This is a genomic window from Clostridium sp. (assembly GCF_029258205.1).
Lineage (GTDB): Bacteria > Bacillota > Clostridia > Clostridiales > Clostridiaceae > Sarcina.
Genome location: NZ_JARHZJ010000004.1, coordinates 57,672 through 113,948, shown reverse-complemented (window position 1 = coordinate 113,948; position 56,277 = coordinate 57,672). Strand labels below are relative to the sequence as shown.

At 27.1% G+C, this 56,277-nt stretch carries 51 protein-coding genes, 1 other RNA gene, 1 riboswitch and 1 other annotated feature (1 of these 54 cut by a window edge); of the genes, 36 read left to right on the top strand and 16 right to left on the bottom strand.

Annotation, left to right across the window (positions count from 1 at the left end; all coding sequences use genetic code 11):
• On the bottom strand, window positions 1-872 hold an 872-nt coding region (locus Q1J60_RS00755), incomplete at its 3' end, for a CotS family spore coat protein (protein ID WP_300257177.1).
• A 203-nt stretch (window positions 873-1,075) separates the two neighbouring features.
• Between Q1J60_RS00755 and Q1J60_RS00750 the strand changes: the two genes are divergently transcribed.
• From Q1J60_RS00750 to Q1J60_RS00690, 13 genes are all read left to right on the top strand, one after another.
• A complete protein-coding gene (locus tag Q1J60_RS00750) occupies window positions 1,076-2,104 on the top strand; it encodes a deoxyguanosinetriphosphate triphosphohydrolase (RefSeq protein WP_300257182.1) in 1,029 nt (342 codons plus the stop codon).
• Between the two features lie 168 nt (window positions 2,105-2,272).
• Entirely contained in the window at window positions 2,273-4,060 is a 1,788-nt protein-coding gene (gene dnaG / locus Q1J60_RS00745; RefSeq protein WP_300257174.1) for a DNA primase, read from the top strand.
• A gap of 26 nt (window positions 4,061-4,086) precedes the next feature.
• The gene (gene rpoD, locus Q1J60_RS00740; RefSeq protein ID WP_003451215.1) at window positions 4,087-5,187 is read left to right on the top strand and encodes an RNA polymerase sigma factor RpoD; all 1,101 of its coding nucleotides are present in this window, start codon (window positions 4,087-4,089) and stop codon (window positions 5,185-5,187) included.
• A 231-nt stretch (window positions 5,188-5,418) separates the two neighbouring features.
• Window positions 5,419-6,306: a PH domain-containing protein gene (locus Q1J60_RS00735; RefSeq protein ID WP_300257171.1), complete on the top strand. Its 888-nt coding sequence runs from the start codon at window positions 5,419-5,421 to the stop codon at window positions 6,304-6,306.
• Window positions 6,307-6,319: 13 nt separating this feature from the next.
• On the top strand, window positions 6,320-7,009 hold the full coding sequence (locus tag Q1J60_RS00730) for a tRNA (adenine(22)-N(1))-methyltransferase (RefSeq protein WP_300257168.1): 690 nt from the start codon (window positions 6,320-6,322) through the stop codon (window positions 7,007-7,009).
• Window positions 7,009-7,797, top strand: coding sequence for a Nif3-like dinuclear metal center hexameric protein (locus Q1J60_RS00725; protein WP_300257166.1), 789 nt, complete (start codon window positions 7,009-7,011; stop codon window positions 7,795-7,797). Before Q1J60_RS00730 ends, Q1J60_RS00725 begins: the two co-directional genes overlap by 1 nt.
• A gap of 139 nt (window positions 7,798-7,936) precedes the next feature.
• A riboswitch (PreQ1 riboswitch) is annotated at window positions 7,937-7,981 on the top strand.
• Between the two features lie 262 nt (window positions 7,982-8,243).
• Window positions 8,244-9,227: a nucleoside hydrolase gene (locus Q1J60_RS00720; protein ID WP_300257164.1), complete on the top strand. Its 984-nt coding sequence runs from the start codon at window positions 8,244-8,246 to the stop codon at window positions 9,225-9,227.
• A gap of 15 nt (window positions 9,228-9,242) precedes the next feature.
• A complete protein-coding gene (locus Q1J60_RS00715) occupies window positions 9,243-9,800 on the top strand; it encodes an ECF transporter S component (RefSeq protein WP_300257161.1) in 558 nt (185 codons plus the stop codon).
• Window positions 9,801-9,817: 17 nt separating this feature from the next.
• Window positions 9,818-10,507: a radical SAM protein gene (locus Q1J60_RS00710; RefSeq protein WP_300257159.1), complete on the top strand. Its 690-nt coding sequence runs from the start codon at window positions 9,818-9,820 to the stop codon at window positions 10,505-10,507.
• Between the two features lie 172 nt (window positions 10,508-10,679).
• Window positions 10,680-10,937 (top strand): hypothetical protein, encoded by a 258-nt coding sequence (locus Q1J60_RS00705; protein WP_300257156.1) that lies wholly within the window; start codon window positions 10,680-10,682, stop codon window positions 10,935-10,937.
• A 47-nt stretch (window positions 10,938-10,984) separates the two neighbouring features.
• An RNA gene (rnpB, locus tag Q1J60_RS00700) (RNase P RNA component class A) lies at window positions 10,985-11,331 on the top strand.
• 518 nt (window positions 11,332-11,849) lie between these two features.
• Window positions 11,850-12,860 carry a phosphodiester glycosidase family protein gene (locus Q1J60_RS00695; RefSeq protein WP_300257153.1) on the top strand — a complete coding sequence of 337 codons (1,011 nt, stop codon included), beginning with the start codon at window positions 11,850-11,852 and terminating at the stop codon, window positions 12,858-12,860.
• 16 nt (window positions 12,861-12,876) lie between these two features.
• A complete protein-coding gene (locus Q1J60_RS00690; protein ID WP_300257150.1) occupies window positions 12,877-13,926 on the top strand; it encodes a hypothetical protein in 1,050 nt (349 codons plus the stop codon).
• A gap of 186 nt (window positions 13,927-14,112) precedes the next feature.
• Here Q1J60_RS00690 and Q1J60_RS00685 read toward each other — a convergent pair whose 3' ends face one another.
• The gene (locus Q1J60_RS00685; protein ID WP_300257147.1) at window positions 14,113-15,348 is read right to left on the bottom strand and encodes an aminopeptidase; all 1,236 of its coding nucleotides are present in this window, start codon (window positions 15,346-15,348) and stop codon (window positions 14,113-14,115) included.
• 81 nt (window positions 15,349-15,429) lie between these two features.
• Window positions 15,430-15,945 (bottom strand): hypothetical protein, encoded by a 516-nt coding sequence (locus tag Q1J60_RS00680; protein WP_300257145.1) that lies wholly within the window; start codon window positions 15,943-15,945, stop codon window positions 15,430-15,432.
• A gap of 240 nt (window positions 15,946-16,185) precedes the next feature.
• Between Q1J60_RS00680 and glsA the strand changes: the two genes are divergently transcribed.
• The 12 genes from glsA (at window position 16,186) to Q1J60_RS00620 (ending at window position 32,133) form a co-directional block, all read left to right on the top strand.
• Window positions 16,186-17,103 (top strand): glutaminase A, encoded by a 918-nt coding sequence (gene glsA, locus Q1J60_RS00675; RefSeq protein WP_300257142.1) that lies wholly within the window; start codon window positions 16,186-16,188, stop codon window positions 17,101-17,103.
• A 138-nt stretch (window positions 17,104-17,241) separates the two neighbouring features.
• Entirely contained in the window at window positions 17,242-19,839 is a 2,598-nt protein-coding gene (gene polA, locus Q1J60_RS00670; RefSeq protein WP_300257139.1) for a DNA polymerase I, read from the top strand.
• A 16-nt stretch (window positions 19,840-19,855) separates the two neighbouring features.
• Complete coding sequence (coaE, locus tag Q1J60_RS00665) at window positions 19,856-20,452, top strand: dephospho-CoA kinase (RefSeq protein ID WP_300257137.1); 597 nt, start codon at window positions 19,856-19,858, stop codon at window positions 20,450-20,452.
• A gap of 12 nt (window positions 20,453-20,464) precedes the next feature.
• Entirely contained in the window at window positions 20,465-21,010 is a 546-nt protein-coding gene (locus tag Q1J60_RS00660; protein WP_300257134.1) for a lytic transglycosylase domain-containing protein, read from the top strand.
• 51 nt (window positions 21,011-21,061) lie between these two features.
• Complete coding sequence (locus Q1J60_RS00655; RefSeq protein WP_300257131.1) at window positions 21,062-22,174, top strand: glycosyl hydrolase family 8; 1,113 nt, start codon at window positions 21,062-21,064, stop codon at window positions 22,172-22,174.
• Window positions 22,175-22,455: 281 nt separating this feature from the next.
• A complete protein-coding gene (locus Q1J60_RS00650; RefSeq protein WP_300257128.1) occupies window positions 22,456-23,052 on the top strand; it encodes a hypothetical protein in 597 nt (198 codons plus the stop codon).
• 122 nt (window positions 23,053-23,174) lie between these two features.
• The gene (locus Q1J60_RS00645) at window positions 23,175-24,095 is read left to right on the top strand and encodes an alpha/beta fold hydrolase (RefSeq protein WP_300257125.1); all 921 of its coding nucleotides are present in this window, start codon (window positions 23,175-23,177) and stop codon (window positions 24,093-24,095) included.
• Window positions 24,096-24,215: 120 nt separating this feature from the next.
• Complete coding sequence (locus Q1J60_RS00640) at window positions 24,216-25,151, top strand: tetratricopeptide repeat protein (protein WP_300257122.1); 936 nt, start codon at window positions 24,216-24,218, stop codon at window positions 25,149-25,151.
• Window positions 25,152-25,271: 120 nt separating this feature from the next.
• A complete protein-coding gene (locus Q1J60_RS00635; RefSeq protein ID WP_300257121.1) occupies window positions 25,272-27,179 on the top strand; it encodes a sensor histidine kinase in 1,908 nt (635 codons plus the stop codon).
• The gene (locus tag Q1J60_RS00630) at window positions 27,148-29,181 is read left to right on the top strand and encodes a sensor histidine kinase (RefSeq protein ID WP_300257119.1); all 2,034 of its coding nucleotides are present in this window, start codon (window positions 27,148-27,150) and stop codon (window positions 29,179-29,181) included. The genes Q1J60_RS00635 and Q1J60_RS00630 overlap by 32 nt, the downstream gene beginning before the upstream one ends.
• 45 nt (window positions 29,182-29,226) lie before the next feature.
• The gene (locus Q1J60_RS00625) at window positions 29,227-29,724 is read left to right on the top strand and encodes a TspO/MBR family protein (RefSeq protein WP_300257115.1); all 498 of its coding nucleotides are present in this window, start codon (window positions 29,227-29,229) and stop codon (window positions 29,722-29,724) included.
• Window positions 29,725-29,970: 246 nt separating this feature from the next.
• Complete coding sequence (locus Q1J60_RS00620; protein ID WP_300257112.1) at window positions 29,971-32,133, top strand: type IA DNA topoisomerase; 2,163 nt, start codon at window positions 29,971-29,973, stop codon at window positions 32,131-32,133.
• Window positions 32,134-32,534: 401 nt separating this feature from the next.
• Here the strand turns inward: Q1J60_RS00620 and Q1J60_RS00615 are convergent, their stop codons facing one another.
• The 4 genes from Q1J60_RS00615 to asnA all read right to left on the bottom strand — a co-directional run bounded on the left by Q1J60_RS00615 (window position 32,535) and on the right by asnA (window position 35,641).
• On the bottom strand, window positions 32,535-33,245 hold the full coding sequence (locus tag Q1J60_RS00615; protein WP_300257109.1) for an LrgB family protein: 711 nt from the start codon (window positions 33,243-33,245) through the stop codon (window positions 32,535-32,537).
• Window positions 33,229-33,615, bottom strand: coding sequence for a CidA/LrgA family protein (locus Q1J60_RS00610; RefSeq protein ID WP_300257107.1), 387 nt, complete (start codon window positions 33,613-33,615; stop codon window positions 33,229-33,231). The genes Q1J60_RS00615 and Q1J60_RS00610 overlap by 17 nt, the downstream gene beginning before the upstream one ends.
• Before the next feature lie 110 nt (window positions 33,616-33,725).
• A complete protein-coding gene (locus Q1J60_RS00605) occupies window positions 33,726-34,544 on the bottom strand; it encodes a tetratricopeptide repeat protein (protein ID WP_300257105.1) in 819 nt (272 codons plus the stop codon).
• Between the two features lie 86 nt (window positions 34,545-34,630).
• Window positions 34,631-35,641 (bottom strand): aspartate--ammonia ligase, encoded by a 1,011-nt coding sequence (gene asnA, locus Q1J60_RS00600; protein WP_300257102.1) that lies wholly within the window; start codon window positions 35,639-35,641, stop codon window positions 34,631-34,633.
• A 180-nt stretch (window positions 35,642-35,821) separates the two neighbouring features.
• Window positions 35,822-36,081: a binding site (T-box leader), on the bottom strand.
• Window positions 36,082-36,223: 142 nt separating this feature from the next.
• Here asnA and ppaX point away from each other — a divergent pair.
• The gene (ppaX, locus tag Q1J60_RS00595; protein ID WP_300257099.1) at window positions 36,224-36,868 is read left to right on the top strand and encodes a pyrophosphatase PpaX; all 645 of its coding nucleotides are present in this window, start codon (window positions 36,224-36,226) and stop codon (window positions 36,866-36,868) included.
• Window positions 36,869-36,905: 37 nt separating this feature from the next.
• Here the strand turns inward: ppaX and Q1J60_RS00590 are convergent, their stop codons facing one another.
• Window positions 36,906-38,177, bottom strand: a complete 1,272-nt coding sequence (locus tag Q1J60_RS00590) for a D-alanyl-D-alanine carboxypeptidase family protein (RefSeq protein WP_300257097.1) — start codon at window positions 38,175-38,177, stop codon at window positions 36,906-36,908.
• 178 nt (window positions 38,178-38,355) lie between these two features.
• Between Q1J60_RS00590 and Q1J60_RS00585 the strand changes: the two genes are divergently transcribed.
• Both Q1J60_RS00585 and Q1J60_RS00580 read left to right on the top strand, forming a co-directional pair.
• Window positions 38,356-38,922, top strand: coding sequence for a hypothetical protein (locus Q1J60_RS00585; RefSeq protein ID WP_300257094.1), 567 nt, complete (start codon window positions 38,356-38,358; stop codon window positions 38,920-38,922).
• A gap of 109 nt (window positions 38,923-39,031) precedes the next feature.
• Window positions 39,032-39,187, top strand: coding sequence for a hypothetical protein (locus tag Q1J60_RS00580; RefSeq protein ID WP_300257092.1), 156 nt, complete (start codon window positions 39,032-39,034; stop codon window positions 39,185-39,187).
• 89 nt (window positions 39,188-39,276) lie between these two features.
• Here the strand turns inward: Q1J60_RS00580 and Q1J60_RS00575 are convergent, their stop codons facing one another.
• The 5 genes from Q1J60_RS00575 to Q1J60_RS00555 are packed head-to-tail and all read right to left on the bottom strand — an operon-like array spanning window position 39,277 to window position 43,623.
• Window positions 39,277-40,359 (bottom strand): ABC transporter substrate-binding protein, encoded by a 1,083-nt coding sequence (locus tag Q1J60_RS00575; RefSeq protein WP_300257089.1) that lies wholly within the window; start codon window positions 40,357-40,359, stop codon window positions 39,277-39,279.
• Window position 40,360: 1 nt separating this feature from the next.
• Complete coding sequence (locus tag Q1J60_RS00570) at window positions 40,361-41,161, bottom strand: ABC transporter permease (protein WP_300257086.1); 801 nt, start codon at window positions 41,159-41,161, stop codon at window positions 40,361-40,363.
• Entirely contained in the window at window positions 41,155-42,000 is an 846-nt protein-coding gene (locus Q1J60_RS00565; RefSeq protein ID WP_300257083.1) for an ABC transporter permease, read from the bottom strand. The genes Q1J60_RS00570 and Q1J60_RS00565 overlap by 7 nt, the downstream gene beginning before the upstream one ends.
• Before the next feature lie 2 nt (window positions 42,001-42,002).
• The gene (potA, locus tag Q1J60_RS00560) at window positions 42,003-43,052 is read right to left on the bottom strand and encodes a spermidine/putrescine ABC transporter ATP-binding protein (RefSeq protein ID WP_300257080.1); all 1,050 of its coding nucleotides are present in this window, start codon (window positions 43,050-43,052) and stop codon (window positions 42,003-42,005) included.
• Between the two features lie 31 nt (window positions 43,053-43,083).
• A complete protein-coding gene (locus Q1J60_RS00555) occupies window positions 43,084-43,623 on the bottom strand; it encodes a helix-turn-helix domain-containing protein (protein ID WP_300257077.1) in 540 nt (179 codons plus the stop codon).
• Between the two features lie 325 nt (window positions 43,624-43,948).
• Here Q1J60_RS00555 and Q1J60_RS00550 point away from each other — a divergent pair, with 325 nt between their 5' ends.
• Together Q1J60_RS00550 and Q1J60_RS00545 are read left to right on the top strand one after the other, a co-directional pair.
• A complete protein-coding gene (locus Q1J60_RS00550) occupies window positions 43,949-45,025 on the top strand; it encodes a GNAT family N-acetyltransferase (protein ID WP_300257075.1) in 1,077 nt (358 codons plus the stop codon).
• A gap of 53 nt (window positions 45,026-45,078) precedes the next feature.
• A complete protein-coding gene (locus Q1J60_RS00545) occupies window positions 45,079-45,471 on the top strand; it encodes a hypothetical protein (RefSeq protein ID WP_300257072.1) in 393 nt (130 codons plus the stop codon).
• Between the two features lie 33 nt (window positions 45,472-45,504).
• On the opposite strand, the gene Q1J60_RS00540 is transcribed toward Q1J60_RS00545, so the two are convergent.
• Window positions 45,505-46,905, bottom strand: a complete 1,401-nt coding sequence (locus tag Q1J60_RS00540; RefSeq protein ID WP_300257069.1) for an alanine/glycine:cation symporter family protein — start codon at window positions 46,903-46,905, stop codon at window positions 45,505-45,507.
• Window positions 46,906-47,196: 291 nt separating this feature from the next.
• Entirely contained in the window at window positions 47,197-49,659 is a 2,463-nt protein-coding gene (locus Q1J60_RS00535) for a transglycosylase domain-containing protein (protein ID WP_300257066.1), read from the bottom strand.
• A 135-nt stretch (window positions 49,660-49,794) separates the two neighbouring features.
• On the opposite strand from Q1J60_RS00535, the gene yunB reads away from it, so the two are divergent.
• Complete coding sequence (gene yunB / locus Q1J60_RS00530) at window positions 49,795-50,484, top strand: sporulation protein YunB (RefSeq protein WP_300257064.1); 690 nt, start codon at window positions 49,795-49,797, stop codon at window positions 50,482-50,484.
• 33 nt (window positions 50,485-50,517) lie between these two features.
• Here the strand turns inward: yunB and hpt are convergent, their stop codons facing one another.
• Window positions 50,518-51,042 (bottom strand): hypoxanthine phosphoribosyltransferase, encoded by a 525-nt coding sequence (hpt, locus tag Q1J60_RS00525; protein WP_300257062.1) that lies wholly within the window; start codon window positions 51,040-51,042, stop codon window positions 50,518-50,520.
• A gap of 106 nt (window positions 51,043-51,148) precedes the next feature.
• On the opposite strand from hpt, the gene hflX reads away from it, so the two are divergent.
• The 5 genes from hflX to Q1J60_RS00500 all read left to right on the top strand — a co-directional run.
• Window positions 51,149-52,942: a GTPase HflX gene (gene hflX, locus Q1J60_RS00520; protein WP_300257059.1), complete on the top strand. Its 1,794-nt coding sequence runs from the start codon at window positions 51,149-51,151 to the stop codon at window positions 52,940-52,942.
• A 118-nt stretch (window positions 52,943-53,060) separates the two neighbouring features.
• Window positions 53,061-53,963: a nucleotidyltransferase domain-containing protein gene (locus tag Q1J60_RS00515; RefSeq protein WP_300257055.1), complete on the top strand. Its 903-nt coding sequence runs from the start codon at window positions 53,061-53,063 to the stop codon at window positions 53,961-53,963.
• Between the two features lie 14 nt (window positions 53,964-53,977).
• Window positions 53,978-55,384, top strand: a complete 1,407-nt coding sequence (gene pdxR, locus Q1J60_RS00510) for a MocR-like pyridoxine biosynthesis transcription factor PdxR (protein ID WP_300257052.1) — start codon at window positions 53,978-53,980, stop codon at window positions 55,382-55,384.
• Between the two features lie 5 nt (window positions 55,385-55,389).
• Window positions 55,390-56,043 (top strand): YigZ family protein, encoded by a 654-nt coding sequence (locus Q1J60_RS00505; protein WP_300257049.1) that lies wholly within the window; start codon window positions 55,390-55,392, stop codon window positions 56,041-56,043.
• Window positions 56,044-56,168: 125 nt separating this feature from the next.
• Window positions 56,169-56,277, top strand: the 5' portion of a protein-coding gene (locus tag Q1J60_RS00500) for a YebC/PmpR family DNA-binding transcriptional regulator (RefSeq protein WP_300257046.1). It continues 629 nt past the right edge of the window; only the first 109 of its 738 coding nucleotides appear in the window; it begins with the start codon at window positions 56,169-56,171; its stop codon lies off the right edge, out of view.

The following is a 56,277-nucleotide window of genomic DNA, read 5'->3' as shown; positions in this document are numbered from 1 at the left end:
TCTGTAAGAGGAGCAATTGAATTATATGTTTTAAGTATCTTTCTTGTTAAGTCTATATCCCAATTAGTATTTGATCTTTTTAATAAACGTCTCATGAAATAACATAAATCATACATAGAATAATTTAAGGATGCTTTATCAAAATCAATTACCCAAACATCAGTATTATCAATTAAAATATTTTTATTTACATAATCTCCATGACAAAGAGATCTACTTAAATTTTTATTATTAATAGCTCCTGAAACTAGCAGGGATTCTTTAGCTAGATAAATATTTTCATCAAAAACATCTAAAAATATTGATGAAAATTTGTCCTTATGTTTCATTTTAGTTGCAGTATTAAATGATGAAAGAATCTTATTAAAGTGTTTTAATGTGGATATGTAGAGACTATCAAATCCAGTTTTAATTAAACTACCTTCAATTGCTTTAAAGTTTCTTGAACAATTATGCATTTTAGCTAGATTTTCTATGGATAATAAGATATGTTGTAAGTTATCGAAGTTACATTTTTCACCTTTAACCCATGGACAAAGCATAAAGAGCATATTATTTGCTTTAACAAATCTACCATTAAACTTTGAAGGAAGCATCTTTGGAAGTTTAATTTCATTTCTAGCAAACCATTCCATAACTGAATATATGAATAAGAGAGTCCCTTCATCATAATAAACCTTTTTTAAGCAAAAGGTATTTTTAGGATTATTAATATCATCAATTAATTTGTAAACAGCTCTATTTTTATCTGTATTTTTAAATTTTATATTCTCTATAGAATAGTTTTCTAAATTATACATAGGTAAAACTATGGATTCTACAGCATTAAAAATTGCATCAGATTCATTAAACTTTTTAGAATGCTTTCCCATGATTAACCTCCTAATAAAAAATTACTTATTATAAGCATATTATGATTAACTTTAGATTATACTTTAAAATATGAAATAGTTTAGTTTAAAGTTAAAAAGATTCATTGATAGTTTGCTTTATAAAACAGATATAAAGTTGTAAATCTCTAGAATTATAAAAGGATTTTAAATAGATGCATAGAATATATATAGTAGGTGATGCTATGAAAATAAGAGAGAATATTGAAATTTTTGAAAGAATAAAGTTAAATAGAGTAGCAAAGTTTTCAGAGGAATCCATAGGAAGAGAACGTTTAGAAGAACCAGATGAGATAAGAACCTGTTTTATGGTGGATAGAGATAGAATAATTCATAGTAAATCTTTTAGAAGATTAAAAAGGAAAACTCAGGTTTTTATAAGAACTTATGGAGATCATTATAGAACAAGGCTTGTTCATACTTTAGAAGTTTCTCAAGTAGCAAGGACTATAGGAGTAGCTCTGTCATTAAATGAATATTTAATAGAGGCTATTGCTTTAGGCCATGATTTAGGTCATGCAGCTTTTGCTCATATTGGAGAGGATGTTTTAAATGATTTTCTTCCAGGTGGGTTTAAGCATAATGAACAAAGTGTTAGAGTAGCAAAAAGAATAGAGAAAAATGGCTTAGGTCTTAATTTGACTAAAGAAGTTTTAGATGGAATATTAAATCATAGTGGATTTTCAAATGTTAGCAATGTAGCAGGAACTTTTGAGGGACAAGTAGTTAGATTTGCAGATAAAATTGCATATGTAAATCATGATATAGACGATTCAATTAGAGCGGGAATTTTGAAAGAAAAAGATTTGCCTAAGGAACTTATTGAAATCTTAGGTGCTAGTGGCAGTGAAAGAATAGACACTTTGGTTAAAGATTGTGTTTTTAATACAATTGATAACATAGATAAAGGAGAACCTAGGGTATCTTTAAGTAATGAAATAGGAGATGCCTTTGTTAAGCTTAGAAAATTTTTGTTTGATAATATATATTTAGGGAAATACTTAGAAGATGAGAGGAAAAAAGCAGAATTCGTACTAAGTAAGGTTATAGAATATTATTACAAGAATTGGGCTAAAATGCCTGAATTATATAGAAATATATGTGAAAAAGAAGGAATACATAGAGGGGTTGCGGATTACGTTTCAGGAATGACAGATGATTACTGTACAAATGAGTTCAATAAAATATATATTCCAAAGTTTGTGATGTATTAAATATTTTTGGAATAATTAGGGCTAAATATTGCTAAAATATAATTATTATGCGTTTACACTTGAAAAATATTAAAAAAAAAGTTATATTTAAAATTTGAGAAGGATTTTATCAATTGATGTCGAATAATAATTAATTGTCAAAAAATATTAAGAAGGTGAGTAGATTTCTTGCGAATTTCAGAAGAAATTATAGAAAAAGTTAAAGAGCAAAACGATATTGTTGATGTTGTTTCTGATGTGGTAAGACTAAAAAGAGCGGGAAGAAATTTTTCAGGTTTATGTCCATTCCACAATGAAAAAAGTCCATCTTTTAGTGTTTCTCCTGATAAACAAATATTTAAATGCTTTGGATGTGGAGAAGCTGGAAATGTAATAAGTTTTGTTATGAAAACTAAAAATTTAAACTTTGTTGATGCTGTTAAAGATTTAGCTGATAGAGCTAATATAATAATACCAATAGAAGATGGTAAGCAAAGCGAATCGCAAAAGAAAAAGCAGGTTTTATATAACATAAATAAGCAGGCTGCTAGATATTACTTTTCTAATCTTCAAAATAATAAGGAAGCTAAGGAGTATTTTTTAAGAAGGGGAATAAAAGAAAATATATTAAAAAGCTTTGGTCTTGGATATTCTAAGGAGGGATGGCAAAATACCATAAACCATCTTAGAAAACAAGGATTTAGTAATGAAGCTATTGAGGCAGCTGGATTAGGGATTAAGAGTGAAAAGGGAACTTTTTATGATAGATTCAGAAATAGAGTTATTTTCCCTGTATTTGACTATAAAGGAAGTGTAATAGGCTTTGGGGGTAGAGTTTTAGATGATTCTAAACCTAAATATTTAAACTCTCCAGAAACATTAGTCTTTCACAAAGGAACTAATCTATATGCTTTAAATTTTGCTATAAAGCATGGATTACAAGAAAGAACATTAATAATAGTTGAAGGATATATGGATTGTATATCGCTTCATCAATATGGAATAACTAATGTAGTTGCTTCTTTAGGTACTGCATTGACAGACAATCAAGCTAGATTATTAAAAAGGTATGTAGACAGAGTAATAATATCATATGATGCAGATATTGCTGGGCAAATGGCTACTATACGTGGACTTGAGATATTGCAAAATGCAGGATTAGATGTTAGAGTACTAACTGTACCAAAAGGTAAAGATCCAGATGAATTTATAAGAGCTAATGGTAAAGAGGCTTTTATAAAGTTAATTCAGTCTGCAAAAAAACTTATAGATTATAAGCTTCATAGGGCTAGAATTGGTATAGATTTTTCAGATAATAATGGATTAATAAAGTATGCTGAAAGGGTTGTTAATATACTATCAGATTTAAATCCTATAGAAAAAGATGTCTACATAAAGAAGATTTCAGAAGAAACATCCATAAAAGAACAAGCATTTTATGATTTATTAAATAAAAAATTAATAAATAGTAATAAAAACCATGAAAATGTTAATAATAAGGAAGAATATGGAACGAAATTGTATGTGGAACCTCCTTATGTTAGATGTGAAAGAAGTGTTTTAAAACTTCTTTGTATGGAGGAAAACCATTCATTAGTAAAGAAATACTTAGAAGAGGATGATTTAATATCTCCTAATATTAAATCTTTAGAAAAGATAATCAATGATTCAATTGAAGAAATAGGATTTAATAATTTAGAAAAGCATGTAGAAGCTAAGTGTGAAAATCCAAATGTTTTAAAGGAATGGTTAGAAGTAAAAGAATTACTTATTCTAGATCATTCTTCTAATATAGAAGTTCTTGTTAAAGATTATATTAATCTTATTAGAAAATATAAGTTAGAGCAAGAACAGACTACTTTACTTAAAGAATTAAAAAGATGTGAACAAAACAATATGTTTAAAGAGTCACTGGATTTAGTGAAAAGAGCTAAAGAAATAAGTGATAAATTAAAAGAACTAGAAAGGAGTAAGTAGTTTTAATGGCGGAAGGAGGTAATAAAATGAAAGCTAAAACAACAAAAGCAAAAAAAGGTGAAGGTAAAGAAAAAGTTGACAAAATGGTCTTAGTAAAAAGACTTATAGATAAAGGTAAAAAAAGCGGTTCATTGACTTACAAGGAGATAATGGATGAACTTGATGAAATAGAATTAAACCCAGAACAAATAGAGAAAATCTATGAGGTTCTAGAATCAATGGGTATAGAGGTAATTAGTGAAATTGAGCAAGAAGAGGAAGAGGAGGAAGAATTAGATCTTTCTGTTCCAGAAGGTATTGCTATTGATGACCCTGTAAGAATGTATTTAAAAGAAATAGGTAAAGTTCCACTATTATCATCAGAAGATGAAATAGAGCTTGCTAAAAAAATAGAAGAAGGAAGTAACTATGCTAAGAAAAAATTAGCAGAAGCTAACTTAAGACTTGTTGTAAGTATAGCTAAAAGATATGTTGGTAGAGGAATGTTATTCCTAGATCTTATACAAGAAGGTAACTTAGGTCTTATAAAGGCTGTTGAAAAATTTGATTACAGAAAAGGGTATAAGTTCTCAACATATGCTACATGGTGGATAAGACAGGCAATAACTAGAGCTATTGCTGACCAAGCAAGAACTATAAGAATACCAGTTCATATGGTAGAAACTATAAATAAACTTATAAGAATACAAAGACAATTAGTTCAAGAGTTAGGAAGAGATCCATTACCAGAGGAATTATCAAAACAAATGGATATGCCAGTAGACAAGGTAAGAGAGATCTTAAAAATAGCTCAAGAACCAGTTTCATTAGAAACTCCAATTGGTGAAGAGGAAGATTCACATTTAGGTGATTTTATACCAGATGATGATGCGCCAGCACCAGCAGAGGCGGCTGCATTTACAATGTTAAAAGAACAATTAATCAATGTTTTAGATACTTTAACTCCTAGGGAGGAAAAAGTGCTAAGATTAAGATTTGGATTAGATGATGGAAGAGCTAGAACTCTTGAAGAAGTTGGTAAAGAATTCAACGTAACTAGAGAGAGAATTAGACAAATTGAAGCAAAAGCTTTAAGAAAATTAAGACATCCAAGTAGAAGTAAAAAATTAAAAGATTATTTAGATTAGTATCTTAAGATTAGTGCCTTAAAGGTACTAATCTTTTTTGTATTTTAAAAAGTTTTAATGTTTGTATAAAGTAGGGGAGTTCAAATTATATGAAAAAGATTTAGGTTTTAAGAAAAGGAAGAGATAAAAATTATGATTCATATAAAGTATAGAGGTAATAATAAAAGATAAAAGCTAGTTTCTGAATAAAGCTTTATTTTATGATATAATTACAATGAGGTGAAGTAGTAAATGATAAAATTTAAGGCTAGAAGAGGCCATGGTGTATTTGAACTCTTGGCATATCTTTTATTAGGAAATGCACTATTGATCATATTAAATAACATAGTTAATGGTTATTTAGAGAGGAATTTAGTAATAGTATCAAGCTTTGTTTATAGCATTGTATGCATTTATTACATTTTATTGGATTTATCCTTAGTTTACGAAGTTAATGATGATTACATTGAAATAAATTGTTTTAAAGGATTAAAAAAACTTAGGATAAATTTTAAAGATGTAAATGGTTTTTTAGAGCAAGATAAAGTTATAAATGGATTTAAATTATCTGGTTTTGGAAAACATAAGTATTGTTTTGGTAGATGTGTTGTTCATAATGTAGGGCTTGCTCGTATGTTTGTAACTTCTAGTAAAAGAGTTATATATATACATACAGAGGATATAAGTTATGGATTATCTCCATATGAATTTGAAAAGTTTAAAAAGTTAATAGTATCAAAAGGAATAAAGGAAGAAAGTTTCAAGGTAAAAGTTAATAATGCAAGAGCAATAATAAGGGATAAGGGATTTTATATTCCTTTTATAATAACATCCTTAATAATACTTGGTATTATATTAATACCTTCTATATTATATTTATCAGGAGCTATGCCTGATAAAATGCCAATTGACTTCAATTCACATTTCATACCTTGTACTATTGGAAGTGGGAAGGATTTTGTAGGAAGACAAATTATATATGGAATAATGAATATGATTCTGTTAGTATGTATTTATTATGCAAGTCATTTTTGTGCTAAATATGATAAAAAGTTAGCTCAAAGATATATTTATTTGTCTTTAATAATATCATTAGTGTTTTTAGTTTCTCAAATACAGACACTGATAAATTATTTGTAGAAAGTGGGATAAGATGGAATTAAGTAAGCGATTAAAAAGAATAGCAGAACATGTTGATAAATGTGAAAGTGTAGCTGATATAGGTACAGATCATGGATATATACCTATATATTTAGTTAAAGAAGGAATATGTGAAAAAGCAATAGCTTCAGATATAAATAAAGGACCTATAGAAAAAGCAAAGATTAATGTTGCTTTTGAAGGGGTTTCAGATAAGGTTAAATGTCTTTTAGGACCTGGGCTTACTCCTTTAAAAATAGGAGAAGTAAATGGAGTTATATTAGCCGGAATGGGTGGAAATCTAACTAGAGATATTTTATTAGCTGACATGGAAAAGGTAAAAAAGTATGATTTTATAATATTACAACCAGCTCAAAATCCAGAGGTTTTAAGAGAATTTTTATATAAGAATGATTATGAAATAATAGATGAAGATTTAATTAAAGATGAAGGTAGATTTTATGAATTATTTAAAGTTAAATACAATGAAAATTCAGAAAAACTAGTACTTGAGGATGAATTAGAATACGAAGTAAGTTCTTTATTAAGAGAAAAAGATCATACATTATTTAAGGAATTTATAGAAGAAAAAATAAATAGATGTGAGACTATATTAAGTTTTATAAAAGAAGATACAGAAGCGGCTAAGAAGAGAAAAATTGGTTTAGAAGAAAAGATAAATAAACTTAAGGGGATGTTATAATGAAACTAAATGACATTATAAATATAATAGAAGATATTGCCCCAGTTAATTTAAAAGAAGGCTTTGATAATGTAGGTCTTATGGTTGGGGATAGAGAAAAAAATATAACTAAGATTTTATTAGCTTTAGATTGTACTGAAGATGTTATTAAAGAGGCTAAGGAAATTGGGGCAGAGCTAATTTTAACTCATCATCCACTTTTATTTAGAAAGCCAAGCACAATAACAACAGATACTCTATTAGGTAGAAAAATAATAAACTTAATAAAAAATGATATAAATCTTTATTCAGCACACACTAACTGGGACTCAGTTAAAGGTGGTTTAAATGATACTTTAGTTGAAATTTTAGGATTTAATGACGGAATCATAATTGATAGGAACCAAGTTGATTCTGAGGCTGGAATTGGTAGAGTAGTAGAGTTAACTAATGAAATGACTGTCCTAGAAATAATAAATCTCATAAAATCTTCCTTAAGAGTTAAGAATTTGAGATATGCAGGAGATTTAAATAAATTTATTAGGAAGATTGCTATTGTAAATGGTAGTGGTCAAGATTTCTTTGGAGATGCAAAAAAACTTGGAGCAGATCTAATAATAACTGGAGATACAACATATCATTTTGTTTCAGATTATAAGGAAATGGGATTAAATATTTTAGATATAGGACATTTCAATTCAGAGTGGCCTGTTTTAATTAAGGTAAGTGAAAAAGTAAAAGAAAAATTAGATTCAGATGTAGAATTTATTATTTCAAAAGAAGCTAAAGATCCTTTTGAATTCATATAATTCTTAGTATGGAATATTATAATTAAAATGTTATAATATAGGATAAATAAATATTATTTGAAATTATGTGATTTTAGTATATAATAGGTATGGTGTGGTTTTATATCACACCTAAAATTTTATAAAAATCCAATGTAATTTGGTAGAGGTTCGTAACCATCCCTCTATAAAAAACTAAGGGCTGTAACTGTATTATAGGATAGTTATACTCTTTAGTATGCCTGTAATATAGTTTTTATTATTTTTAGACTAAATTCATAAGTTTTTATAAGTAAATGTGGATTTTTAAATAGCTATTAAGAACTAATTTAAATTTTAACTGTATTGATCAATATTTAATTAAAGGGAAAGTTTAAAATTTATATTGGTAGAAAGATAGTTATAAAGGAGTTTAAATATAATAACAGTTCCTTTTGGTTAAGTTAAATCAAGGGGAGGAATTTAAAATGGATAAGAGAAAGGTAATTATTGATTGTGACCCAGGAATAGATGATGCTTTAGCAATTATTCTTGCATTAAAGTCAAAAGAGATTGAGGTTATAGGAATAACTACTGTATCAGGAAATGTCGAAAGCTTACAGGGAGCTAAAAATGCATTAAAGGTACTTAAGCTTTTAGGTAGATTGGATATTCCTGTTTACTTAGGAGAAAGTAAGCCAGTTAAGAGAGAGCTTGTAACAGCACAAGATACTCATGGAGAAGATGGTTTAGGAGAAACTTTTTTAGAAGAGATCTCTAGTGAATATATTAGAGAGGATGCAGTTAATTTTATTTTGGATACTTTGAAAAATGAGGACAATGTTAGTATTATTGCTCTGGGACCATTAACAAATCTGTTTAGAGCTATAAATATGGATTCAGAAACTTTTCATAGGGTCAAGGAGATAGTTTCTATGGGAGGAGCTTATAAGAGTCATGGAAATTGTTCGCCAGTAGCTGAATTTAATTACTGGGTAGATCCTCATGGGGCAAGTCAGTTTCTAAAAAAGTTTAATGGTGAATTTACTATGGTTTGTTTAGATGTTACAAGAGAAATAGTTTTAACACCAAATTTAAGAGAAATGATACATCAATTTAAAGATGAAATTGGTGATTTTATATATGATATTACTAGATTTTATGTTGATTTTCATTGGGAACAAGAACGAACACTTGGATGTGTTATAAATGACCCATTAGCAGTAGAGTATTTTATAAATAGAGATCTTTGTCAAGGATTTAAAGCTTATGTAGACATAGCATGTGAAGATATATCCATGGGACAAAGTATTGTTGATGTTGCGGATTTTTATAGAAAAAGAAAGAATGTATTTGTTTTAGATAAAGTTGATAGCAAAGAATTTATGATAAGTTTTCTTAATAAAATATTCCCGAGTCATACAGATGATATTAAAAATGTGCTTGATAATCCAAAGTATGGCGTTAAATAAGGAGGGAATATTAATATGAGAAGTTCAAAAAGTTTAAAATTAGCAATAATGGGAATAGGAATAGCATTAAATATAATTGGAGCTTTTATAGCTTTGAATTTAAGATTACCTATTTATCTAGATTCTATAGGTACAATTATGGTTGGATTTGTACTAGGACCTATTTATGGAATGATAACTGGGGTCTTAGGAAGTGTAGTTAGTGGAATAACATTTGATATATATTCTTTATATTTTGCACCAGTTCAAATATTTACTGGATTTTTTGCAGGATATTTTTATGAAAAAGGTCTCATGAAAGGAAAGAGGTTATTTTTAAGCGTGTTTATAATGACCATATTTGTAAGTTTTATAGGAGCTTGTATAACTGCCTATATATTTGGTGGACTTACTTCATCAGGTTCTAGTTATATAATAGTTATTTTAAATAATTTAGGGGTCAATCCTGTGGTAAGTGCTTTTATAACACAATTTTTAACAGATTATTGTGATAAATTAGTAGCTGTTTTAATAATGTTACAGGTTGTTGTAAGATTGCCTAAAAATATTTTGCTAAAATCACAGAATAATTAAATGGAGATGAAAAAATTTTGGATAGATATAATGTTATAGATAATAAAAATAATAGAGAAATAGTTCTTCTAAAATCTTTTCCGTGTGTATGGGGAAAATGTGCCTTTTGTGATTATATAGAAGATAACTCAAAGAATACTGAAGAGATAATAAAATTAAATAAAGAAGTTCTTAGTAATGTAAAAGGAATTTACGGTGTTTTAGAAGTAATAAACTCTGGAAGCGTTTTTGAAATTCCAAAGGAAACATTAGAAGAGATAAAAAGGATTGTCATTGAAAAAAATATTAAAAAACTTTTCTTTGAAGCACATTGGTGTTATAGAAATAGATTAAAAGAAATAGAAGAATATTTTGGAGTTCCTATAATATTTAAAACTGGCATTGAAACATTTGATGATCATTTTAGAAATGATATTTTAAATAAGAACGCTAGATTTAAGGATATAGAAGAGGTAAAAAAATATTTTAAGTCAATATGTCTAATGGTTGGAATAAAGGGCCAGACTAAGGATATGATAAAAAGAGATATGGACATACTTTTAAATAATTTTAAGTATGGAACAGTTAATATATGGACTGAAAATACAACTTCTTTCAAAAGAGATGAGGAACTTATTAAGTGGTTTGAAAAAGAATATTCTTTCTTAAAAGATAATAAAACTATAGAAGTATTATTTGAAAATACAGACTTTGGGGTAGGAGATTAATATTTTTATAGTACTGTGTTTATAAATGCATTAATTTATAATAAGAATATAAATAAAGAGTAGATAGAAACATAATTTTATAATAAACTTTTAGGAAAAAGCACTTGTTTTATGGAGAAAACAGGTGTTTTTTCATATAATGATTTATAAGTAATACTTAGGATGGAGAATTATGTGGTCCAATTTTGGAAATAGATTTAATGGAGACTGCTTTAAAGACTTAAAGAGAGATTTTAATAGATTAATTAGAAATTTTAAGAGAAATACATGTAAAAGGTGTCTTATTAATAATTGTTATTTCAGAAATGCTTTAAAGTGGGGGACTGTAGGTGGGATATTAACTTTCCTTATAATAAGTCAAATAGGAGTTCCTTTAGCTATTGTTTGTATTGGAATAGTAGCAATATTTTTGATTTGTAGAAAATGGTAGAAAAAATAATTTGAAAAAAATAATTATATATGTTAATATTAATCGTGCGAGTAAGCCAGACAATCGCTGCTAGTCTTAGAACTAGGAGAGGAAAGTCCGAGCTCCATAGGGCAGGATGCTGGATAACGTCCAGTGGAGGTGACTCTAAGGATAGTGCAACAGAAATAAACCGCCTAGATTTATCTAGGTAAGGATGGAAAGGTGAGGTAAGAGCTCACCAGGGTATAGGTGACTATACTGCTATGTAAACCCCATCTGGAGCAAGACCAAATAGGAGGACATATAGGGGTTGCCCGTCCCGTCCTCGGGTGTGTCGCTTGAGCCTATCGGTAACGGTAGGTCTAGATAGATGATTGTCAAATACAGAACTCGGCTTATAGACTTATCTCGTATTTATAAAACACTAGGTTGTAATACCTAAGTGTTTTTTTATTTTACAAAAAAATATACTTATAGTTTATTTCCTTATTAACTTTAATCTTACAGTATTAATTTAATTTTATTGGATATATCTAATATAGGAGATTACAAACTTGAAAGGAATTCGTAATTTAGAAAGATATGAATTTATAACTAATAAATTCATAAGTGTTTTGTAAGAATTTAAAGGAGTTGAAACAAATGAGGAAAGTATTTGAGATTATAAAGGTTATATTTTTTGTTTTGTTTTTAGGTTATGACGAAAGAAAATTTAATTTATAAAATATATAGTCATATTAATAGTTATTTATGAATAAATTATGAGAATTTTAAAAAAAATAGATAATTTTAATAAATAAAATAGAACTTTGTACTAATATTATATTAAAAATAATGTATAATAGATAAGTGATATTTTAAAAACAATCGAATGTAAGGGTTAGTTGGTTTGATTACAGAGTAAATTTAATTATTTTAAATTAAGGAGGAAAAATGGGGAGAAATAATAAAAAGAAGAGGAGAAGTAAAAAGAAGTGGAAGACTATAGCAATATTTATTGCTTTTGAATTTATATTCACTGCTGTTACAGCACCTTTTATACTTTTATATGGACCATTTCAAAATGCTAAAAGGACATACGTAGGAGCAGCAATGACTAGTTTTAGTCATCAGTGGATGGCAACTACATTTTTATCAGATGAAAAAATTAATCAGATATTAACTTCTAATATTGATGATACAAATATAAATACAAATCATAAAAATACTAATACAAATGTTAATTTACCAACTAAACATGATAATAGTATAGAATTATACTCTTTTGAAAACTTTAAATATAGCGGATATTATATAGTGGTAAAAGATCCTACTAGGGTAAAAATAGGGGTTTCTAAATATCTTGGAGAAGAAGGACAAACTACATCAGAGATTGCTAAGGAAAATAATGCCGTTGCAGCAATAAATGGGGGAGCTTTTACAGATAAATCTAGTACGGCTCAATGGACTGGGAATGGCGGAACTCCTGCTGGAATAGTTATGTCAGAAGGAAAATTAGTTTATAAAGATGTTCCAGATGATGAAAAAATTGAGCTTGTTGGAATAACAAAAGAAGGAAAAATGATTGCAGGTATGTATTCATTTAATAATCTTAAAGAATTAAATGTTAAAGAAGCTGTAAGTTTTGGACCTGTTTTAGTTAAAGAAGGAGAACCTACACCTATGAAAGGTGATGGTGGATGGGGAGTTGCTCCAAGAACTGCTATTGGACAAAGAGCTGATGGATCAATAGTAATGTTAGTTATTGATGGTAGAAGTTTAACAAGTGGAGGAGCTACTTTAAAGGAACTACAGGAAGTATTGTTAAATACTTGTAATGTAGTTACGGCTATAAACCTTGACGGAGGTAAATCAACGACTATGTACTTAAATGGAAAAGTAATAAATAATCCAGCATCAAATGTAGGGGAAAGATCTATTCCTTCAGCAGTAATAGTAAAATAACAAAGAGGAGAATTTTATGGATAAATTAAAGCAATTTTTAAAGTGGGGATTATTGTCCGTAATTTTACAATGCTTAGTTTTATTTGCTTTTGATAAATTTTATTTTAAGTTAAATTCTGATGTAAATGTAAAAGCTATAGATATAGCTAGTCAAAATACAAAAGAGAATAATGATGTAAAATTACCAGGGCGTATGACAGATAAGAAGATATCTTATGATGGAGAATATGTAGCATATTTAAATGATAATAATGAACTTAAGGTATTTAATACTCTTAAAGAGGATGAAAGTAATATTGCTATAGATAATGAAAAAGCATCCTATTATACTTGGCTTAAAGATAGAAATAGACTTCTTGTAATTACAGATATTAAATATAATAATAAAAAAAATACAGTTAATTTATATTCTATTGATGTAGATGCCAATAAAACTAAGAAAATTGAGCTTGGCAATATAAATTCTTCTTATAAAGTTAATGAGATAACAGCTTCAACTAAAACTGGAGTTATATACATTGAATTTAGCAATGAAGATACAAAAGAGTCTATAGTTAAGAGAATAGATAATAATGATGATGTAACTGATGTAAATATAGTAACTAATTCACCAGGAAATATTGAAATAATGCCAAGAGCAGATAGATTAGTATATGATAGTGAAAAAGAATCTGGAATATATCTTACACAACCAAATAAAAAATTAGGAATTAATCCAATATATAAAGTTAGACTTTTAGGTGTTGATGAAACTGGAAATATATACTTTGGTGAAATGAAAGATAATAAAGTATTTAAAATAGTTTATGGAAATGTAGAAAAGCCAATTGATACTTGGAATAAAATACCTCTAGAAAAAAATCTAGAGTTAAATAATATCTATATAGGAAAAGATGGAGAAATATACGTTTTAGAAGGAGAACAAAAAATTATTAAAGATATTAAAAATGGTAAAGAGTACAAATATGAAGGTGACTTTTTACAAATGTATTCTAATGGATTTGCAACAGTTATAAATGGAAATAAACTTCATAGAGTATATTTTGATTCATACCAAAATAAGTAGTGAAAATATTAGATATAATATAAAAGAAATTTAAAATGATTAACATAAAAAAGGCGAAGAATACTTTACATTAAATAAGTTATTCTTTGCCTTTTTAAATTTAGATTAGCATAGATTTTAATATTATAGTTAGAATATAAAGTATAATAATATATTAAATGTGGCTTAATCATATATAGTTAAACATTAAAATGCCCAATTACCATCTTTAAATACTGGAATTTCAATATTATCGTGAGTTAGACCTGTGATTTTTAAATCCTTAGTTCCTATCATAAAATCTACATGAGTTAATGAATCATTAGCGCCAGCTTTTTCAAGTTCTTCATTAGTCATATTTTCACCATTTTTTATGCATAAAGAATATGCTTTACCAAAAGCTAAGTGACAAGAAGCATTTTCATCATATAGAGTGTTGAAGAAAATTATTCCTGAATTTGATATAGGAGAATTGTAAGGAACAAGAGCAACCTCTCCTAAGTATTTAGCGCCTTCATCAGTGTCTAAAAGATGTTTTAAAGTATCGTATCCTTTTTCAGCTGTAAAATCAACAACTTTTCCATCTTTGAAAGTAACTGAGAAATTATCTATTAAATTTCCACCATAGTTTAAAGGTTTAGAACTAAATACTGTTCCATTAACTCCAAACTTAGAAGGCATAGAGAATACTTCCTCTGTAGGCATATTAGCTATAAATTCAACTCCATCTTGAGTGTATTCAGCTCCACCAGCCCAAAGATGATTTTCAGGTAATTCTATAGTTAAATCAGTTCCAAGTGAATTTTCAAAATGAAGTGATTTTAAATTCTTTTCATTTAGATAATCCATATGGTACTTTAAAATTTCTTTATGTTTATTCCAAGCTTCAACAGGATTATCTGCATCAACTCTAACTATTTTAAAGATTTCATTCCATAATTTATCTACTGCTTCTTCTTCAGATAAATCAGAGAAAACTTTTTTTGCCCAAGCTTTAGTTGGAATGGAAACTATTGACCATGCATTTTTATTGCTCATTAATAGTTCGCTAAACTCTTTTAAAGCTGTACTTGATGATTTTCTAAATGCTGCTATTTTAGCAGGATCTATATTTTTTAGAAGTTCAGGGTCAGAGGCAGAAATACTTAAGAAGCAAGCTCCTTCTTTAGCATAGCTTAATCTTGATTCTTTCATCCAATCTGGGAAGTTTTCAAAAACTTCTAATGGAGAATGTTCATATTTAATTTTGCCGCATATTTCATCACTCCATTGAACAACAACATCCTTTGCTCCTTTTTCATAAGCAGATTTAACAAGCATTCTTGTAAAGTCTGCACATTCTACAGGAGATGATATAACAAGTGTTTGACCTTCTTGAACATTTACTCCTATGTGAGTAGCTAATTTAGCATAATTTTCTAACAGGCTTTCAAATTTGTTCATAATATCAGTCCTTTCTTTACAAATTCTTACCATCATTATAATCCAGTAAAACTTATAAAACAATTAATTAAAAAGATTATTTTACAAAAGTCCATTTATTTTCATTAAAAGGTCATAATATAAGTCTCCTTCTTGAGAAGTACAGCCATAATCAATTAAATAATAGTTATCATTTATAATTCCCCAAGAACTATGAACATATAAATCTTCTTTAAATAGAAAATATTTTTCTCCAAGGTCATAAATATCCTTCTCAATAGAACTTTCTTCACGCAATTCCTTTAAATCAACAAAAGTTTTTCTTCTTATATTAGGGAAAACCTCAGCTCTAGGCATTATTAAAACTCTTTTATTATAAAGTAATACAGGACATAAATATCTTTTTAGCTTATAAGAAGCATTTTTAAAAATATATGATTCAACAAAATTTTGATGGAGACCATCTTCATCTTTAGCAACTTTAACAACTAAATTTTTATTTAAAGCAAAAACTTTTCTTGCTATTCCTTCACCTAAAAAAGTAAATCTTTTTTTATATTCTTTCATTGGAAGATTGGTTAGATATTTCATAAGTATATTGATATCATCTATATCCATAATAAAAAAACCTCAAAGCTTTTTATTATATATTCTATGAAGCAACTTTAATAAAAGTTGCTTGAAGTAATATATTATTGAGATAATAAACATAAATTACTAATATTTTTTATTTTATTATACATAAAAAGTAAAAGTATTTTAAAAGATTTATAATAATTAGTTGAAAATGTTATAATGTTTATATATTAATTATATTAAGTCATTAAATAAAAAATTAGACTAAGGAGCGGAACAAAAGTGGAAATTTTTCTTGAGAGTTTAATAGAAAATAATAGAGAATATGTTGAGCATGGAAAACTGGCATCTTATATTCCAGAATTAGAAAAAGCTAATAAAGAAGATTTGGGTATATATATAGTTACTCTTGATGGAAAAGAGGTAGGTGCAGGAGAATATGAGAAGAAGTTTACTATTCAGAGTATATCAAAAGTAATAACTTTAATGCTTGCAATATTAGATAATGGAAAAGATAGAGTTTTTTCAAGAGTAGGGGTTGAACCAACTGGAGATAGCTTTAACAGTATAGTAAGTTTAGAGAGAAAGCCTTCTAAAAAACCTTTTAATCCTATGGTTAATTCAGGAGCTATATTAACTACATCTTTAATTGAAGGTAATAGTGAGGAAGAGAAGTTTGAGAGAATTTTAGAATTTACTAGAAAAGTAACAGGAAATAATAATATTCAATTAAATGAAGATGTTTATTTATCTGAAAAGGAAACTGGAGATAGAAATAGAGCTTTAGCATACTTTATGAAAAGTAATGGAGTTATAGAAGGAAATATAGATAATATATTAGATTTATATTTTAAACAATGTTCTTTAGAAGTTAATGCTAAAGATTTAGCTAGATTTGGTGCTATGCTTGCTAATGATGGGGTATTACCTTGGAATGGAGAAAGAGTAATATCTAGAGAAATTTGCAGAATAATAAAAACAATAATGGTTACTTGTGGTATGTATGATGATTCAGGTAAGTTTGCTGTACATATAGGAATTCCAGCTAAGAGTGGAGTTGGTGGCGGAATAATGGCTGCTGTTCCAAGAAGAATGGGAATAGGTATTTTTGGACCTTCTCTAGATGATAAAGGAAATAGTATAGCAGGAACACATGTTTTGAAGGATTTATCTGAGGAATTAGATTTAAGTATTTTCTAAGATATGTTAATATTATTAGAACTAATGGGAAAAATCATTAAAAGAGATGATTATTTATAAGTTTTACTATAGAAAGACTTTATATAATATAGTAGGTAACTAGAATGTTAGATTAATAGAATATATTGGAGGATTAGAATGAAAAGATTATTGATATTAGACGGGAACAGTCTTTTAAATAGAGCCTTTTATGCTGTTCCTTTATTAAGCAATAGTGAAGGAACTCATACAAATGCTATTTATGGTTTTACAAATATGCTTTTTAAGATGAGAGAGGATATAAAACCTGATTATATAGTTTGTACTTTTGATAAAAAAGCACCAACTTTTAGACATTTAGAGTATGGGGATTATAAGGCTGGAAGAAAGAAAATGCCTCCTGAGTTAGCAGAGCAATTTCCTATTGTTAAGGAAATGCTAAAGTTATTTTCAATAACAACTTATGAATTAGATGGATTCGAAGCTGATGATATTATAGGAAGTTTAGCTAAGTTTGCTGAAAGTGAAGGAATCGAAGTTTATATTATGACTGGAGATAAGGATGCACTTCAACTAGCTGCTAAGGATATAAATGTATGTATAACTAAAAAAGGTGTTTCTGAAATAGAAGTTTATAACTATGACAGAATGATTGAAGAGTATGGAGTGACTCCTACTCAGTTTATAGATGTTAAAGGACTTATGGGCGATAAATCTGATAATATTCCAGGAGTACCAGGAGTTGGAGAAAAAACAGCATTTAAATTAATTAAAGAGTATGGATCAGTAGAGGATGTTTTAGAAAATATAGATAACATAAGTGGTAAAAAGTTAAAAGAAAATTTAACTGAATACAGCGAGCAAGCTATATTCTCTAAAAAATTAGCTACGATTATGACTAATGTTCCTATAGATTTTGATTTAGATGAGATTAAATCAAAGGATGATTATAATAAAGATCAGTTAAAAGCTTTATTTACTAAGCTTCAAATGAAATCTATATTAGATAAGTTATCAAATGGAGAAGAAGAGCCAGAAATAGAAGTTAAAATAACTAATATAGAAAATAATAAAGAATTAGAAGTGTTATTTAAAAACATAAAAGAGGAAGTATATATTAATTTTACTTATTTAAATAAAGAAAAGTATTCTACTATAGAGATTGATAAAATATTTATTAATTATGATGGTAAAAATTATTTGATTAATTTTAAAGAATTAGCCAAAGAAGATATAAATATTAAAGTATTTAAAGAATTTTTTGAGAATGAAGATATATTAAAAAATGGTTATAGTATAAAAAATGCCTTAACAGCTTTAAAGAAATTAGGAATAGAAGTTAAGGGATTAGCTTTTGATTGTGAATTAGCAGCATATTTAATAGATTCATCTAAGGGAGAATACTCTCTTTTATCATTAATAAATAACTATCTTTCAAAATTCCCTAATGTAAAAGATGGAGAGGAAGATTTAGTTGGAATTTTATTTATGAAAGAGTTAACTTTAGTTTTAAAGAAAAAGATAGAAGAAGAAAAAATGGAAAGATTGATGTATGATATTGAGCTTCCTCTAGAATCAGTTCTATCGTCTATGGAATCAATAGGATTTAGAGTAAATAAAAATATTTTAGATGAGTTATCTATTAAGTTTAAAAGAGAGTTAGATGAAACACAAAAAGAAATATTTAACCTTGCAGATGAAGAATTCAACATAAATTCGCCTAAGCAATTAGGTAAGATATTATTTGAAAAATTAGATTTACCAGTTATAAAGAAAACAAAAACTGGATATTCAACTAATGCAGAAGTTTTAGAAAAGCTTAAGGATAAACATCCTATAATAGAAAAAATAACATATTTTAGACAACTTTCAAAAATATATTCAACTTATGTTGAGGGGTTAAAGGCGGTTATAGATACAGATGGTTCTATACATTCAACATTTAATCAAACTGTAACTACTACAGGTAGACTTTCATCAACAGAGCCTAATCTTCAAAATATACCTATAAAATATGAAATGGGTAGGGAAATAAGAAAGGTGTTTATACCAAAAGAAGAGGGCGATTTGTTAATATCAGCTGACTACTCACAAATAGAACTTAGAGTTTTAGCTCATATTTCTGGTGATGAAAATATGATAAATGCATTTAATCATCATTCAGATATACATACTAAGACAGCTGCTGAAGTGTTTAAAGTACCTGTTGAGGAAGTAACTCCATTGATGAGAAGTAGAGCTAAAGCCGTAAACTTTGGTATAGTATATGGAATAAGTGATTTTAGTCTTTCACAGGATTTAAATATTCCAAGAAAAGAAGCTAAAGAATATATGGATATATATTTTGAAAGATATCCAAAAATTAAAGAGTATATTTCTAAGGTTATTCACGAGGCTCAAACAAAAGGATATGTATTAACTATGTTAAATAGAAGAAGATATATACCAGAGGCAAATGCTTCAAATAAAATAGTAAAAGCTTTAGGAGAAAGACTTGCAATGAATGCTCCAATACAAGGGACAGCAGCTGATATAATAAAGCTTGCTATGGTAAATGTATCTAATAAGTTAAAAGAATTAAATTTAAATAGTAAGTTAATATTACAGGTTCATGATGAACTTATAATAAATGTTGTCAAAGGAGAATTAGATATTGTTAAGAAACTTCTTAAAGAGGAAATGGAAAATACAATTAAATTAAGTGTACCGTTAGATGTAGATGTTAATGTTGGAGAAGATTGGTATAGGTTAAAATAAGGAGGGTACTGATTCTATGATTAAAGTAGGCCTTACAGGAGGCATATGCTCAGGTAAAAGCACTATTTCTTCTATGATAAAAGAGGCAGGGATAAAAGTTATAGATGCAGATATTATTGCAAGAGAAGTATTAGAAAAATACCCAGATATACTTTTAAGGGTAAGAGCTACTTTTGGAGGTCATTTCTTTGATTGGAGAGGTGATTTTAGAAGAAGAGAGTTTGGTAACCATATTTTTAGATTTCCAAAGGAAAGAATAAAATATGAAGAAATAATAATGCCTTATATAAAAGAGGAAATAGAAATTAAACTTAAAGAATATGAAAAAACTAACACTAAGTTAGTAGTTATAGATGGAGCAACATTAATAGAAAATGATATGCATAAGGATATGGATATGATTGTTCTAGTTTGGGTAGATAAAAGTAGCCAAATAGAAAGAATGGGATTTAGAGATAGACTTAGTAAAGGTGAAGCTATAAATAGAATAAATTCTCAATTAAGTCTTGAAAGAAAAAAAGATTATGCTAACATAATAATTGATAATAGTGGTAATTTAATTAAAACAAAGGAACAAGTTGATGATTTGTTAGAATTTTTTACTTTATATTAGTAGGAGAGTTAAATGAAGAAAATTATAAGGCTATGTATACTTATTTTAGTGATATGTTTTCTATTTTTAGGGAGTGGATATATATTAAAAAATATTATGTTTCCACTAAAATATATGAATTATGTAGAGAAATATAGTAAAGAATATAATTTAGATCCTTATTTTGTTATGGCAGTTATGAAAGCAGAAAGTAACTTTGATGAAGAGGCTAAATCTAATAAGGATGCAAGGGGGCTTATGCAAATTACCACCTCTACTGGAAAATGGATAGCTGAAAAACAAGGAATTATTGATTTCAATACCGATTTATTATTAGAGCCAGAAGTTAATATAAGGTTTGGATGTTGGTATTTAAATAATCTCTATAAAGAATTTGGAAATTGGGATCTTGTAATTGCAGCTTACAATGCTGGAAGAGGTCGGGTTCAAGAATGGCTTAATAGTAATGAACATTCTAACGATGGAAAAAATCTTACTCATATACCATTCAAAGAAACTGACAAATATGTTAAGAAAGTAAATGTATATTACAAAATATATAGGTCACTTTATTCTTAAGTGACCTATATATTTTAATATACTATGGATAAAGCTTTGGGAGGAAATGTTTTGAAAAAATGGCTAATAGCTATAAGTGGTATTTTAATAATTTCTATTGGAATATTATTTTTTAATAGAGAATATTTAAAACCAGTATATATGGATATTAATTGGGATGATAATTTTAATCCGCCAGAAGAAAAAATGCTTTTTGACTTCATAGAGAAGGATTTAAGTAAAAGTGGATATGGAATATATACAAATTATATAGATAAGAGTTCGGAGGGAGATATAACTAAAGGGCACTCAGTATTATCAGAATCAGAGGGACTTATGATGTTATATTCAGTAAATGCTAATAATAGAGAATTATTTGATCAGCATTTTGATATAGTAAAAGGAATGAGACTAAAAAATGGACTTATTAGTTGGAGAAAAGAAGGAAATGAAAATTCTACTTCATCTGCAACAATAGATGAACTTAGAATAATAAAAGCTCTTCTTTTAGCTAATAACAGATGGGATAGTTTTTATTATAAATTTTATGCTATAAATATTGCTAATTCTTTACTTAAGCATGCAGAAGAAAAGGGAACCTTAGTAGATTATATAGATAACTATGGAAAAGGTAATACAACTACTTTATGCTATTTAGATTTACCTACTATGAAATTATTGAGTCAAGTAGATAAGAAATGGGAAGGTATTTATGAAAAATCTAAAAGCATAATAGAAAATGGAAAAGTATCTGAAGAAATTCCTTTATACAGAAAAGTATTCTATCAAGAAACTGAAAAATATGATGAAGAAGAAAATATTGATTTATTATTATCTACAATAGTAATTTTAAATAGAATTGAAGCTGGAGAAAATGAGGGATCATCTATTAAATGGATAAAAGAAAAGTTTAAGAAAGATGGATTCTTAGTAGCTACCTATAATACTAAAAATGGAGAGGCTACATCACAGATTGAATCTCCATCAATATACTCTAATGTAGCTTTAATAGCAAATTACATTGGAGATAAAGAGTTATTTAACAAGGCTATAGATAAATTAAAATATTATCAAATAAAAAATAAGGATAGTGTACTTTATGGTGGATTTGGAGATGAAAAGACCAAAAGTGTATATTCTTTTGATAATTTAAATGCTTTATTAGCTTTTCAAAAATATAAGTAATAAGATAACAATATTGTTCATATAAGTATAATGGGCAATATTTTATGTAGATATAGTGAAATGGAAGACACGATATCTTGAGGGGGTATTACTCTAAGAGTGTGAGGGTTCAAGTCACGCTATATGCACCAAGTTAAAATTATGATGTATTAAATAAGAATATGATTAAAGTTTTCATATAATTGTTCAAGATGACTAATTTCTTAATTTAGAAATTAGTCATTTTTTATTATAAAAAATGTATAATATAGTATTAAGCACTTATTAATAAGAGGAGTAAAATGAGTAAAAATTTTGATTATAGCCTTAAAGATATAAGTAGTAATTTAGAAAAATCTTTAAAAGAAGCAAAATTATTAGGGGAAGGCCATAATGGTGTAGTATTTCTCCTTAAAAATAATAGAGTCATAAAAATTTTTAGAAGAATGAGTGTTTGGAAGGATGAAAGGAGTATATTAAAACGAGTTAGAAAGTCTAGATTTTTTCCAAGAATATATGAAACTAAGCCAGGTTATATTATACGAGAATATGTTGGGGGGGTTAGATTAGATAAGTATTTAAGAAGAGGAAATTTAGATGAGGAACTATGTAAGGAATTGTATTTAATGATTTTAGAATTTGAAAGGTTAGGATTTAAAAGAATTGATATAAGGTGCAAAGATATATATATACAAGATGATTATACTCTTAAAATAATAGATCCTAAAAATAACTATAAAAAGAGAGTTTCATTTCCAAGACATCTTTTTAAAGGTCTTTTTAAAAGAGATGAATTAAATAGATTTTTAAATTATGTAGCAGAAATTGATAAAAAAAGAGCACGGATATGGAGAGAAAAATTTGAAATTTATGCAGAGGATAAAAATTTGTTAATATAATATTAATAAGTTGATAAAAAATAGTAAATCACTTAAAGGAGATGTTTAAAGATTTTAGATTAAGTAGTATCTTAGTATTAAGAAGAACTTTATACTATATAGTCTAAAAGGAGTTGATATCTTTGAGAGAGAATTTTATATTTAAAGATTATGAAGGAGTAGAATTACAAGGATATAAATGGAGTAATGGCAGTGAATTTAAGGCAGTGGTACACATATTACATGGAATGACAGAAGATGCTATTAGATATGATGAATTTGCAGAAAAACTTGTTGAAGCAGGATTTTTAGTGTATGCTCATGATCATAGAGGGCATGGATTTACAGCGAAAGATTTAGATTCTCTAGGATATCAATCTGAGAATGATGGCTTCCAATGGATGATTGATGATGCTAAAACTTTAATAGAGTCTTCTAAAGAAAAACACAAAGGATATAAAATAATACTTTTTGGACATAGTATGGGATCTTTTGTAAGTCAGAGGCTAGTTGAAGAATATAATGATTTAGTAGATGTATTAGTTTTATCAGGAACTAATGGTGAGCCAGATAAGTTAGCCCCACTTGGAGAATTTGTAGCTCAAGTAGAAATGTCATTAAAGGGAAGAGAACATAAAAGTAAACTTATGGATAAGTTGATTTTTGGAGGCTTTAATAAGAATTTTAAACCAAATAGGACAGATTTTGATTGGCTTTGCAGTGTAGAAAGTGAAGTGGACAAGTATATAGAAAATGAAAGATATGGTTTCATATGTTCAAGTTCATTTTATTATGATTTGTTAAGAGGAGTAAGAAGCATACATAAGGTTGAAAATATGAGTAGAATAAATAAGGAAATGCCTATATATATTTTTGGTGGAGATAAAGATCCAGTAGGTAATTTTGGTAAAGGTGTAATCAACTTAAGAGATAAATTGAAAGAATTTGGAGTGAAAAATATTCAATATAAGTTATATGAAAATGGAAGACATGAAATGTTAAATGAAAAAAATAAGTTAGAGGTTATGGAAGATACTATTGAATGGATGTTGAAAAATATTTAAAAGATATATATAATTAATTAGAGTATTAATTAGGAGTGTGTCAAAATTTTGATACCTCCTTTTTGCTTTATGTAAGTTCACATGATTTTGACATAATACATTAGAAAAATAGGTGATGATATGGACAATAACTATAGAGTTATAGATAATTATATACGTAGTGGTGATAAAGCTCATGATGAAGGAAATTTAATAAAAGCTTTAAATTATTATTTAAGAGCAGAGGAACTTCTAGAAGGAGAAAAAGATATTGATTTAATAATAAGTATAGCTTTAATGTTAGATGAGTTAGGAGATACTAAAAAGGCTAAAGAAAAGTATGAAGAAGCTTTAAGTATAAATAGTTTTGAAGTTAGAGCTTATTATGGATTAGCTGTAATTTATGATGAAAAAGAGGAGTATGTAAAGGCTATAGAATTATATAAAAAGGCTATTAGTATAAATCCAGTTTATGATAGAGCTATATTCTTCTTAGCAAATGCATTAGATAATATTGGTGATAAGGAAGGTGCAATAGAGTATTATAAAAAGATAATAGAGTTATGTCCAGAAGATTTTTGGGCTCATATAAATTTAGGGTCTATATATGAAGAAAGAGATATGCTTCAAGAGGCATATAGAATGTTTTCTAAAGCACTTCAAATAGATGGAGAACACTATTTGGCGCTTTTTAATATGGGAGTAATATATAAGCGATTAAATGTATATGATAAAGCTAAAAATTTTTATGAGAAAGCCATTAAAAAGAATTTTGGTTATGCTTTTTCATTCTTAAATTTGGCAGTTATATATAAGGAAGAAAATAATATAGAAAAAGGAATAGAGATATTATCACTAGGTTTAAGATTTAATCCAGAAAATCATTTTTTATATTATAATAGAAGTTGCTTTAAGGCTATTTTAGGAAAAGATTTAGAGGATGCTACAGAAGATTTAATTAAAGCTGTTGAATTTTATCCAGAATTTATGAAATATATAAATAAAGATAATGATTTAATTGAGGTAAGAAATAATAATAAGTTTAAAAGTTTCTTAGAGAGCTTAGATATTGGATGATGCCAATATCTAAGTTTTTTTTATTACAATTAAATGCAATAATTTACAAAAAAATAAAAAAAATACTTTATTTTTTGTGATAATGTATATTTATATGGTTGTATTTAAGGGGGAAAAATATTGGAGTGTATAGAAAATGATTATATGTATTTAAAACTTAGTAAAGTTAGAATTTTAATTGATGTTTTTATATGGGTAGCAATTATTTTATATACGGTATACTTTTTAAATCCACGTACAGCTCTTTATTTATCTACAATTGTTGAAACTATATTAGTATTTGCTATAACATTTATTGCAACAACTGTATTTAAGTTTTCTAATAAAAAGATTTTCAAATTAATAAGTATTTATTTATTATTGGTTGCTATATTAAATTTTAATACACTTGTTTATTTAATAACTTTAGGTGGAGAAAAAGAAATATTTGAATGTTTAAATTTCAAACCTAGTGCTATTTGTATTATTTTAGAAAGTATATATTGTTTTATGATAACAGCACATGTTAAGGAAATAGATTTAAATATAAAGGTAATCGTTTATTTTTTAACTATAATATCGTTAGTTAGTATATTTTTTTTTGATATAAGTGTTTTTTGGTTATTATCAACAGTACTTCTTTTAGTAATTTTATATGTTTTAAGAAGCTTTAAGCTTTTTAAAATTAATTTATTAAATTATTTAAAGTTATTTGTTCTAATAAATTTAGCATTAATAATATTAGATTTCTTATCATATATACTAAGTTTAGAAGCTTTTATATTACTAGGTGATATATTAAAAATATCAATATACTTCATTATATATGTATGGATTTCAGATATACTTATTAGAAAACCATACGAAATTTTGTATGAGGATATAATTGATAAAAATAAAAAGCTTAAAATGTTAAATAAAAGGATGGAAGAAAGTAATAATGAATTAAAAGAGTTTAATAAGCAATTAAAAGATAAGGAAAGTTATTTTAAGAATTTTTTAGATAATGCTCCTATGTCTATAGTAGTTGTAAATAATGATAATTATAGAATTTTTAACACAAATAAAAGGTTTTTATATGAATTAAATTTAAAAAATAAGAGAGAGATAATAAACAAAAATTTATTTAAAATAATAGATATTGATAATAAATATGAACTATTAATAACAAAAAAAGGAGAAGCTTCATTTGTTACTTCTGGAATAGAAGTTTTTTGGCGTTTAGAAATTTTGCTACAAGTAAATGGTTATTTAATAATCTCAATGAAAAATATAACTGAATTGAAGTGTTCAGAAAAAATAAAAGATAATTTAAGAAAAAGAACCTTAGAAGAACAAATAAAAAATGATTTTTTATCAAGTATTTCTCATGATTTAAAAACACCTATAAATGTTATATATTCATCAGTTCAAGTACAGGAAAAGTTTTATAGTAATCAAAATATTAAAAAATTAGATTATTATAATCAAGTTAATAAAGAAAATTGTATGATTTTAATGAGGTTAGCTAACAATTTAATTGACTCATCAAAAATTGATTATGATTATTTAAAACCTAACGTTAAGATTCATAATATAGTAACATTAATTGAAGATTCTATAGGAAATTTAGCAGAATATATAAAAGAGAAAAATTTAACTTATGTCTTTGATACCAATGAAGAAGAAGTATATGTTAAGTGTGATCAAGAGTTTATTCAAAGAATTAGTTTAAACTTAATTTCAAATTCAATAAAGCATACAAAGGAAGGTGGAATTGGAATAGAGATTAAGGCAAAGAAAAGTAAAGTTGTCATTAGTTTTACAGATACGGGAGAAGGTATGGACAAAGAGTTTATAGAAAAGGCTTTATTAAGATATAGTAAAGGAAATAAAAAAGAGGTGAAAAATAAAAGTACAGGAATTGGACTATATATTGTTAAGAATTTAGTTGAATTGCAAAATGGAACTATAAATATAAATTCAATTAAAGATACAGGAACAAATATAAGGTTGGAATTTAATAGGGAGAAAAACTGTGGAATACAAAGTAGAATACGAAAATCCTAAATTACAATATTATATATTAAGACTTATATATATACTAATAATACTATTGGCAGTATTTTTTATAAAAGAAGAAAATTATGTTATGTTTTATAAATTTTTAAATTTGTCTTCAGTAATAATGTTAGGAACTTCATTATTAATAGCAATTAGTAATATAGATAAGGAGAAAAACTTAGTTTCTTTTACTATCATAGGGATTTTTTGGCTTGCAAATTCAGAGATATTTTCTTTATTTGTTTCATTCGATTTATATGTAATAGATAAGATGTTAACTTATAAATTAATAGATATATTATTTAAGTATTTTATTATATTTTTAATAATTTTAGGTAAGAAAAAGAATACGGTATCAAAAAAAATAAATATTATTTTGCTAATATTAAATATTACTTTTAATATTATTTATTTCATGGTAATTAATAGTACAAAATTAATGAGAGCTTTTATTAAATATATATATACAAATAATATTATGTTTATATTTGTTGTTATTTTATTTGTATTATTACTAATAGTTACTGTTTCTGATGAAGAAAATACATCTGATAAATTTGTTTATTATTTAATTGCATATATATTGTTGTTTTCATTAGGAAACATTATTTTTTTAAATAATCTTAATGATTTAAAAAATATTAATTTATTAGGAGTTTTTTTTAGCCAGATATTAGATTTATCAGCTTATTATATTTTGGTAGAAGGTATAATAAGATTTTCTTTAAATAATAGTTTTAATAATATAAATAGGATAATGCTCTTTAAAAGAGAGGAGTACAATAGAAATAAAAGATATTTACAAAAAAAAATAGATGAATTAAAGGAATTAGAGTATCTTTTAGATAGAGAAGAATTATTATTTAATAAAATTATATCTACAATTGGAGATTATACATTTATTTTTAAGGATGAAAAATTATTTTATTTAAACAACGAAGCCTTAGAGTTTTTAAAAATTAAAAATAGAGAATCTATATTATTTGAAAGTATGGAAGTTTTATATGAAAAAATTTTAGAAAAGCAAGTTTATTTAAAAGAGCAAGAAAGTGTAGATTCTTATAAAGAAATAATTTTTAAAAATACTAATGGGGGATATTCTAATGGCGAGTTTTTTAAAATACCTTTTGGAGATAATTATAAAATTATTATTATAAATGATATTACTAAAAAGAATAATGCTTTAATGATAAATAAGTATTTAAAAGATAAATTAGAAGAAGAAAATATAAAGGTAGAATTTTTTACTAATATATGTCATGAATTAAGAACTCCTATAAATGTAATAAGTTCTGCTCTTCAATTAAATAGTTTAAATATAGCAAATCAAAATATTAATTCAGTAGAAAGAAATAACTTAGTAATTAAACAAAATTGTTTAAGGCTTATACGAACCATAAATAATTTTATTGATGCTAATAAAATATCAGAAGGACAGATAGAAACAAATATTATGGTTATTAATGTAGTTGAAGTTGTTGAAAATATATTGGATGCATCTGCAGAATATATAAATAAGAAAAAAATAAATTTTGTTTTTGATCCAGATTTTGAAGAAATATTTATGTCTATTGATAGTGAGTTTTTAGAAAGAATAATATTAAATCTATTATCAAATTCAGTTAAGTATGGAAGAGAAAATGGAAATATATATATAAAAATATATTTTCAAGAAAAAGATCTTGTAATAATGATAGAAAATGATGGGGTTGCTATAAGTTATGATGAGCAAAAATACATTTTTGATAAATTTACTAAGAGTAATAAGGCTTTAAATAGAACTCAAGAAGGAAGTGGTTTAGGACTCTATATAAGTAAATCTCTTATGAAAATGCAAGGTGGAGATTTAAAGTTAGAAATATATGAGGGCTATGGTAATAGATTTAAATTATATTTTTATGATGTAGATTTATTTAAGGAAACTGAAAGAACAGAATATATCTTTAATAACAATTACTATAATTTAAAGGAAAAAGCTGAAATTGAATTTTCTGATATATACATATAATATATATCAAAAGGAATACATATAATTACCTAAGAGGTGATTTATGTGAATATATTTAAGGTTAATGGAAAATTTAATTTAGGTGATTTAATAATAAGTTTGTTAATAACTTTAGGTGGAGGATATGTTATTGGAAAGTTTAATGAGGAGAGTGTACAAGTATATGGTGCATTAAATAAACCTTGGTTTAGTCCGCCAGCTATAGTTTTTCCAATAATATGGACTATTTTATATATACTTATGTCAATATCTGCATATAGGATATTTTTAAGGCATAAGCAAGGAGAAAAAACTAAGTCAGCACTTTGGGTTTATATAATACAACTTGTATTAAATTTTGCTTGGAGTATAATATTTTTTTACTTTAAACTATATGGATTAGCATTTATAGAACTAATAATACTATTAATCTTTATAATTATAACTACAATTAAATTTTTTAAGTTTGATAAAATAGCAGGATTTCTTATGATTCCTTATATAATATGGGTTTCTTTTGCTGGAGTATTAAATTTCTTTGTGTGGATGTTAAATGAAATGTAAGTTGAAAATCCCTTTTATTTTATATTATAATAAATAATGTTTTGAGTTTGATTTTTAATATATTTTAGATAAATTAATGGAGCTGTATCAAGATAACTTAGTAAAACTTATAATTAAATACTAAGTTTTGAGACAGCCCTTATTATTTTAATAAAGTGAAATAAATTTTTAAATCTGTCAAAGATATATAAGAGGATAGTGAATAAAATTTAATATAATAAAAGGATTATAATTAGGAGTGATACTTTGAAAAAGGTAATAATTGCAGAAAAACCATCTGTTGCTAGAAATATTGCAGATGCTTTTAATATAAAAAAGAGAAAAGATGGATACTTTGAAGGCGAAAAATATCTTATAACATGGGCTTTCGGACACTTGTTGCAGTTATTTGATGCAAAGGATTATGATGAGAATATGAAGGGATGGAGAATGGAAAAATTTCCTTTTATACCAGAAGTTTTTAGATATAAAATAAAACAAGATTCTTTAAATAGAAATATGATTGATAAGGGTGCTGAAAAGCAAATAAAGGTAATAAAAGGACTTATAGATAGAGAAGATGTAGATGGAATAATTTCTGCTACTGACTTTGATAGAGAAGGACAAGTAATTGCAGATGAAATTTTCCTATATTTTAATGAAAAGAAACCAGTCTATAGACTTTTATTAAATGAATGGACACCAGATGAAGTTAAAAAAGGAATGGAAAAATTAAAACCTAATAAGGAAATGCAATCTCTTCAAGATGCTGGTATAGGAAGACAATGGGCAGATTGGATAATAGGTATAAATTTAACTTCTGTGACCACAATAAAATATAAATTAAATGATGGACAGATTTTAAATATAGGTAGAGTGCTTTTGCCTACTTTAAAAATAATTTATGACAGAGATAAGGAAATAGAAAATTTTAAATCAAGTGCATATTATAAGCTTAATGGTATCTTTAAGACTTCAAAAAATGAGGAGTTTGAAGGAATTTATTACGAAAATAATTCAGAGAAATTTGAAGATAAGAAGATTTTAGATGAGATTAAAGAAAAGATAAAGGATAAAAATGCTGAAATAATTGAAAAGCAAACAGAAAGAAAAAAAGAATATCCACCATTTTTATTTAATCTTTCTAATCTTCAAGGATACATAACAAGTAAATATAAAGGATGGACTTCAGATAAGGTTTTAAAAGTAGCTCAATCTTTATATGAAAAAAAGTTTATAACTTATCCTAGAACAGGAAGTATGGCTTTAGAGGAAAGCTTAGTTGATAGAACTAGAAATGTTTTAGAAAAACTTAAGGTTGGCTTACCTTATGAAGAACAAATAAAGTTTGTTCAAAATAAAAGGGTTTTTGATAATTCGAAAGTTGAGAGCCATAGTGCCATAGTTCCAACTTATATTAAACCTAACAATTTAACTCAAGATGAAAGAGTAGTTTATACAGCAGTTAAAAATAGATTTCTTATGCAATTTATGCCTGTAGCTGAATTTGAGGAAACAAAAATAACTTCTAAGATAAATAATCCAGAAGTTAAGGGAGTATTTATTTCAAAGGGAAAAGTTCAGCTTATAGAAGGATGGAGAGTTGTTGAAAAAATAGATAGTAAAGATACAATTCTTCCAATGGTAAATGAAAAAGAAATAGTTGACTTAGTAGATAGTAAAATAAATAAGGTTACTAAAAAACCACCTAAAAAGCATACTGAAAAGACATTACTTAGAGTTATGGAAACTTGTGGTAAGAGTTTTAAAGAAGATGCAGAGGAAGATAGTGAAGAAATGATGGCTTCAATACTAAGTGGATTTAGCATAGGAACACCTGCTACTAGAGCTGAAACAATTAAAAAGCTTAAAGATGTAGGATATATTACTACAAAAGGGAAAAGTTTAACTTGTACAGAGCTTGGTAGAACAATAGTTGAAATATTTCCTGTTAAGGAGCTTCTAGATTTAGAATACACAGGAAGATTAGAAAAAACTCTTTCAGATATAGAAAGAGGTAAGGTTAAAAAAGAAGATTTCTTAAATCTTATAAAGAACTTTACTATAGATGGAGTTAATGCTATAAAAAATGATGATTCCATGGCAAAACATTTTAAATTAGAGGCGCCAGAAGGAGTGGAGGTTTTAGGTAAATGTCCTAACTGTGGAAATCCTGTTATAGAAGGAGAAAGAGGATTTGGATGTGTTAACTGGAAAAATGGATGTAAATATACCATATGGAAAAATGATAAGTATATAGCCTCCTTTGGAAAACAAGTAACATCTCAGATGGTAAAACTTCTATTAGCTAATGGAAAAGTTGGATTTAGAAATTTAAAAAGTAAAAAAGGAAATACTTTTGCAGCATACTTTATATATGAAAAAGATGAAGAAAAAGGCTATTTCACATGGAGAATGGAATTTATTTAAGAAAATATATCTAGGAGTTGTATAAAAACAACTCCTTTTTTAGTTAAGAGGAAAAATTTAAAATTTTAGTTGTAATCGAAATTAAATTTGTAAGATAATTTTTATAAATCTTTTTCTTGTAGGCTAAAAAACTCATTTTCTATAGCAAATAAAATTCTTCTACCTTATTGTGGAGGAAGTCATTTAGGTATAACAACACTTTTAAAAGTTTTATTTAAAATCTCTTTGGCATTATTATTATAAACTTATATGTTAAAATTTTATAAGGTTTCAAAAGTAGTATTTTCAGTTGTATTTAAGAAATAAGCATCTATAAATAGCATATTATCTTTTTTAAATAATTGATTTATTATCAGATTGAAAGTTTTTTCAGTGGTGAAGGCTTGTAATATCATCACTGTTTAGACAAATTTTAATATTAATGCAGATAGCATATATATTGGTGGAGCAAGGAAAACTGTTATTAAGCCAGCAACACCTATAGATAATGAACTCATAGCACCATGAGTTTCGCCTATTTCTAAAGCTTTAGTAGTTCCAACGGCATGGGCAGCTGTTCCCATAGAAACTCCCATAGCAACTTCATGTTCAATTTTAAGTAATTTACATACCATAGGAGCTATAATTGCACCTGTGATACCAGTTATTATTACTGCTATAACTGTTATTGAAGGTATTCCACCAAGTCCACTAGATACTTCAACTCCGATTGGTGTTGTAACTGATTTAGGAACTAAAGAAGCAATAAGTTCATGATTTATTCCTAAGAAATATCCCATTATTATAACACAACACATAGAAGCAAAGCTTCCAACTATTATTCCTGTCATTATTGGTACAAAATGACTTTTTAAAAGTTGCAACTGTTTATATAAAGGTACTGCTAAAATTACAGTTGCAGGTCCTAAAAATGAATTTATAAAATTACCACCAATATTATAAGTTTTAAAACTTATATGGCATGAAACTAAAACTCCAATTACAATAGAAATTGCGATTAATAAAGGATTTAGTATTGGAATTTTAGTCTTTTTGTATATGGTCATACCAATTTCAAAAGCAAAAAGAGTTAATAAAATTCCAAACAAAGGGTTATTAACAATGGTATTCATTAATTTCATCTCCTAATAGTTTTTTTTCTTTTCTTCTTATTAAAGCTTGAACAACTAAACCTGTAACTCCTATTACAACAAAAGTTGAGGATATGCAAATAAATAATAATTTAAGAACATTTCCCTCTAATAATCCAACAGATGTCATAAGTCCAACCCCTGCAGGAACAAAGAAGAAGGCTAAATGATCTAAGAAGAATTGAGCAACAGAATCAATAGCTTCTACTTTAACAACTTTAGTACATAGTAAAACTAATAATATTAACATTCCTATAATATTTCCAGGTACACTATGTATAAAACTTTTAGAAATAAATTCGCCTAAGAAGTATATAAATATGACAATAAGCATTTCTCTTAAAAGTTTCACTAGATAATCACTTCCTTTTTTGTAAAAAAAATATAAGGAACAGCTTTTAAAGTTCCTTATACATTATAGAATGAATTTAAAATTAAATCTATAATCAAATATTACAATAATCAATTATTTATACTTATTAAAGCGTTTTCTATATCATTTTTTGATAGGTTACTTAGAATAGACTCATCATACTTAAGTGATTTATTTAAAAGTTCTTTAGCTCTATAAAAATCTTCTTTTTCTTTTGATATAATTCCCATAAAATAGTAAGGCTCTGAAAAATTTGCACATTCATCTATTAATTCATCAAAATAAAAGCAAGCTTTTTCTATATCACCAATTTTATAGAAAATTTCTCCTAAATTAGCTCTTATTATTTGACTTAACTCATTAACTTTTAAACCTTGATTACTTATTGAAATTGCTTTTTCAAAATCTTCATCTTGAATTAGAACATATCCATAAACTTCATAAAAATCTATAGCATTAAAGTTATTAGTTTTTAAATCATCTAAGATTTGAAGAGAAGTTTTTATATCATTTAATTTCCAATAAAGTATTGCTTGAAGTAAATCAAGGTGATTTGCATCTTCAGGTAAAAATTTTCTTTTAGATAATATATTTTTTAAGGTTTCTAAAGCTTCAGTATATGAACCTATTTTAAGTTCTAAGAAAATATAAGTTTTTATAGCTTTAACATTAGAACTATTACATAGAGCAGCTTTTCTATAAAAAGACAAAGATTCTTCTAAATTATTATTTTTAAGTTTTTTAGAGCCTCTAAACATATAAATTAAATGTTTATTTATAGTTAATTTAAATATTATAAATGATAAAAGTAGTATACTTCCCATAGAAACACTAAACTTAATTATTAAAAAAACTATAAAAATTATTGCTAAGACATTTACTAAGGTTCTCAAAACAGATCTTTTCATAATGATTATCCCCCTTTTAAATATTAGTTTATTAAGAAGATTATACTATATTTATAAGGGGGATAATATAAAGTTAAATTTAACTTTTATAATAAATGTATGTTGTTTTCTTCACAAGTTCTTATCATATCTTCATCCCACATAGATGCTTGAACTTCTCCAATATGAGCTTTTCTAAGGAAGAACATACATATTCTAGATTGACCGATTCCACCACCTATAGTATATGGTAATTTCCCTTCAAGAAGCATTTGATGGAATGGTAGTTCTTTTCTTTCTTCACATTCTGCTATTTTTAATTGTTTTAAAAGGCTTTCTTCATCAACTCTTATTCCCATTGATGAAAGCTCTACAGCTTCATCAAATAGAGGGTAGTAGAATAATAAATCTCCATTTAATGTCCAATCATCATAGTCTGGACTTCTATCATCATGTTTTTGACCAGAAGCTAATTTTCCACCAATTCCTATTATGAATACAGCTCCAAATTCTTTGCATATAGCGGTTTCTCTTTCTTTAGAAGTAAGATCTGGATAACGATCTTCTAATTCTTGTGATGTTATAAATATTATATCTTCAGGAAGAATTCTTTCTATATGAGGATATTTTGTTACTATAAAATCTTCAGTAGCTTTAAAAGTATTATATATTGATCTTACAGTTTCTTTTAAAGTTTCTAAATTTCTTTCTTCTTTATCTATTATTTTTTCCCAATCCCATTGGTCAACATAAATAGAGTGAATGTTATCTAAATCTTCGTCTCTTCTTATAGCATTCATATCAGTATAAAGACCTTCACCATGTTTAAACTCATATCTATGAAGAGCTAGTCTTTTCCATTTAGCTAGAGAATGAACTATTTGAATGTTAAACTCTGGCATAGCTTTCATATCAAAACTTACAGGTCTTTCAATTCCGTTTAGATCATCATTTAATCCTGAACCTTGATTTACGAAAAGTGGAGCAGAAACTCTTGTTAAGTTTAAGTTTTTAGCTAAAGAATCTTCAAAAAAGTCTTTAAGTTCTTTAATAGCAACTTCTGTTTCTCTAAGTGATAATAAAGGTTTATAGTCCTTTGGTATAAATAATTTTTCCATTTTAAACAACTCCTTAATTTTAAATGTAGATATATTTTTTGCTACATATATTTTTTATAAATTTGTTTGGCCAAAAACAGGTTATTAAAATTTCTTGAAATGTTTTATACGTATAGTTAAAATAATAAAATTTAAAAATATATTTTAAAAGATAATAAAAAAAGCCATCGTCCTATATATTAATAGGACGAAGGCTGTATAATCATCTCCGCGGTACCACCTATGTTAGTACAAAAGCACTCACTTAATAACAGTGCATCTTAACACTGTCCTTCTTTTAACGGAAAGAAACCCGTCTAAGTCTACTATCCAAAATAAATTTTGAAGTTCGGTTAGAAGCTCAAGGATGTTCTTCATCAAAGGTATAGTATGAGGCTTTCACCATCCCTCAATCGCTAAAACTCTTTCCAAAGATTACTTTTTCCCATCAATGCTTTGTACAAGTTATTTATTTAATAATTAATATATACTAAAAATCTTAATTTGTGAAGGGGATTTTTAAAATTTTTTTAAATTTATGATATAATTATTAAAAAAGTATATATTTTTAAGCTCATTTTTGTAATGGCAAAGGAGAAGTTTATGATAAAAGCAGTTTTATTTGACCTAGATGGAACATTGATAAATACTAATGATTTAATACTAAAATCATTTAAACATACATTTAAAACTATTTTAGATTTAGAGCCAAGTGAAGAAGAAATTACTATGAACTATGGTAGACCTCTGCATGAAACTTTTAAATCTTATGATGAAAATAGAATAGAAGAGATGATTAATTGTTATAGAAAAATAAACTTAGAATTACATGATAATGAATGTAAAGAGTTTACTGGTGTTGACTTAATGCTAAAAATATTAAAGAGTAAAGGAATTAAACTTGGAGTTGTAACTTCAAAGAAAAGCGATATGGCAGAGCGTGGAGCTAAGTTAATTGGTATATTTGAGTATTTTGATACTTTTATAACTCCAGAGATTACTACAAAGCATAAGCCAGAAGGGGAGCCAGTTTTAAAGGCTTGTGAGAATTTAGGAGTATCTCCTAGTGAAGCTCTTATGGTAGGTGATTCACCTTATGATATTTTAGCAGGTAAAAATGCTGGAACTAAAACATGTGGAGTTAAATACACAGCATTGCCTATTGAAAAATTACAAGAGAGTAAACCAGATTTTTATGTGAATAAACCTTTAGAAATTTTAAATCTTGTTGAAGAATTAAATTCATAATAAAAAAAGATTTAGTCTTAGACTAAATCTTTTTTAGTTAAAATATATTTCTTCTACGTCTTCTACGTTTTCTTAAATTTATTGTTCTTATAATAAGTAATATTACTACTATTATAACTATTATTAGAACAAGTATTCCTAAATAGCTTAAGAAATTAGCTTTTATAAGAGTAAACGTACTTATATCAGCTTTTACTGGATAATCCTTAACATAAGCTCTTTCTTTAACAGTAACAGCAGCAGATTCAGGATTAGAAGCTAATTGCCAAGCGTTCATATTATTTAAATTTATTGATTTAGATGTTTCTTTTTCATTTACATAGTTATTATAATAATCTATATTTTCGGTAGCAACAAAAGGAACATCGATTGTCTTTGTCGGTCCAAACCATCTGAAAAGTTTATATTCAACTGGAATAGTATCTATTGTTGTTCCAGCCTTTATATAAGGAACCTTATCTACAGAGTAACTGTAATCAATAATTTTTTTCATATCATTAAATACAATTTCATCATTAGCATCATATTGGGAGTCTAGAACAGCACCTACTATTTTTCTACCATTTCTTTCGTATACTGATACTAAACATCTTCCAGCAGGAGTAGTAAATCCAGTCTTTCCACCAATATTTCCGTCTATACCAAGTTCTTTGTTTCTATTTTCTAAAATTACTTTTTTCCCGTTTACAGTTATATCGCTATTCTTAAGTGCCATAGTTTCGCTTACCCAAGGATTTTTATAAGCATTTTGTAAAATAACAGCTAAATCGTAAGCTGTTGAATAGTGATCATCATTATGTAAACCATTTGGAGTAACAAAATGAGTGTTTTTTAATCCAAGTTTTTTTACTTCTTCATTCATCATCACACTAAATTTTTCAGAACTTCCAGCAACTCCATCTGCAATTACAGCGGCAGCGTCATTAGCTGAAAACATAAGTAAAGCTTTCATTAAATCATTAGCATTCATTCCTTCGCCAACAGGTATTGGACCATAGCTATCGTTTAATGTATAAGGCTGTTGAACTTTTGCATCTGCTGTATATGGAAAAGAATCATTCTTTGAAGCATGTTCAGCAAATAAAAGACTTGTCATTACCTTTGTTGTACTAGCAGGATATGCTCTTTCATCAATTCCCTTTGCATAAATAATTTCACCAGTATCATAATCTAAAGTAACAGCATACTTACCAACTATATTAGGTTGGGAAATTTCAGCAGCCTGAACAGTAGCTTTTGTTGGTGTAAAAATTGATACTGATATAGCAACCAATATTGAACTTAAAAGCTTTTTCTTAAATTTAATCAATTTTCATCTCTCCTAATTTTAAAGTCTCATTAAACTTTTTTTATTATAACATCTACAGGGCATAATAACAATAATAATAAAGAAAGAGATGTAAAGCTTTAATTGTGGTATTTATAATTTATATCTTATATAATATAAGATATTTGAAACAATTAATTAATATTTAGGATGTGATAATATGGCAGCTTTAACTGTAGATGATATTTTGAAAGAAAGTGAGGTAGGCACATTAATTCCACTGATAGTAGAAATTAATGATAAATTAGTACCTATAATTTTTGTTAAAGACTATTTAGATACCTTAGAAGATATAGGTGATAATGTATTAGTTGCCTTAAAAAGTAGTATTATAAGCAATAAAAAATTAGACTTACTTTTAATTATGATTAGATTTGACGAAAATGAAGAGAATACCTATGATCTATGGTTAAACTATGGATTCAACTGGCACTTTGATTTTTTGAATGAGTTAATTAACTTAGATAAAATACTTATAGATTTTAGAGATGAACATAACAATAGAATTAAGACTATTGAAGTTGATAATACAATTAAAAAAGATTTAGAAAATTATAAAGAGTCTTGTGAAGATTCTTTTTTAATTAAAGAAGGAAAAGAAGAAAATATAATTAGAGTAGTTAAAAGAAAAAAATATGAATCTTGGAACAATGAGGATGCTTTAGATTTAATTGATGAAGTTTTAGAAGATTATAGTAGCATACAAGATATGTGGGATAACTTATAATATAAGTAAAAAGTTTAAAGAACTATAATTAATATACATAGCCAACTTAAAAATATAGTATATAAATAAGCCTGCTTTCAAATAATAAATTTAAAGGTGGGTGATAAATATGAAAAATGATAAATATCATAAAAATTACAATAATAAAAAACATAAAGATCATGAGCCAGATGATGGCACATTTATTTCATACAAAGAAAATGAAGAGTTTAATAGCAATGGAAGCTCAAGATATGGATATGAACAAGATAGCTGTGATATGTAGTAAGATATAGGAAGGCGTAGGGCTTGTAAAAATAAAATTTGTAAAATTGTGTATAATAAGAAATGCATGTGCAAAAGCACATGCATTTTTTAATAAACACACTTGATTTCTAACCAAGCTTCATCATATTTTCTAAGTATCTTAGGAGGTAAATCTATAAATACCTCACAATTTTTTAATGACTCTTCATCTGGATAAGCAACTTTATCATCTTTTATATCATCAGGTAAAAGGTCATATGCAGCTGTATTTGGAGTAGAGAATCCTATGTATTCTACATTTTGCTCGGCATTTTCAGGATCACAAAGAAAGTTTATAAACTTTTCAGCATTTTCTTTATGCTTAGCATTTTTAGGAATTGCAATGGCATCAAACCATTTATTTGATCCTTCTTTAGGAATAGCGTAAGCTAAATCAGGGTTTCTTTCTATCATTGTTACAGCATCTCCTGACCAAGCAACAGCAAGGGAAGCTTCTCCACCAACCATGGCATCTTTAACTTGGTCAACCATATAAGCTAAGATTAAACCATCTTTCTTTTGAGTCATAAGTTCATTTTTAGCCTTTTCTATTTGGTCTAGGTTTTCTGTATTTAATGAATATCCTAATTTTTTTTCTGCAACAGCCATAGCATCTCTAACACTATCTGGCATTATAACTTGATCCTTATATTTAGGGTTCCAAAGAATATCCCAACTATCTACAGGATCACTAACTCTTTTTGTATTATATATTATTCCAACTGTTCCCCACATGTATGGAACTGAGTATTCGTCAGTTGGATCATAAGCTAATTTTTTAAATTGTTCTCCTATATATTTATAATTAGGTATATTAGAAAAATCTATTTTAGCTAACATATCTTCTTCTTTCATTTTTTCTATCATGTAATCAGAAGGTATTACTATATCATAAGACACATTACCACTGTTAAGTTTTTGATACATTATTTCATTGGTATCATAAACATCATATTTAACATCTATTCCAGTTTCTTCTTTAAATTTAGTAAGAAGATCTGGATCTATATAATCTCCCCAGTTATAAACATAAAGAACGTTACTATTTTTATCTTGGGTAGATTCCACATCTTTTTTTTGACCACAACCAATAAAAAGAGATGATATAAGCAATGTTGAACAAGTTAATGCTAAAAATTTTTTTAATTTCATATTAACGTTCTCCTTTCACTAAAGATTGCTTTCTATTAGCAACAAGAAGTAATACTAAGACAACTATAAACATTAATGTTGAAAGAGCATTTATTTGAGGAGAAATACCTCTTCTAGCCATAGAATAAATTTCTATAGAAAGGTTAGAAACACCAGGACCTGTAGTGAAGAAACTTATAACAAAGTCATCTATTGACATTGTAAATGCTATTAAGAATCCTGCTGCTATACCAGGCATTATTTGAGGGATTACTATCTTTCTTAAAGCGTAAGATGGTTTTGCTCCTAAATCTAAGGCTGCATCAGTTAAATTTGGAGGTAATTGTCTTAGCTTAGGTAAAACAGATAATATAACATAAGGAATATCAAATGTTATATGAGCTAAAAGCATAGTCCAAAAACCAGGTTTTAGATTAAATAAAATTCCACCAATAGCAAATAAGGTCATTAATGAAATTCCAGTAACTATATCTGGATTTAATACAGGTAAATAGTTTATGTTTAATAGTAAAGTTTTAGGACCTCTTTTCATATTATTAATTCCTATAGCACTTATAGTACCTATAACTGTAGCAACAACAGAAGCTATCACTGCTATTAAAATTGTATAATAAAGAGCCGCTATTATTCTATCATTTTGAAATAGAGAGCTATACCAATCAAAGGTAAAGCCACTCCAAACAGCCATAGATTTTGTTTTGTTAAATGAGAATATCATAAGTGTTACTATTGGTGCATATAAAAATATAAATACTAATACTAAATAAAATTTAGAAATAAAATCACCTAACTTTTTTACCATAGCTGTTTACCTCCTTCTTTTCCGTTCTTTTCATATTTAGACATAAATGCCATTGAAATTAATATTAATATCATCATAAAGATTGATAAGGCAGAACCAAAGTTCCAGTTACCTATAGTTGTAAATTGTTGTTCTATAAGGTTACCAACTAACATATATTTTCCACCACCTAGAAGGTTTGGAATTACGAAGTTTGAAACAGCTGGCATAAAAACCATAGTTACTCCAGAAATTATTCCAGGAATACTAAGTGGTAAAATAACTTTTCTAAAAGCTTGAGCTTTATTTGCTCCTAGATCATAAGCTGCATTAACTAAGTTTTTATCAATTTTTATAAGTACAGTATATATTGGGATAACCATAAATGGTAAGAAATTATATACCATTCCAAGTAAGATTGCTCCGTCAGTATATAACATTTTAATAGGTCCTATTCCTATGTAACCTAAAAGAGTATTGATAAGTCCATCTCTACCAAGTATAGCCATCCATGCATATGTTCTAAGTAAGAAATTCATCCACATTGGTAATATGAATAAAAGTATTAAAATATTTCTTCTTTTTATAGGTAATTTAGATATTATATAAGCTATTGGATAACCTAAAATTAAACATAAAACTGTTGATAAAACAGCAAGCCATATAGAACGTATAAAAACAGTAAAATATATTGGCTCAAATAGTCTTTGGAAGTTTTCAAAAGAGAAAACAAATCTTCCATTAACTTTAATTGTAAAACTAAAGAAAACTATTAAAAGTAAAGGAATAACTATGAATATAGCACTCCATACAACGTATGGATACGCTGCAAATGATAAATTTTTATCTCTATTTTTCATATTTAAACATCACTCTCTTTTTTCATTATGTGTATGCTTTCTGGATCAAGAGATAATCCTATTTTTGATCCTATTTCAGCATGTTTTGTATTGTGTAATATCCAAGTGTGGCTATCATCTTTTACTTCTATTTCATAGTGAACACCTTTAAATATAACTGAATTAACAGTTCCTTTTAGCATACCATCTTCATATTTAACCATTTCAAAATCCTCTGGTCTTATTACAACTTCAATAGCTTCGTTTTTTTCAAAACCTTTATCAACACATTCAAATATTTTTCCACAAAATTCAACTTTAAAGTCATCTAACATAGTTCCATCAACTATATTACTTTCACCTATAAATTTTGCTACAAATGAGTTAGCAGGTTCATTATATATATCTTCTGGACTTCCCATTTGTTGAATTTCACCTTTATTCATAACAACTATTGTGTCTGACATTGTTAAAGCTTCTTCTTGGTCATGAGTTACAAATATAAATGTAATTCCTAATTTTTGTTGAATTCTCTTAAGCTCTATTTGCATACCTTTTCTAAGTTTCATATCTAATGCACCAAGTGGTTCATCTAATAAAAGTACCTTTGGTTCATTTACTAAAGCTCTAGCTATAGCAACTCTTTGTTGTTGACCACCACTAAGGGCCTCAATATCTCTATTTTCATATCCCTCAAGGGCAACCAATTTAAGCATTTCCTTAACTTTTTGATCTATAACATCTTTATGCATTTTTTTTAGTTTTAATCCAAAAGCTATATTTTCATATACATTCATATGAGGGAATAAAGCATATTTTTGGAATACAGTATTTAATTGTCTTTCATAAGGTGGTATATCGTTAATAATATTATTTTCAAAGACCACCTGGCCATTATCAGGCGTTTCAAAACCAGCTATAATTTTTAAAGTGGTTGTTTTACCACATCCACTAGGTCCTAAAAGAGTTAGGAATTCATTCTTTTTTATATTAAGAGAAAGATTATCTAAAATTGTATCTTTCCCATAAGATTTAGTTATTCCTTTTAATTCAATAATATTATTATCTTTCAAATCTAACACCTCTGCTTTCTAAATGTTTATATTAAAATGATGGTGGAGTACTTATCCATATAACCTTTGCAGAAATTTTTCCTGCATTAGAAATATAATGATTAGCCTTGGGCTTAAAGTAGAAACTCTCGCCTTTTCTTACTTTTACTTTTTTATCTCCTAGATGAAGATATATTGCTCCAGATAAGACATACCCAAATTCCTCACCCTCATGAGGTTCTTCTTCAATATATTGTCCTCCAGGTTCAAGAGTTATCATTATAGGTTCCATATCATTTTTTTGAGCGTTTGGAACTAACCACATAAGATTATATTTTAATTCTTCATTTTCAGTTTCAAACATATCATCTTTAGAAAAGGCTATCTTTTCATTAGTATCTTCACTAAAGAATTCTGTTAGGTTGGTTCCTAATATATCTAATATATCTATTAATGTAGCTATAGATGGAGAAGTAAGCTCATTCTCAAGTTGAGAAATAAATCCTTTAGATAATTCACATCTATTTGCTAATTCTTCTTGAGTTAATTGTTTGGCCACTCTGAGACGTCTAATTTTATCTCCTATTTCCAAGTTTTACACCTCAATTTCATTAATATAAGTTTTACTAAACTTTAAGTTTAAAATTACTAAACAAACATAAATTATTATAAATACTTTTAAAATAAAAATCAATAAAAAAATGAAAAAATATATTAATATTTAAATGTTGCTTGAAAATAGTAATTTAGCAACTTGGTAAGGAAAAATATGTTATAGAGTTTAGGTTAATTTATTATTTAATTTAGTATAACTAAACAACAAAAAAACAATTAATAAATAATAGATAAAAAATTTCACAGTTTGTGGTAATTTATGATAAAATACTCTTGAATTAATAAAAGATTGGTGTGGTAATGTGATACAAAAAAGAAACTTTTATAGGAGAGAGGGAAGAAAAGTTTATATAAGAACACCATATTTAGAAGAACTAAGGTATACTGAAAGGCTATGGGGAGATATAGATAGTATGACTGATGTAGGTAAAATAATATCTTTTCCTAGGTATAAGTGGGATAGTTTTTATAAAAAGATGGTGAATCCTACAGATGGAAGAAATCTGTATTGCTTAGTTTTTGATTATAATGATAATCCAGTTGGAGAAGCAAGCTTTCATGGATATGACTCTACAACTAAAACTGCTAGATTAAACGTTAGGATAGAAGGTTCACATAGGAGAAATGGTTATGGAAGTGAAGCTGTAAATCTTATATTAGAATTCTTTTTTTATGAGTTTGGTGGTTTATATATTCTGGATACGGTTTCATCAGATGAGAATAGAGAGAGGCTTGAAAGAATTGGTTTCAAGATGATGTATAAGAATAAAGATGGCTATTCATATAGATTATATAAGGATGATTTTAATAGGCAAATCAAAGATTTAAAAGAGAGAAAGTTTGGAATATTTATTTATGATAAGATGATTATAAGTACAGTAATATCTTTTTTAGAAATTTTTGATGATATAAATAAATCATTAGACAAAGATATAATTTCAGTGGAATTAGTAGGTACACAAAATAATATAGTAAAAGATGGAATGTATGATATAAAATTTGAAAACTTAAAATCTGTAGAGAAAGCTGATTTAGATGTTATAATTGTTCCAGGAAGTAAGAGTAATAAATTCTATGAAAATGATGATTTTGAAAAACTTTTAAACAATATCAATGGGTGTGAAACTGTTTGTGTTTTAGGAAATAGTATAATTCCATTTATAAAAAATAAGTTTTTAAGAGGGCTAAAAGCTTATTATTCTAAAGAATGGGTTGAATTTATAAATGAAGAGATTGCTTTAACATCTTATTCTGATGAAGATATTATTGATAATGGAAGATTTATAATAGTTAAGAAAAAATCCTGTGAAATAGAAGGAATAAAATACATAATTAAAAAGTTATTTGGAGAATCTGTATTAAATAGATTTGATTTATAGATTTAGATTTGATGCTATAGTTTATAGCATTAAGGATAGGAGTTGTTTATTATATGATAAACATAAAATTAGATGAAGACAAAAGAGGAAAAATTATATTTAGAGCTAATATAGATGAGTGCCATAAGGATAATAGGATATTAAAAAGAGCTTTGTTTGAAAGTAGAGTAGCTAAAAATGAATTTAAATATAATATACCAATGAAATACTTTTGGCCAATAATAAATAATGTTGATAAAGAATTAATAAGTTTAAGTGAGGAGAGTAGACTTGAAGTTTTAGAATTCTCAGATGAATATGAAGAAGTTTATTACTATAATTATAAAGCTACACCATCTTATATGAAGAAATGGAGAGAAGAAGGATGTCCTCCAATTTTTAAAATAACAATAAATCCTAAAGATTTGAGTGTAGAGAAAAAAGTTGTATTTAAAAGATTAATATAAAAAGCTTTGAGAAAAAAATCTCAAAGCTTTTTATTATTGCCATTCTTCTACATTTTTTAATCCAGGAATAGAAGAAGCTTTAAATACTGGTTCCTTAATACCTGCTTTCTTTTGATCTGTGTAGTCTTTCAATGCAAGGAAAGAATATTTACCCAAGAATAATATAGTTATTATGTTTAGTATAGCCATTAATCCCATGAAAAGGTCAGCTAAATTCCAAACTAAATCTACTTTTGCTATTGAACCGAATAATACCATACCTATAACAAGGATTCTGTATATATTTAATAATAACTTATTATTATTTATAAACTCTATGTTTGTTTGACCGTAATAGAAGTTACCTACAATAGAACTAAAAGCAAATAATAATATACAAATTGCTATGAAATAAGCTCCAAAAGGTCCTATTTGAGATACAAGAGCTTTTTGAGTTAATTCTATACCTGTTAATGAGCTATCAGCATATTGACCTGAAAGAAGTATTATAAATGCTGTACAAGAACAAATTAATAATGTATCAGTAAATACTCCTAAAGTTTGAATTAAACCTTGTTTTACTGGGTGAGTAACATCTGCTGTAGCAGCTGCATTTGGAGCACTACCCATACCAGCTTCATTTGAGAATAAACCTCTTTTAATACCTTGCATAACAGCAGCACCAAGTCCACCAGCAGTTAGTTGTTTTATTCCGAATGCTGATTCAAATATAAGTTTAAAAACTGATGGAATTTCAGTAATATTTAAAATTAAAACTACAATAGCGATAAGAATATAAAGAACCGCTAAAATTGGAACTATTATTTCTGAGACCTTAGCAACTCTGTGAATACCACCGAAGATAACTAAAGCTGTTACTATTGCTAATATTATACCAATAGCTCCTCTTGAAAGTCCGAAAGCACTATTGAATGCAACACTTACTGTGTTAGCTTGAACTGCATTAAATACGAATCCAAAACAGATTGTAATAAGAATTGAGAATATAATTCCTAACCATCTCTTTCCAAGTCCTTTTTCCATGTAATAGGCAGGACCACCTCTGAAAGAATCTTTATCTTTGATTTTATATATTTGAGCTAATGTACTTTCTACGAAACTAGAAGCAGAACCTATTAAGGCTATAATCCACATCCAAAAAACTGCTCCAGGTCCACCAACAGCTACGGCTATGGCAACACCTGCTATATTACCAGTACCAACTCTTGAAGCTGTACTTATACAAAATGCCTGAAATGAAGAAACTCCACCCTTTTCTTTATTTGATTTTCCTATACCGTCTCCTAATAAACGGAACATTTCTTTTATGCATCTAAATTGAACAAATTTAGTTTTAAAAGAAAATAAAAGGCCAGCACCTATTAATAAAACAATTAATATATAGCCCCAAAGAAAATCATTAAAAGTAACTACTAATTTGCTAAGTATTTCCATTGATTCCTCCTCCTGTCGATAAGTTTTTTTATTTTTACGTAACACGTTATACTTAATTTTAATATGAATAATGAAAAAATGCAAGAACTAATATTGTTTTATTCATATATGCAATATTTCAATGAAAAATATATATGTGAAAAATAAATAAAAAACAAATGCAATATTTATTAAAAATTAGAATATTACATGAATATAGATAACTTATTGTTAATAATAAAGCCACTATGAAATGAAAAACTCATAGTGGCTTTATTTTGTATAAAATTAAAATGCAAGAACAACTTAGTTCTATTGCGTAATGTTATTACGTTGACTATTTTGATTTGAGTTATTTCCATTTTGAGGTGGAGGAATAACTCTAGGGTTTATATTGTTTTCTGTTTGATTTTGAGGTGGAGTTCCATTTTCACCAACGTTATTGTTACTATTTCCAGGATTATTTGGAGTTTGTTCATTTGGTTTATTAGCATTTTCGTTAGGTTTAACATCTTCAGGTTTATTTTCTTGTTGTTTATTCTCCTTATTTTTTTCAGAATTATCATTTTCACTTTTATTAGGAACAGAGAAATGTGACTTTGTATGATAATTACAATATTGAGTAGGAGCAGAACTGTTAATAAACCAATCATAATAAACTCTGCTACCTCTAGGATCTTGCGTGCAAAGTGAAGTAGGTTTAAGTCCTGAATCCATACATACTGCAATCTTGCTTATTCCTCTAGGTTGTTCAACTTCTTTGTATTGTAAGCCTTTATGAGCTAGGGCCATTATTTTCCCAAAAATAGGTGAAGTAACAGTACCACTACTGGTTTTCATTTCTATAGGCTTATCATATCCAATCCAAATAGCTGCAGAATAATATGGTGTTAATCCTGCAAATAAATAGTCTTTATCTCCAGTTGTAGTTCCTGTTTTACCAGCTACAGGTATATTACCAAATTTAGCAGGTTTTGCAGATCCACTTTCTACTTGATCTTTAAGCATATCATAAACTATATAAGAAGCTTGAGGACTAAATACTTTAGTTTCTTCTGGAGTGCTTGTATCAAGAATTACATTTCCATGAGAATCCAATACCTTATTATATAATTTAGCGTTTGTTTTAACTCCATTATTACCAAAAACACCAAAGGCTGAAGCTAGAGTATAAGTATTTCCTCCATCAGGATTATTAGGGTCATTTTGAAATTGTCCTAAGGCTGTTGTGGAAATACCTCTAGAGTGAGGACCATAAACAAGACCTAATTTTTGTCCATAAGCTATAGAGTTTGAAATACCTACTTCGTTAGCAACTTTTATGGCTGCTAAGTTACTAGAAATTTTAATTGCTTCTCTAAAAGTTAGAGGACCTCTATAACTATTGTATTCATTCTTAGGTTGATCTTTATATCCTGTAGAAGATAACTCTTTATTAGTTAATGGAGAATCATTTACCACAGATCCAGCTCCGCCAAGTCCTAAATCAATAGCAGGACCATAAACTGTTAATGGTTTTGTTGCAGAACCTATAGATTTTAAATCATAATAAGCTCTATTATGTGACATAGCTGGTTGTTCTCCTCTTCCTCCAACTAAAGCTTTAACATGACCGGTTTTATAATCTATTATTGTGGCTGATGCCTGTAATTTATAAATACCATCTTCATTCTCGGCATTAGGGTTATTAGTTATAGCTCTATAGTTATTTGGATCATCTAAAACTTTTTGAACATTATTTTGAAGATTTCTATTCATAGAAGTATAGATTTTTAATCCACCGTTAGCTATAAGTTTGTCAACTTCTTCTTGAGTATATTTATATTTGGTCATTAAGTCTTGTTTAACTTGAGTTATAGTTGGTCTTGTAAACCACTCGAAGTTAGTCTTACTTAATTTATTATTTGGTTTAAATTTTATACCATTTGTGTCAATTTCATTTATTGCGTCATTATATTGTTGAGTTGAAATATATCCAAGTTCATGCATTTTAAATAGTACAGATTTAGTTCTATTTAAATATCTACTTGGATTTTCTTTGTTTGCTTCTGAAAGACCATCATAAGAAGTTGGTGCTTGAGTAAGTCCTCCTAAATAAGCACATTCAACTAAATTTAAATCTGAAACATTCTTACTAAAGAATCTTTGAGCAGCTGCGCTAACACCATATTGGTATCCACCCATAGGAATTGTATTTAAATACGTAGTAAGAATTTCGTCTTTTGAAAGATATTTTTCTAATTCTAAAGCTAAGTACATTTCTTTAATTTTTCTTTCATAACTAACTTCATTGGTAAGTACGGCATTTTTTATAAGTTGCTGAGTTATAGTTGAAGCGCCTTGAACCGTATTACTTCCTGAAAGTTTGCCTTTAATATTAGAAGCTATAACCCCAAAAATCCTTTTAACGTCTATTCCTTTATGCTCATAAAATCTTTCGTCTTCAATAGCTACAAAAGCTTTTTTCAAATTATCAGGGATTTCTTCAGATTTAACAACATAACGTTGTTCACGAGTTATAACATTATCCATAAAGTTCCCTTGATCATCGTAAAGAATTGATGGCTGATTTAGAGATTGAATTGCCTGAACATTTAAGTCTGGAGATGAATGTATAATAGAAATAACGTAAACTCCAACTACTGTTATGGCAGTTATCCCTAGAAGCAGAATTCCTATACAGAACCATTTAAAAAATTTTGTTACTTTTGATTTATTTTTAGCTGATTTTTTCTTCTGCTTTCTATCTTTATGCTCTCTTTTTTTTTCAGTCATTTTTTCCTCCTAACATAATAAAACTTTCTATTTCTAAAAACTACATAATTATATTATTATACATTTAAAGAAATATTATATTATATTATAGCATAATAATATTAAGAGTAAACCAAATTATAAGAGGTGTAGTCTTTGTATTATGTAAAAAAAAATAAACGTAGAAATATAGAGTTTAAAAAATATTTAATAATTATTTTATTAATGATTATTGCCTGTTTTTTAATTTTTATATATGCTTTTGATAAAATAATTGCACCTACAGTTTTGCTTGTTTCAGATTCAGAAATGCAAGCTAAAACTTTAGATATTATAAATGCTAATATTGCTGAGGTTTATACAGAAAAATTTAATTATAATGATGTAATAAAAGTTCAGAAAAATTCATCAGGAGCCATAAAAATGATTAATGCTGATACTATAAAATTGAATGAATTGGCTACAGAAGTTGCTATAAAATCACAGAGGGATATAAAAGAAGTTGGATCTATAGGGGTAAAAATGCCAATTGGATATATAACAAAAAATAATATAATGTCTTATTGGGGACCTAGTATAACTGTTAAGATGGAGCCGATAGGTAGAGTAGAGGTGACTTATGATTCTTTATTTGAAAGCGCAGGAATAAATCAAACTAGGCATAAAATTTTAGTAAATGTAAAAACTAATATTAAAATAATATTACCACTTCAATCAAAAGAGATTGAAGTGGTAAATCAAATTCCGATTTCAGATACAGTTATAGTTGGAGAAGTTCCAAATAACATGTGGGGTGGAAGTATGTTACAAGGTATTAGTAAAGAAAGTACAGAAGATATAAATTAACACATTAAAAAAGGAGGAATTTCCTCCTTTTAATTATTTTTCCCAGTTAAATATGTAAGGGATATTTCTATAGTGATCACCATAATTTAATCCATAACCAACAACAAATAAATCCTCTATTTCAAAACAACAATAATCTGGTTTTAAATCAACTTTTCTTCTAGATGGTTTATCTAAAAGAGTGCAAGTTTTAACTGATTTAGCTCCTAATGACTTAACGTGATTTATAACAAAATCCATTGTTATACCTGAATCTATAATGTCATCAACGATTAAAACATCTAAACCTTCGATATTGTCAGGAATATCATTTACAACTTTAACTATTCCAGTACTTTCTTCACCATGGCCATAACTTGAAGTAGTCATAAATCCTATTTGAGCTTTAGTATCAATTGCTCTAACTAAGTCAGCAGTAAATATGAAACTTCCTCTTAATAGAGATAAAACATAAAGGTTTTTATCTTTGTAATCTTCAGTTAATTTTTTACCTACAATAGCTATTTGTTTTTTTATTTGTTCTTCAGAAATTAGTATATTTCTGTTCTTATCTTCCATTAATTTCTCCCCTAACTAATCCGTATTATTTACAATATTGTATTTATAGTATAAAATTAAATGAAAATTGTCAAGAAACATAATAAATATTACGAGGTGGTAATATATGATACATGGAAATACTGATGGAATAAGAAATTCTGTATTAAAAGAATTAGAAGAACTTTATAAAATAAATGTACCTAAATATAGTGTTTGTACAGAAGATATAATAAATGTTATTTCTAGATTATCTTCTCAAATAGAAAGAGAAATTAGTGTAGGAATAAATAGAAAAGGAAAGGTAATTAGTGTAGCTATAGGAGATTCTTCAAGCGTAGAAATTCCATTAATAGATATACACGAAAAAAGATTATCTGGAATTAGAATAATACATACTCATCCAAGTGGAGTTTGTAGACTTTCTGCTTTAGATATATCAGCTCTTATGAAACTAAAACTTGATACAATAATGGCTATAGCTGTAGAGGAAGGAAAGGCTAAAGATGCTTCTTTAGGATTTTGTTATGTAGAAAATGAGATTCTTATAAGCGAAGAAGTTCCTTATTTAACTATAGATAAGTGCTTACAAATTAATATTTTAGATAAAATTAATCATATCGAAGAAATTATTAAAACAAGTAATGTTGAGGAAGATGATAGTGAAAGAGCTATTTTGGTAGGATGTGACACAAGAGAAAGCTTAGATGAATTAGAGGAACTTGCTAAGGCTTGTGATATTCCTACATTAGAAAAGGTATTCCAAAATAGAAGTAAAATTGACTCTTCTTTTTATATAGGAAGAGGTAAGGTTTTAGAAATTGCTAATATAAGACAATTAACAAGAGCTAACTTAGTAATTTTTGATGATGAATTATCAGGAGCACAAGTTAAAAATCTTGAAGCTAACTTAGGGGTTAAGGTAATTGATAGAACAACTCTTATTTTAGAAATATTCTCAAGAAGAGCTAAAACAAGAGAAGCTAAAATTCAAGTAGAACTTGCTCAACTTAAGTATAGAGCTGCTAGACTTATGGGACTTGGAACTGTTATGTCTAGAACTGGTGGTGGAATAGGAACAAGAGGACCAGGAGAAAAGAAACTTGAAATAGATAGAAGACATATAAGAGAAAGAATATATGATCTTCAAGCCGAACTTAAAAAGATAAAGAAAATAAGAGAAACTCAAAGAGAAAGAAGAAGTAAGGATAAAACTTCACAGGTTTCATTAGTTGGATATACTAATGCAGGAAAATCTACTTTAAGAAATACTTTATGTGAAGAATCAGCTTCAACTTTAGCTACTCAATATAAGGATAAAGTTTTTGAAGCAGATATGCTTTTTGCAACTTTAGATACTACAACAAGAGCTATAAAACTTCCAGATAATAGGGATATAACATTAACAGATACCGTTGGATTTGTAAGTAAACTTCCTCATGAATTAGTCGAAGCTTTTAAATCAACTTTAGAAGAGGTTATATACTCAGATCTTTTATGCCATGTTGTAGATGCTTCTTCAGATAATGCACAAGAAGAAATTATAGCTGTAGAAAAAGTTTTAGGTGAATTAAAAGCCTTAGAATCAGCAAAAATATTAGTTCTTAATAAAATTGATAAGGCTGATGAAGAAAAGCTAAATGAATTAGAAGCAAAATATTCTTCAATATATAATAAAGTAGTAAAAATTTCTGCTAGGGAAAGAATAAACTTAGATGAATTATTAGAAGCAATAAGTGAAGAATTACCATACACATTGAAAAGCAAGGAGTATATTATTCCTTATACAGCTCAGCAAGTTGTAGCTTATCTTCATAGAAATGCTAATGTAAGCGAAGAAGAATATAGAGAAGATGGAACTTATATAAAGGCAGAAGTGGATGAAGAGGTAGAAAATAAATGTAGAGGTTATGAGCTATAATAATATTATTAAATCCATTAATAAAAGCTAAATTCAGTAAGAATTTAGCTTTTATTATTACATTTGTCACATCATAAATTATAATATAATTAATAGGAGTTATTAAGGAGGAAAAAAATTGAGTGAAATAATATTAAAATATCAAAATTCTTTTAAATCGGTTATAAACGATCTTCAAAAGAATCAAGATGTTATTGGAGTGACAGCATTTGGAAGTATAATAAACGGAGATATATGGGAAGGATCAGATATAGATTTGTTTGTTATTGTAAATGGAGACTTTAAAGAGATAAAGGATGTTTATGGTGAAGAATTAGGTGTATCTTTGCATTTGAAAATAGTTTCTAAAAAGTTTTTAGTTAATTTCTGTCAAGAAGAAATAACTGGTAGCACAATACATAGAAAATTTATATCTTCAAAATTAATTTTTTGTAAGGATCAAGAAATATCAGATAAATTTACTTCAATAAAATATTATACAGATGATCATAGTGAAAAATGGAATCTTGTTTATTTAAGCGAGCTTTTACAAGATATAAATTTATACAAAAAATGTATTCACAATGAACATTTTTACGCTGCCTTTGAGGCTCTTATGTATTCAGTTGATAGTTTTAGTAGATTATATTTAAATTTTAATGGATATTTAATAACAAAAAGCTCTACTGGTATGCTTATGAAATTAGATGAAAATTTTGAAGAAATGGTTAATGGAATATTCAAAGCAGCAGATAAACAGGCTTTAGAATATGTACATTTTTATATTGAAAGCTTCTTAGAAAGGAATATTAGAGGAATAATAAAAGCTTTAGTTGATTTTATGAAAAAACAAAAGGATTATTTAAGCTCAGAAGAAATAAAAAAATCAGAAGAATTCCAAGGATTTAATATAGATTTTGAGGAATTATTAGGATATCTTTATAAGAAAAATATAGTTAAGAAAAGTGGAAGAGAAAAATTTTCACCATGTGGACAGAAGCTTATAACAGAAAAAGTATATTTAATAAAAGATAATGTTTAAATAAGGTGTAAGAGATGAATAAATTTAGTGTGGTTTTTAAAGAGGGGTTATGTAAATATTTAATAATATACGATAATATTAAAAGTTTAATTGAAAACGGTGAGATATCAGAGGGAGAAAAGTTACCAACTATAAGAAATCTAGCAGATTTTTTAGAGGTGAATAAAGTAACTGTTATTAATGCTTATAAGAAACTTGTACAAGAAGGGTATGCATATCAAGCTCAAGGAAGTGGAACTTATGCTAAAAATAAGGATGTAGGAAAAAGTTTTAAGAATGATTATAATGATTTGTTTAGAAAAATAGCTTCTGGAGATTTGAAGAATTGGATAGACTTCACTGGGGAAACTACTAGTGCAAACTTCTTCCAAGTAGAAAAACTTAAGAAAGTTTTAGATAATGTATTAGTTAGAGATGGAGTAGAGGCACTGATGTATAGTGATCCTTTGGGGTATTTAGAATTAAGAAAAAGTATAAATGAGGAGTTCTGGAATGGAAAAAATAACTTAGATAATATACTTATAATTTCTGGAGCTCAGCAAGGTATTGATATTGTAGGAAAGTCATTAGTAAATATAAATGATAACATTGTAATAGAAAGGCCAACTTATGGAGGGGCACTTTTAGTATTTAAACTTAGAAGAGCAAATATATTGGAAATTCCAATGGAAAAAGATGGGCCTAATATTGAAAAGTTTGAAAATTTATTAAAGAGAAATAAAATAAAGTGTTTTTATACTATGAGTTATTTTCAGAACCCTACAGGTATAAGTTGTTCTTTAGAAAAAAAGAAAAAAATAATAGAGCTCGCACATAAATATGATTTTTACATACTAGAAGATGATTATCTTTCAGAATTAGTTTATTCTAATGGTTTAGAGTACATACCTTATAGAAGTTTAGATTCTGAGAGAGTTATATATATAAAAAGTTTCTCTAAAATATTTCTTCCAGGTATAAGAATGGGATATTTAATAGCACCAGATAAATTTAAAGAGGAATTTCAAGCTTTAAAGTTTAATACAGATATAGCTACCTCAAGTTTAATGCAAAGAGCTCTTCAGGATTATATTGAAAAGGGCTATTGGAAAGAACATATAGAAAGATTAAATGAGGAATATTCAAAAAGATATAACTTTATAAAAGAACTTATAGATAATAAATTGGGAGATATGGTTTCTTATAAAGAGCCTAAGGGGGGACTTAATTTATTCTTAAAGATAAATAAGAACATAGACATAACTTCTAAAAAGTTATTTTATGAACTAAAAGATAGAAAAACTATAATTACTCCAGGAAGTATATTCTTTAAAAATCCTAATGATGGAGATAAAAGCTTTAGAATTGGATTTTCACAAATAGATTATATTGAGATAGAAAAAGGAATAAATAATATATACGATGTGTTAAAAGGTAGGTAGATATTATGAATTATATAACGGTAAAAAAAGAAGCTGATGATAGGTTTGAGGAGAAAAAATCAGTTTTTATAGGCTATGTTAAAAGAGTTACAACAGAGGAAGAGGCTAAAGAGTTTGTAGCAGAAATAAATAATAAACACAAGGATGCAAGACATAATTGCTATGCCTATGTTATAGGACAAAATATGGGGATACAAAGATATAGTGATAATGGTGAGCCACAGGGAACAGCTGGTATTCCAATATTAGAGGTAATAAAAAAACAAGGAATAACAGATTGTGCAGTAGTAGTAACTAGATATTTTGGAGGAATATTATTAGGTACAGGGGGACTTACTAGAGCTTATACTAAAGGTGCAGCCATAGCTATAAATGCAGCAGGCGTTGTAGAAAAAGTAGAAGGAGCAATGCTTTGTATAGAAATAGATTATGATCTTTATGGAAAGATTCAATATATATGTGGTCAAAATAATTGGTACATAGAGGATACAGAGTTTGCTGATAATGTTAAGATTTATATATTGGCAGAAAAAACTATGATTCCAGAAATGGAAAAAAGCTTTACAGAAGCAACAAATGGAAAAGCTATAATGAGTACTGATTTAGAAGGAATATATTTTAAAGAAGGAAGTAGACTTTATGAAAGTTTTGATGAGTAAGCTTTAACTACAGAAAACAGCTAAGTTGAAGAGAAAAAATCTCTATGATATAATATTTAGGTATTATTTCAAGATATTTAAAGAAATTTAAACTATAGTTCACATATATGTTAGGAGGAATAAGGATGTCAGGACATTCAAAGTGGCATAATATACAAGCTAAAAAAGGTAAAATGGATGCCAAAAGAGGAAAAATATTCACTAAGATAGGAAAAGAGATAGCGGTTGCAGTTA

Coding starts and splice junctions, on each gene's coding strand:
- Q1J60_RS00605 (WP_300257105.1), bottom strand. CDS start 34,544: ATGAAAAGATCTGTTTTGAGAACCTTAGTAAATGTCTTAGCAATAATT.
- Q1J60_RS00575 (WP_300257089.1), bottom strand. CDS start 40,359: ATGAAATTAAAAAAATTTTTAGCATTAACTTGTTCAACATTGCTTATA.
- Q1J60_RS00725 (WP_300257166.1), top strand. CDS start 7,009: ATGAAACTAAATGACATTATAAATATAATAGAAGATATTGCCCCAGTT.
- Q1J60_RS00695 (WP_300257153.1), top strand. CDS start 11,850: ATGGGGAGAAATAATAAAAAGAAGAGGAGAAGTAAAAAGAAGTGGAAG.
- Q1J60_RS00680 (WP_300257145.1), bottom strand. CDS start 15,945: ATGGATATAGATGATATCAATATACTTATGAAATATCTAACCAATCTT.
- Q1J60_RS00565 (WP_300257083.1), bottom strand. CDS start 42,000: ATGAAAAATAGAGATAAAAATTTATCATTTGCAGCGTATCCATACGTT.
- Q1J60_RS00615 (WP_300257109.1), bottom strand. CDS start 33,245: ATGAATACCATTGTTAATAACCCTTTGTTTGGAATTTTATTAACTCTT.
- Q1J60_RS00570 (WP_300257086.1), bottom strand. CDS start 41,161: ATGGTAAAAAAGTTAGGTGATTTTATTTCTAAATTTTATTTAGTATTA.
- hflX (WP_300257059.1), top strand. CDS start 51,149: ATGATACATGGAAATACTGATGGAATAAGAAATTCTGTATTAAAAGAA.
- hpt (WP_300257062.1), bottom strand. CDS start 51,042: ATGGAAGATAAGAACAGAAATATACTAATTTCTGAAGAACAAATAAAA.
- Q1J60_RS00685 (WP_300257147.1), bottom strand. CDS start 15,348: ATGAACAAATTTGAAAGCCTGTTAGAAAATTATGCTAAATTAGCTACT.
- pdxR (WP_300257052.1), top strand. CDS start 53,978: ATGAATAAATTTAGTGTGGTTTTTAAAGAGGGGTTATGTAAATATTTA.
- polA (WP_300257139.1), top strand. CDS start 17,242: ATGAAAAGATTATTGATATTAGACGGGAACAGTCTTTTAAATAGAGCC.
- Q1J60_RS00650 (WP_300257128.1), top strand. CDS start 22,456: ATGAGTAAAAATTTTGATTATAGCCTTAAAGATATAAGTAGTAATTTA.
- Q1J60_RS00535 (WP_300257066.1), bottom strand. CDS start 49,659: ATGACTGAAAAAAAAAGAGAGCATAAAGATAGAAAGCAGAAGAAAAAA.
- Q1J60_RS00640 (WP_300257122.1), top strand. CDS start 24,216: ATGGACAATAACTATAGAGTTATAGATAATTATATACGTAGTGGTGAT.
- asnA (WP_300257102.1), bottom strand. CDS start 35,641: ATGGAAAAATTATTTATACCAAAGGACTATAAACCTTTATTATCACTT.
- ppaX (WP_300257099.1), top strand. CDS start 36,224: ATGATAAAAGCAGTTTTATTTGACCTAGATGGAACATTGATAAATACT.
- Q1J60_RS00715 (WP_300257161.1), top strand. CDS start 9,243: ATGAGAAGTTCAAAAAGTTTAAAATTAGCAATAATGGGAATAGGAATA.
- Q1J60_RS00660 (WP_300257134.1), top strand. CDS start 20,465: ATGAAGAAAATTATAAGGCTATGTATACTTATTTTAGTGATATGTTTT.
- Q1J60_RS00585 (WP_300257094.1), top strand. CDS start 38,356: ATGGCAGCTTTAACTGTAGATGATATTTTGAAAGAAAGTGAGGTAGGC.
- Q1J60_RS00730 (WP_300257168.1), top strand. CDS start 6,320: ATGGAATTAAGTAAGCGATTAAAAAGAATAGCAGAACATGTTGATAAA.
- Q1J60_RS00540 (WP_300257069.1), bottom strand. CDS start 46,905: ATGGAAATACTTAGCAAATTAGTAGTTACTTTTAATGATTTTCTTTGG.
- Q1J60_RS00505 (WP_300257049.1), top strand. CDS start 55,390: ATGAATTATATAACGGTAAAAAAAGAAGCTGATGATAGGTTTGAGGAG.
- Q1J60_RS00545 (WP_300257072.1), top strand. CDS start 45,079: ATGATAAACATAAAATTAGATGAAGACAAAAGAGGAAAAATTATATTT.
- Q1J60_RS00735 (WP_300257171.1), top strand. CDS start 5,419: ATGATAAAATTTAAGGCTAGAAGAGGCCATGGTGTATTTGAACTCTTG.
- Q1J60_RS00690 (WP_300257150.1), top strand. CDS start 12,877: ATGGATAAATTAAAGCAATTTTTAAAGTGGGGATTATTGTCCGTAATT.
- coaE (WP_300257137.1), top strand. CDS start 19,856: ATGATTAAAGTAGGCCTTACAGGAGGCATATGCTCAGGTAAAAGCACT.
- rpoD (WP_003451215.1), top strand. CDS start 4,087: ATGAAAGCTAAAACAACAAAAGCAAAAAAAGGTGAAGGTAAAGAAAAA.
- Q1J60_RS00720 (WP_300257164.1), top strand. CDS start 8,244: ATGGATAAGAGAAAGGTAATTATTGATTGTGACCCAGGAATAGATGAT.
- Q1J60_RS00750 (WP_300257182.1), top strand. CDS start 1,076: ATGAAAATAAGAGAGAATATTGAAATTTTTGAAAGAATAAAGTTAAAT.
- Q1J60_RS00705 (WP_300257156.1), top strand. CDS start 10,680: ATGTGGTCCAATTTTGGAAATAGATTTAATGGAGACTGCTTTAAAGAC.
- Q1J60_RS00580 (WP_300257092.1), top strand. CDS start 39,032: ATGAAAAATGATAAATATCATAAAAATTACAATAATAAAAAACATAAA.